Below are 57,119 nucleotides of genomic sequence, written 5' to 3' on the forward strand. Positions count from 1 at the left end.
CCCGGCCGATGCCCCCACCCAGGGCGCGCCCACCTGCGGCTTCTTCTAAACACGAGCCGTAGCAGCACCTCAAGGTGCGACCGGGGACCGGGCCCCAGGCGGGCCCGCGTCCCCGGTCGCGGCGGAACGAAAGGAACTGCCGTGGCAACCGGCTACCACCCCGGCGAACTCCTGGTGCAAGACCGCGCGGACCTCACCGGTGAGGCGACCTTCTCACTGGGCGCCATCGGCGAGACCGTTCCCGCCGTGGCGGCGGACTTCCTCGCCGAACAGCCGATGATCATCATCGGCGCGACGGACCGCGCAGGCCGCGTCTGGGCCACCCAGCTGACCGGCGACCCCGGCTTCCTGAGGTCCCCCGACCCCCGCACCCTCGTCATCGACGCGCTCCCCCTCCCCGGGGATCCCCTCGCGGACCTGCTCGGTGCGGCCGACGCACCCGCGGGGACCCCGCACGCGGAGCGGCCCGTCCGGCTGGGCATGATCGCCATCGAGCCCGCCACCCGGCGTCGCATGCGGCTCAACGGCAGAGCGCTCCCGCGCGGCGGCGGGTTGCACGTCGCGCTCGACCAGGTCATCGCCAACTGCCCCAAATACCTGCAGAAGCGGGAGTTCCGCATCCTGCAGGCCGACGAGGTCACGGCGGCGGCCCGCACGGTCACCTCCGGCACCGCGCTCAGCGCGGCCCAGCAGCGGACGGTGCGCGAAGCCGACACCTTCTTCGTCGCCACCGCCTCTGACAGGGGCGACGCCGACGCCAGCCACCGCGGCGGAAACCCCGGCTTCGTCCAGGTGCTGTCCCCGACCCGGCTGCGCTGGCCCGACTACGTCGGCAACGCCATGTTCCTGACGCTCGGCAACCTGACCCTCAATCCGGCCGCCGGCATCCTCATCCCCGACTGGAGCACGGGCTCGGTCCTCCACCTCTCCGGCACCGCGCACATCGTGTGGGACGCGGACGAACGGTTCCGCGTTCCCGGAGCGCAGCGCCTCGTGGACTTCTCCGTCACAGACGTACGGGAGATCTCCGCGGCCTCGCCCCTCCGGTGGAGCGACCCCGGATACTCGCGCTTCAACCCCCCGGTCAGCTGAGACCACCTTCTCCACCGGCCCGGTACCAGGGTCGGTCCTCGTCCCCAACGGAGCCACTCATGCAGATCACCGTGGACATGAACCTCTGCGAGAGCCACGGACAGTGCGTCTTCGCGGCGCCCGAGGTCTTCTCCTTCGACGACGAGGACTACCTCGTCTACGACGCCACCCCGGGAGACGCCCTGCTGGGCAAGGCCGAGAAGGCCGCAGCGGTCTGCCCCGCCCGCGCCATCACGGTCACGGCGGCTCCCGCGGCCACCGCCGACGCTCCGGCCGCACCGTGAGCACACCCCTCACGCCCCCGCGCAACATCGTCATCGTCGGAGCGTCGCTCGCCGGTGTGCGGACGGCCGAAGCGCTGCGCGCCCAAGGCTTCGCGGGCACGCTGACCATCGTCGGTGACGAACCGTACCTGCCGTACGACCGGCCTCCGCTGTCCAAGGACGTCCTGACGGCGCAGGACCCCTTGCCGCTCACCGCACTGCCGTTGCCCGACGCACTCGACGCCCGCTGGCAGCTGGGCCGGCCCGCCGTCCGGCTCGACCCGCACGCCCGTACGGTCACCCTCGCCGACGGCACCCGGCTCCCGTACGACGCAGTGGTCATCGCCACCGGCTCCACCGCCCGCACCTGGCCCGCCCGCCGACCCCCGCTGCCCCGCGGGGTCTTCACCCTGCGGGGATGGCAGGACGCGGTCGCGCTGCGGGCCGAACTCGCACCCGGACGAAGGCTCGCCGTGATCGGCGCCGGCTTCCTCGGTGGCGAGGTCGCCGCCGCCGCCCGCGCCCGCGGCCTGAAGGTCACTCTGATCGAGTCGGCCGCCCAGCCCCTCGAACGCGCCATCGGAACGGTCGCCGGCGGATTCGTGGCCACGATGCACCGAGAAGCCGGCATCGATCTGCGGACCCACACCACGGTCAGCGGTTTCCTCGCCACCGACGACGGCCGGATCACTGGAGTGCGGCTCTCCGATCACGGCGAACTGTCCGTGGACGCGGCCGTCCTGGCCCTCGGCGCGGTGCCCGCCACCGAGTGGCTCGCGGATTCCGGCCTCGCCCTCGAAGGCGGCGTGCGCTGCGACGCGTACCTGCGAGCCCTGCTCCCCGACGGAACACCCGTCCCCGGTGTTGTCGCGGCCGGCGACGTCGCGCGCGTGCCCCACCCGCTGGCCGGCGGTGCCCGGCTCGCCCTGGGCCACTGGACCAACGCCGTGGAACAGGCCCCCGCGGCGGCCCGCACCCTGCTGCGTCCGGACGCGCCCGAGCCGTTCAGCGGAATCCCGTCCTTCTGGTCGGATCTGCACGGCGCCCGGATCCGCTCGGTCGGCCTGCCGGGACTCGCCGACGAGGCGAGGATCGCCGACCACGACCTCGTCGGAGAGCGCCGCCTCGAGGTCAGCTACCACAAGGACGGGCACCTGATCGGCGCCCTGACCATCGGCAGGACTCGCAGGCTGGCCGCCTACCAGCGCGAACTCCAAGCGCTCCGTGGCGCGGCGTCCCCGATACCTTCCTAGTGCGGGCAGTGCGGGCAGTGCGGGCAGTGCGGCCGCGGTGGCATCTGACCGGCCCCGAGGGTGGGGTCTGCGCGGCTGACCGGCCGGGTGGACGCCCGCCCCGCTCCGGGCCCGCCGCGCTCGCGGGTCCGGAGCGTCGCCGGGGTCTCGCGTGCCGGGCACCGGTCCGCCGGACCGATGCGCCAGGATGGGGCACCCCCCCGGGCCGCCGGAGCCCGTGGGCGGCGGGAGGAGACCCCCTTTTGATCACCATGAACATCCAGACCTGCGGCAGCTCGGTACTGCTGAGCGCCGACGGGCACCTCGACGAGGACGCGGACACCGTCCTCCAGCGGGCTCTCGACGGCGTCACCGCCGACGACCGGTCCCTCATGATCGACATTCACGGCGTGGCCTCCATGGACCCCGCGGGGCTCCTCCACCTCCTGGACCTGCACCGACGGGCGCAGTGCCTGGGGCTGCGGGTCGTGGTCGTGGGCTGGCAGCCCCAGCCCCAGCAGCTGATGGCCGACGTCGCCGGCATCCGCGGCCCCGGTTCCGCCACCGGAGAGCGGTACGCCCTGGACGGCTTCCGCCGCCTGATCACCCGACGCGCCCAGCAGGCCCAGGACGCCACCACCACGGCTCAGGGCGCCGAAGGCCACAGGTAGCGGCGCGCCCCACCCCGCGCGCAGCCCCCCGCCACGCTGCGAACGAAAACGCCGGCCGGCCGTCGGGCGCGGTACGGCTTCGCAGGGGAGCGGCCGGACGGCGCATACCGCTCGGCTTGCCGGGCGAAGTGGCTGATCTTCGGGCAAGTGGGAGGATTGGTTCATCCAGGTCGGGCGTGCTCGTGCGCGTCCACTCCAACGGAAGACAGCAGGTCAGGCCATGGCCAAGCATCCGAAGCCGTCCGAGCCCCCGCAGGGGGGCGAGGGGCCGAGCCGGTTCAAGGGAACCCACCAACACGGCTGGTCACCGGACGTGGACGAGACCAAGCAGCAGGACAATCCCAGCGCCCACCGTTCCTTCCACCCCGAGAGCTACGCCCCGGCCAGGGGGCCCGGCCGGACCGTGGCCGAGGAAGAAGCGGGCAACCCCCACGGCAGGCCCTCCAAGAGCACGGGCAAGCGCGGCGAGCAGCAAGAGGGCTCCGGCGAGCAGGGGATGCACGACCTCGGCCCGAAGGGCCGCTCCCGCCGCCCCAGCGGAACCAAGGACGCCTCCGCGACCACCGGTGTCGATCCCCAGGACCCTCCCCGCACCCGTGGCGCCGGCTAGCCCGTCGGGCTCCGCTGCCGCGACGGGGTCCGCGCCCGTTCCCCCGGGCGTAGCCTCCGGGCGATGGTCTGGGGTGATCATGGGCTGTCGGGGTACGCGCACGACGTGATCACTGTGGGAGTGGAAGAAGAATATCTGCTCGTGGACCCCTCCACGGCCGTGCCTTCACCAGCGGTGGAGGAAGTCCGTCGCACGGCGGGCCTGGGGCCCTTCGCGGAGCGCGACGAGGTGCAGGACGAGCTGTTGCAGGCGCAGATCGAAGTGGCCACCCCCGTGTGCTGGGGACTCGACGAGGTGGGGGGTCACCTGCTGCGCCTGCGTCATGCGGTCGCCGCGGCGGCCGAGGCGAACGGCTGCCGCATCGCCGCCACAGGCGCGGCGCCGCAGCGCGGTGGACTGCCCGTCCCGGTGACTCCCACGCCGCGCTACCTGAAGATGGAGGGGGAGGCCCGGCAGCTCGTCGACGAGCAGTTGATCTGCGGCATGCACGTCCACGTCGAGGTCCCCGATCCGCAGACGGGCGTCGCGGTGCTGAACCGGATCCGCTGCTGGTTGCCGACGCTGCTGGCCATGTCCGCCAACTCGCCCTTGTGGGACGGACGGGACACCGGGTTCGCCAGTTGGCGCACCATCGTCTTCGGCCGCTGGCCCGTCAGCGGCCCGCCGCCGTACTTCCACGGCCTCGCCGACTACGAACGGCGGCTGGACGCCCTGGTGGCCTCGGGGGTCATCGCGGACCGCGGGCAGGTGTACTGGCAGGCGCGGCTGTCCGACCGCTACCCGACCGTCGAAGTACGCTGTCTGGACGTTCAGTTGCGGGCCGACGACGCCGTCATGTTCGCCGGTATCGTCCGCGGGCTCGTCACCACCGCGATCGCCGAGGAGAAGTCGGGGGCGCCCCTGGCGGTGGTCTCCCCGGAGCTGGTGCAGGCCGGTACGTGGCACGCGGCCCGGTACGGCTTGAACGGGACACTGGTGGACGCCCTCGGCGTCCCGCGCAGCAGCGGGGACGCGGTGGCCTCCCTGCTGCGCCACATCACCCCGGCCCTGGAGGAGGCAGGCGACCTGCGGGAAGTGAGCGCACTGGTCCACCGGCTGCTGCAGGGGGGCACTCCCGCCGATCGACAGCGCCGTGCGCTGGCCGGGGGCGGGTTGCCGGAGCTGATCGGCCTGGTGACCGGCGCCGCCACGACCGAATGACGGCAGGGCGTGGACGAGCGCGCTCGTCCACGCCGAGACCGTCAGCCCCCGAGCCCGTGGCGGCAGGAACGTCCGGTGACCCCGGCGCGCCCACGGCCCGGGTCCGACCGCGGAACGGATTCCGATTCCTCCGTTGACGAATGCCCGGTTTGAACCCGTATTCCTTGGTCAAAAAAGCCACGTCCCCAACGAAACGGCTGCCGGCCCCTGTCCCCGTTCGGTGGCCGAGCCCAGATGACAGAACGGACGAGGCCCATGCGTTCCCACCCCGTAGCCGCGGGCCCCCGCGCGGACCAGCCCCTGCGCAAGGTCCTCACCACGCGCCTGCTGTACTTCTTCATCCTCGGAGACGTCCTCGGTGCCGGTGTGTACGTCCTGATCGGCGAGGTGGCCGCCACGTCGGGCGGCGCCGTCTGGGTCCCCCTCACGGTGGCCCTGCTCCTGGCACTCCTGACCGCGGCTTCCTACGCGGAGCTCGCCACGAAGTACCCGCGGGCCGGTGGCGCCTCGTACTACGCCGGACGCGCCTACGGGCCCGCGGTCGGGTTCTTCACGGGCTTCTGCATGCTCGCGGCGGGCCTCGTGTCGGTCGCGGCTCTCGCCCGCGGCTTCGCCGGCGACTACCTCAACGCTTTCGTCTCGCTGCCAGTGGTACTCGTCGCCGTCGTCTTCCTCGTCCTCCTGGGGCTGCTGAACGCGCGCGGCATCCGCGAGTCCACGCGGGTGAACACCCTCGCCACGCTGGTCGAGACGGGTGGCCTGCTGCTCGTGGTGGGGCTCGGAGTGTGGATCGTCGTACGCGGGGACGGAGACGTGGGCAGGCTCACCCGTCTCGGTACGGACTCCGCCTCACCCGCGGCCGCGGTGCTGGGGGGAGCGGTGCTCGCCTACTACTCGTTCGTCGGGTTCGAGACCTCCGTCAACGTGGCCGAGGAGACGCTCGATCCGAGGCGGTCCTATCCGCGCGCCTTGTTCGGAGCGCTGGCCACCGCGGGGATCGTGTACGCGGCCGTGGGCGCGGCGGCCTCCGCGGCCGTGCCCACGGCCACCCTGGCCTCCTCCGACGGCCCCTTGCTGGAGGTCGTTCGCGCCGCCGGCGCCGTACCGCCCCGGCTGTTCGCGTTCATCGCCCTGGTGGCGGTGGCCAACGGCGCCCTGCTCACGGGGATCATGAGCTCGCGCCTGGCGTACGGGATGGCCAGGGAGGGGCTCCTGCCCGGGTTCCTCGCACGCGTCCTTCCCGCGCGCCGCACACCGTGGGCTGCGATCGCCGCGACCACCGCCGTATCCGCGCTCCTCGCCGCGACCGGAGAGATCGACGTCCTCGCCGGTACGCTCGTCCTCCTCCTGCTGGTCGTCTTCCTGACCGTGAACACGGCCGTGCTCGTCCTGCGCCGCGACCGGGAGGCCCCCGGCACCGCCCACTTCCGCGCCCCCACGGCCGTACCCGTGCTAGGTGCCGTCTCGTGCCTCGTCCTCGCGACGCAGGTCGAGGAGGAGGTGTGGATCCGGGGTGCGGTCCTGATGGCCGTGGGGGCGGCTCTCGGCGTCCTCGTGCTGTGGCAGCGCCGCCGCCGGGAGGCCGCTGTGGACGGAGCGCCCCTGCCGGACAGAGACGACAACCGCTGAGCCGATGCGCGTGACGGCCCCGCGCACGTGACGGCCCGCGCGCGGGACGCGCTTACGGGCGGCCGCGCCGGGCAGGCGCCTTGATATGTCGACCGCCCGTTCGGGCCCGCCGGACCGGCGCCGGGCCCAGCCGGCACAGGAGCGCAGTGATGGAGTACGCAACCGTGAGCCCGTGCTCTACGGAGAGTGAGGTTCGGAGCGGCAGGTCCCCGTTCGGTGCCGTGCTGACGGCAGGTGCACCGTGTGCGGTCTGAGCGGTGAGGTGCGCTTCGACGGCGGGCGGCCCGATGTCGCGGCCGTCGAGAAGATGACCGATGTGCTGGAGCCGAGGGGTCCGGACGGCAGAGGTGTGTGGTCACAGGGTTCGGTGGCCCTGGGGCACCGCCGCCTGAAGATCATCGACTTGTCCGAGCGCGGCGCGCAGCCTATGACCGACGCACAGCTGGGCCTCACCGCGGCCTTCAACGGCTGCATCTACAACTACCGGGAGCTGCGGGGCCGCCTCGAAGGGCTGGGGCACCGCTTCTTCTCCGACTCCGACACCGAGGTCGTCGTCAAGGCCTACGCCCAGTGGGGCCGGGAGTGCGTGGACCTCCTCGCCGGGATGTTCGCCTTCGCCGTCGTCGAGCACCACACGGGCCGCACGGCCCTCGTCCGGGACCGGCTGGGCATCAAACCCCTCTACGTCTCCCAGGACGGCGACCGCCTGCGCTTCGCCTCGACCCTGCCCGCCCTGCTGGCGGGCGGGGGAGTGGACACCTCCCTCGACCCGGTGGCTCTCCATCAGTACCTGAGCTGGCACGGCACGGTCCCGGCGCCCCGCACCGTCCTGTCCGGCGTCCGGAAGATCCCGCCGGCCACCGTCCGGGTCGTCGAGCCGGACGGCACCCACCGTGACCACTGCTACTGGCAGCCGTCGTACACCCGGAGCTCCGAGTTCGGCGAGGACCCCGCGCTCTGGCGGGAGGCGGTGCACGACGCCCTGCGCACGGCGGTGCGGCGGCGCACGGTCGCCGACGTCCCCGTGGGCGTGCTCCTCTCCGGCGGCCTCGACTCCAGCCTGATCGTGGCGCTTCTCGCCGAGGAGGGGCAGGAGGACCTCTCGACGTTCGCGATGGGTTTCGAATCGGAGAACGGCGAGGAGGGCGACGAGTTCAGCTACTCGGACCTGGTCTCCCGCCGGTTCTCCACCGACCACCACCAGTTCCTGATCACCTCCGACCGGCTTCCCGCCGCTCTGGAATCCGCGATCGGCGCCATGAGCGAACCGATGGTCAGCCACGACGCCGTGGCGTTCCACATGCTGTCGGAACAGGTCTCGAAGGAGGTCAAGGTCGTGCTGTGCGGCCAGGGCGCGGACGAGGTCTTCGCGGGCTACCACTGGTATCCGCAGATCGCCGCGGCTACCCGGGCCGGCGCGGACGGGGCGTACGAGGCCGCGTACTTCGACCGCACCCATGCCGAGCTCACGGCCATGCTGCATCCGGCATTCGCCCCCCGCCACGATGCCTCGACGGACTTCGTCCGCGCCCACATGGCCGCCCCGGGCGCCGACAGCGCCCTCGACGCGGCCCTCCGGATGGACGTCCACGCCCTGATGCCGGACGACCCGGTCAAGCGGGTCGACAACATGACGATGGCCTGGGGCCTGGAGGCGAGGGTGCCGTTCCTGGACCACGAGCTCGTCGAGCTGGCCGCCGCCTGCCCGCCCCGGCTGAAGCTCGCCCAGGGCGGCAAGGGCGTGCTCAAGGACGTCGGACGCACGGTCCTGCCGCGGGAGGTCGTCGACCGGCCGAAGGGCTACTTCCCCGTGCCGGCGGTCCGGAACATGGCCCGGCCCGTCCTGGACCGCGTACGCGAGGCCCTCGGGGCTCCGGAGGCCCGCCGCCGCGGGATCTTCGACCGGCGCTTCGTGGACCGGCTGCTGGCCGAGCCCAACGACCATCGGACCAGACGCGGGGCCAACACCCTGTGGCAGGTGGCGTCCCTGGAGATCTGGCTCCAGGCGCACGGCATCCATTGAGCGCCCGCTTCCGGAAGTGGGCGACCGGGAGAGGAGGCCCATGCCCCCGGAACACGTGAAATCCCCGAAGCACCGGTCCGGGCCGTACCGCGGAGCCACCGCATCCGCCGCTGCGGCCCCATCGGCTCCCGTGCCCGTCCGGATGCCGGGCCACCGCGGCGCCGATCCGCCGACCCTCCTCGCCGCCCACGGGTGCTGGTACCCGGCGGTCGACCCGACCGGCGAACACGTCGCGTTCATCTGCGACCGGGCCGGGGTGCCCCAGTTGTGGAGCGGACCCGCACGCGGGACCGAAGCCCACGTACTGGACGGTGAACCCGACCCGGTGTCAGAGGTGTCCTGGTCACCGGACGGCCGCTGGATCGCCTACACCTCGGCGCCCGGCGGCGGCGAGCACACCCGGGTCCTGGTGGTGCGCCCGGACGGGACCGGACGGCAGGTCCTCGCGGGCGCCGAGCCCGGCGGCTCGGCCCACCTCGGGTGCTGGACGCGGGACGGCACCGCGCTCGCCGTCACGGTCGCCCGGTACCCGGCGCCGTCCCCGAGCGGCGGCGCACCGGCCGCCGGCCCCGCCGGGGCCGCGGGCGGGGGGCTCGCCGCCTACCTGCTCGACCCCGACGGAGCCGCCGCCCCCGTGCTGTTGTTCGCCGAGGAGGGCGCAGCCTCCCTACGCGTGTGCGACACCACCGCGGACGGCCGTTTCGCGCTCGTCCGCCGCGGCCCGCGCGGCCGGAGGGAAGCCCTCGTCCTCGACCTCGCGTCGGGACGCACCACCTTCTCCCTGCACGTCGCCGACGGGGACCCGTGGATCGGCCGGTTCTCCCCCGACGCGCGGACGCTGTGGCTGCGGAGCGACGCGGAAGGGGAGTTCGCGGCCCTGCTGCGCGTGCGGCTCGACGAGGGCGGCGCGGTGCGGGACCGGTCCGTCGCCGCCGAGCGGGACGGATGCGGCCTGGACCTGCTGAGCGTGCCCGGCCACGGCCGGTGGGCCGTCCTCGCCTGGAACGTGCACGGCGCGACCCGGTTGGAAACCGCCGGGCTTCCCCCCGCCTCCGCGGACGAGGGCATCGGGCCGGCCCACCGTCTGGTCATGCCCCACGAGGTGGTGACCCGCATCGCGCCCGTCGAGCGAGGCGGGCTGTTCGCGGCCCTGTCGGGATCCCGGCGCAGGCCCGGTGTCTGGGAAGTGGACGAAGGCCCCGTGCCCCTGCGCACAGGGTGGTCGGCCCGCGACGCGGATGCGGTCCCGCCAGGAAGGCCTCCCGTACGACCGGTGCCCCTGCGCTGTCAGGCCCGCGACGGGCTGACGCTGGGAGGCTGGTACTACCGGGCGTCCGGCCGGGAGACGGGCCGGCCGGCGCCGTGCGTGATCCACCTCCACGGCGGCCCCGAGGAACAGGAACGCCCGGTGTTCAACCCGCTCTACCACGAACTCCTCAGCCGCGGCCTGGACGTGTTCGCCCCCGACGTCCGCGGTTCGTCCGGCTGGGGCCGGTCCTTCGTGGACGCCGACTTGGGCGCCGGCCGGTTCGCGGCGATCCACGACGTCGCCGACTGCGCCGCCCACGTGGTCGCCCTCGGGTACGCCGACCCGCTCCGGCTCGGCGTGATGGGCCGCTCGTACGGCGGCTACCTGACCATGGCCGCCCTGGTGTGGCACCCGGAGCTCTTCCGCACCGGGGTCGCGGTCTGCGGGATGTCGGACCTCGCCACGTTCTTCGCCGGCACGGAGCCGTGGATCGCCCAGTCGGCCGCCGCCAAGTACGGCCATCCGGAGCACGACCGTGACCTGCTGCGTGCCCTGTCCCCGATGAGCCGCGTCGAGCAGCTGCGCGTTCCCGTGCTGGCCGTGCACGGAGAACACGACACCAACGTGCCGCCGTCGGAATCGGCGCAGTTCGTTCGAGCGGCACATGAACGAGGGGTGCATGCGCGGCAGTTGACCTTGCGCAACGAGGGGCACGAGTTCCTGCGGGCGGACAACCGGCGGCTGTACCGGCGGGCGACCGCGGACTGGCTGGAGCGGCATCTCGGCGCGGACCGGGGCCGGTGACCGTCGCGGAGGAGGCGGGCCGCGCTGTGACCGGGGTGCCTCGGCCGCCCCGATGTCCGTTTTGTTCGTCCCTCGCGGGGCACGCGCGCGGCATGGACCCATCGAAGGCGCCCGTACGCGACGGCCGGGCCGCCCACCGGGAAAGCGGTCGGATCCCGTTCACGTCGCCGGGGCGCGAGCAGGGGCGGGGAGGAGACCCGCGCGTGCGGGCCGTGCCCGGGGACGCGGTGTTCCGGTCCGACGTCCTTGCCGTGTCGGCCGGTGGCTCACCGACGACGTCCTGCGCCACCCGCGGACCGGGGTGCGAACCGGGGTGGACGCGGGCACGGTCGTGCCCCGTGCGGTGGACACGGAGGTGGGAAGCGTCCGCGCACAGCGCGGGGAGTGCGGGCCGTGGCGTACGGCCGGGCACACGGTCCAGGGCTCACCGGCCTGTCGACGGCGGCATCCGGGAGGCGACACGGATCATGAAACGCATGTCCCTCATCGAGCTGCCGGACGCGGAGGCGGTCGACGACTTCCTTTCCCGGGACGCAGTCGTCCTGTTGTTCGTGGGCTCCGGCCTGGATCAGCCGGCGGACGCCGTGCTGGCCTCGTTGTGCGCGCTGGGGCCCCTCGGCAGGGTGGCCCGAACCCCGCAGGACGCAGGCGCGGCCGAGGGGCGCGTACGACGGCTGCTGACGCACTACCCCCAGACGGACCGGGCGTGCCTGGCCCTCGTCCACGGCCTGGCGGTCGTCGACGTGCTGCGCAGCAGCGACGTCGAGGCCCACGGCGCACGGTGGGCGCAGGCCCACTTCGCCGAGCGGTTCCTCACCCGCCTGGCGGACACCTGATCCCTCCGCCGACCGCCCCGCCGCCGCAGGGCGCGCCGCACGCCCCCAGCCCCGGATGCGTGCCCGCCCGGCGCCCAACACACTGGAACCGGTCCACGCACCGTGCTGCGGTCCGTCGCCGCCCCTGACCGAAGGAACCCACCGTGACCGAACGGCAGCCCCCGAACGCAGGCCCCTCCCAGGACATCCGGGTCGCCTCCGTCCCCGCCGGCCACGTGTACGTCCGGCACTGCTCCGCCCCGGAGCCCGACGGCGTGCGGCGCCTGCGTGACCCCCGGCCCAACGGAGCCCCCAGCGCGTCACAGCGCTGGTGGCCACCCGTCATGCTCGACCCCGACTGGGTGAACGGCCACCACGAGGACTTCGACGTCTTCCACCTGCACTTCGGCTTCGACGCCCAGAGCCCGGCCCAGCTCACCGCGCTCGTCGACACCCTCCGCCACCACGGGAAGCCCCTGGTGTACACGGTGCACGACCTCCGCAACCCCCACCAGCCCGACCCCGCCACCCATGATGCCGCCCTGGACGTCGTCATCCCCGCGGCCGACCACCTGGTCACCCTCACCCCCGGCGCAGCCCAGGCCATTCGCAGCCGCTGGAACCGGACGGCGACCGTGCTGCCCCACCCGCACGTGGTGGAACTGTCCCGCCTCACCCGCCCCCGGCCGCCCCGCGACCGGTTCCGCGTCGGGGTGCACGCCAAGAGCCTGCGTCCCAACATGGCCGTGCTCCCGGTCGTGCGGGTCCTCGCGGACGCGGTGGCCGAGCTCGACGACGCCGAGCTCCAGGTGAACATCCACCGCGAAGTGGCCGATCCCGCGTCGGCGGCCCACGCTCCCCAGCTCCTGTCGGTCCTGGAAGAACTCGCGGACCGGGGCCGCCTCGCCCTCACCGTGCACGACTACTACGACGACGAACAGCTCTGGGACTACCTCGCGTCCCTGGACCTGTCGGTGCTGCCCTACCGCTTCGGCACCCACTCCGGATGGCTGGAGGCGTGCCACGATCTGGGCACCGCCGTCGCGGCGCCGGACTGCGGCTTCTACGCCCAGCAGCGCCCCTGCCTGACCTACGGGCACACCCAGCGCGGGGGGCTCGACGAGGAATCGCTGCGCGAGGCGGTGCGCACGGCGTACGAGGAGCGACCCGCACCCCGGGCCACGGTGCAGCAGCGCACGCTGGAGCGCGACGAACTCGCCGCCGCCCACCGTGCTCTGTACGCCACCACCCTGCGATGAGCCGCCTGAGGGTGGCCCTCATCGCATCGGCCCGCTTCCCGATCAGCGAGCCCTTCGCGGGAGGCCTGGAAGCCCATACGTGGTGGCTGGCGCGCGCCCTGCACCGGCGCGGCCACCACGTGGAGCTCTTCGCCGCGCCGGGCTCCGACCCGGAGCTGGGCGCGCGGGAACTGCCCGTGCGCCGGACCGTGTTGAGCGATGCGGCCCGCTCCGATGCCAGCATGCCGAACGTGACGTGGATGGAGGAGCACCACGCCTACCTGGGCCTGATGCTGGACCTGGCGCGAGACGGCGAACGCCGGTTCGACGTCGTCCACAACAACAGCCTGCACTACTTGCCCGTCGCGATGGCCGCAGCCCTGAGGATCCCGGTGGTGACCACGCTCCACACGCCGCCCACCCCGTGGCTGGAGTCCGCGATCACGGCCCAGGACAGCTGCCCGGTGACGTTCACGGCCGTCAGCCGTTTCACCGCCGGCGCCTGGAAGCCCGCGGTGCCCGCCGCCCGCGTCGTGCGCAACGGCATCGACATGGACTTCTGGAAGCCCGGCCCGGGCGGCGGTGACCTCGTATGGTCCGGCCGCCTCGTCCCCGAGAAGGGACCCCATCTGGCGATCGAGGCGGCCCGTGCGGCCGGGATGCCGCTGCGGATCGCGGGACCGGTCTCGGACCGGGCGTACTTCGAGGACCGGGTCGCCCCCCTGCTCGGCGACGACGTGCGCTACGTCGGACACCTGGACCGACGGGAGCTCGCCGACCTCCTGGGGAGCGCGAGCGCCGCCCTGGTCACGCCCGGCTGGGACGAACCGTACGGGCTGGTGGTGGCCGAGGCCCTGGCCTGCGGCACGCCGGTGTGCGGATTCGACCGCGGCGCGCTGTCGGAGATCCTCACGCCCCGCTGCGGCCTCCTGGCCCCACCGGGAGACGTACAGGCGTTGGCGAAGCTCATCCCGCGGGTCATGGAGCTCGACCGCCGCGACGCCCGCAGGCGGGCGGAGGACTTCTGCTGCCTCGACCGCGCCGCCGACGCCTACACCAGTCTGTACGAGGAGGTGGCGCGGTGATCGGCTACTACGTCCACCACCAGGGCCGCGGACACCTGCACCGCGCCGAGTGCATCGCCGCACACGTGCAGGATCCGGTGACCATCCTGTCCTCCCTGCCCAAGCCGGCGTCGTGGAGCGGGGGTTGGGTATCCCTCCCGCCGGACGCCGCCGCCGACCCCGTCGACCCCACGGCCCGGGGGCGCCTGCACTGGGTCCCCGCCCACCACCCGGAACACCGCGAACGCATGGGCGCCGTCGCCGAGTGGATCCGCTGTGAGGGCCCCGCCCTGTTCGTCAGCGACGTATCGGTGGAGGCCGCCACCCTGGCCCGTCTCATGGGGACGCCCGTCGTGGTCGCGGCCATGCGCGGTGACCGCGGGGACGAAGCCCACCGCCTCGCCTACGACCTCGCGGACGCCCTCATCGCTCCCTGGCCACAGTCCCTCCCCGAACCGGACTGGCCGGCGCACTGGCACGCGAAGACCCTCCACACGGGCAGCATCTCCCGATACGACGGCCGGGACGTCCGAGTGCGCGGCGTCGCCGACCGCCTCCAGGAGAAGGAGGTGGTGGTGATGCTGGGAGCCGGCGGAGCGGATCTCGCCACCGGCCAGATCCAGGCAGCCGCCCGGGCCACCCCCGACTGGTCGTGGACCGTGCTCGGCGGACCCCACAGCCCCTGGGTCGACGACCCGTGGCCCGTTCTGTGCCGCGCGAGCGTGATCGTCACCCACGCGGGACAGAACGCCGTCGCGGAGTGCGCGGCGGCCCGGGTCCCCACCATCGTCATCCCCCAGGACCGCCCCCACGGGGAACAGCACGCCACCGCGCGCGCCCTGCGCGCGGCAGGCCTGGCGACCGTACGCGCCAGCTGGCCGCCCCCGCACGCATGGACGGACCTGCTGGAGACGGCAGCCGCCTCGCAGGACCGGTGGACGTGCTGGAGCACCGGCGACGGCGCCCGGAGAGCCGGACGGCTGCTGACCGAATTGGCCCGGCGCGCCGGAAAGCGGGACGCGTGCGCACCGCGGTGATCACGCTCGCGGCCGGCCGGCACACCCACCTGCGCCTCCAGCAGGACGGCCTCCTCCGCGGCACGCGTACGCCGGACCACTACGTGGTCGTCTCCATGGCCGACCCCGGGATTCCGGATGTGGTCACCGGCAGGAACCCGGTCGCCGACGTCCTGACCGTGCCCTTGGAGGGCGGGCGGCTGCCCCTGGCGGCCGCCCGCAACGCCGGCGCCGGGCATGCGCTGGCGACCGGAGCGGACCTGCTCGTCTTCCTCGATGTGGACTGTGTCCCCGGCGCCGGCCTCCTGGACGGCTATGCCCGCGCGGCCCGGGACGGCTCGCTGCTGTGCGGCACCGTCGCCTACCTGCCGCCTCGGCCCGCCGGCGGCTACCGGCTGGACGAACTGGCCGACATGGCACCGCCGCATCCGGCCCGCCCGGCACCCGCGCAGGGGCAGGTCGTGCGCGGGGGGGACCCCCGGCTGTTCTGGTCGCTGTCGTTCTCCCTTACGGCCGCCACCTGGAAACGCGTCGGCGGGTTCTGCGAGGAGTACACGGGATACGGCGCCGAGGACACCGACTACGCCGCCACCGCGGCCCGGCGGGGAGTGGACCTGTGGTGGGTGGGGGGCGCCCCGGCCTACCACCAGTACCATCCGGCCGAAAGCCCTCCGGTCCGGCACCTCGACGACATCCTGCGCAACGGGGCTCTCTACAGGACACGCTGGGGCACCTGGCCGATGGAGGGGTGGCTGCGCGCCTTCGAAGCCCGGGGTCTGGTGCGGTACGACCCCTCCACCGACACGTGGTGCAGGCCTTAGGGGCGGGTTCCCGCGTGATTCCGGCGGCCGGACGGGGGCCGCTTCGGCTTCGGCGCCGGGTCGGCGGGTACCGTGCCGGGCCGGTCCGCCCACCGCCCGGCGGTCACGGCAAGGGTGTCCCGCCGGTGGCATTGACGATCTCCCCGGTGATGTAGCTGGCCTGAGGCGAGGCCAGGAAGACGTACGCGGGCGCCATCTCGGCCGGCTGAGCCGCCCGGCCCAGCGGCGACTGCGCACCGAACTCCTTCACGTCGGGCATCGTCGCGGGAATCAGCGGCGTCCACACCGGCCCGGGCGCGACCCCGTTCACGCGGATGCCGCGCTCGGCGAGCATCTGGGCCAGGCCGTGGGTGAAGGAGATGATCGCCGACTTCGTCATCGCGTAGTCGAGCAGGTGGGGGCTGGGCTGGTAGCCCTGCACGGAGGTGGTGTTGATGATCGAACCGCCGCGGGGCATGTGGGCCAGAGCCTTGCGGGAGAGCCAGAACATCCCGTACAGGTTCGTCTTCATCACCCGGTCGAACTGCTCCGTCGTGATGGCCTCGATGCCGTCGGGCTGCGACATCTGGTAGGCCGCGTTGTTGACGAGGACGTCGATGCGTCCCAGCTCGCTCACCGCCCGGTCTACGAGAGCCGCGCACTGGGCCTCGTCACGGATGTCGCAGAGCACGGGGAAGGCCTTGCGGCCCGCCTCGCGGACCAGCCGCGCGGTCTCGTCCGCGTCGGCCGTCTCTTCCGGCAGATGGGTGAAAACGACGTCCGCGCCCTCACGGGCGAAGGCCAGGCACACCGCCCGGCCGATGCCGGAGTCGCCGCCGGTGACGACGGCCGCGCGGTCGAGGAGGACGTCGTGGCCCCGGTAGGAGTCCTCGCCGTGGTCCGGCCGCGGGTCCATGCGCTCGGTCGAGCCGGGATGGTCCTGCTGCTGATCGGGAAACGGAGGACGGGGATGGCGGGTCACGGGGTCGGGCGGGCGGGGAGCTTCGTGGGACTGCATTCGCTTCTCCGGTCTCCGGGTTCGGGCGGTCGGCGGGGGTCGGCTCGCGGGGTGGGGGGCGGCCTTGAGCCGCCGGGCCCCAGTGGGCCGTGCCGGCCGCCCGGGTGGTCGTGGTGGCGCCGGTCTGCCCGGGCGTCTTGCCGAGGTCCTGGCAGTTCGTGCCGTTCCTGTTGACCGGCTACCCGAACATCCGGTGTCCATAGCGCAGAAGCCGCGATTCACCCCTTATTGATGTGGTCTGTGGAGGTGTGGTGCGCCAGAAGCTGATCCACGGCGCCGTTCATGTGCCCAGCTGGACGCCCTCAGGCGTCCACGGGAGCCGGCCGGCCCGATCGCAGGTCGGCCAAGAGGCGCCCGGCATCCGTCACGAGGGTGCCCTGCAGGGCATGGACGGCGGGGGAGGCCTCCGGGGCCGTCCGTTCGTGCCGCTGCACCTGGTCCAGCTCGGAGGCCACTTCGTCGAACTTCGCGTCGAGGAGGACCGGATCACTGGGGGGCTTCTGGCCGATCTCCTCCATCGCGGAGGCCGAGGCGCGCAGTACGGCGCCGAAACGGGGTCGGAACGAGCTGGGGAGGCCTTCGAGCTCCCCGCTGTCGAGGGCGTGGTCCAGGGTCCGGGTCAGGGAGCGGAGGTGGTCCATGACGCGTTCGGCCAGCGCAACGGCCTCCCGCGCGCGGGGGAGGGCCCGGTCCGGGCCGCTCACGATGTGGCGGGGGTTCATGCGGCTGTTTTCGATCTCTGCTTCGATGGCCTGCCGAATCCGCTCGCACTCGCCGGACAGCCTGCTCCAGTCGCCGCGCCACTGGCGCAGGTGCCCGCGATCCGGATCGGTGGCTTCCAGGGTGTCCGCCAGATCGCCGAGACGGTCGGCCATCGCGGTGTAGAGGTCCGCGACGGCACGTTGCCGGTGGTCGGTGTGCCGGGCGGGTGCGAGGACGAGGTGGGCGGCGAGGCCGCAGAGCGCGCCGATGGCCACGGACGCGACCAGGTGGCCGATGTAGTCGATCCGGCCCTGGCCGGAGGAGAACGCGAAGAAGCCGACGACGGCGACCTGGGAGCCCTGCTGTCCGAAGCCGCGGATCGTGCCGACACAGAGCGCCGCGAGGGTGAGGAGGCCGAACGTCCACCCGTGGATGCCGGCCACGGCTGCCAGCGTGGCGGCCAGCGCCGCCCCCGCCGCCATGGCCAGTACGTACTGGAGGCAGTCGCGGACGGAGCGGTACACGGTCGCCTGCAGTGCCACCAGGGCGGTGAACGGCGCGAAGGTCGACACGGTCGGCGGCAGCAGGTAGCGGGCCAGCAACCACGCCGCCGTGGCCGCGACCACGGTTTTCGCGCCGCGGAGCATGTCGTCCCGTTCGCTGCCCGCCTCCTTCACCGCACGCCTGAGATGGTCGGCCCGCTCAGCGACGGCCGACCGGAATTTCTGTGATGCATCCACCCGTCCGGGCAAGAAGGACCACCTCCCGCCGTCCGCCTGCCCCGACGAACCGTGCTCACGCGCGGCGCTTCCGCCGCGCACGCCCCATGTGACGAGCCTCGCCCTGTGTGCGGGCCGGCTCGTCGTACGCCCGCGCCGCCGCGCCGGCGGCCCGGTCGGAGACGTTTTTCACCGTCCACCGCGGGCAGGCGCGGCGCACGGATCAGCCGAAGGCCGCTCTGACACCTGTGACTACGGCCCGGGTGGTGACACCGAGCGCAGCGAGTGAGGAGAGAGCCGTGCAGACCTTCCTTCCGTTCGCATCGTTCCAGGCCTCCGCGGCCGTGCTGGACGCGCGCCGGCTCGGAAAGCAGCGGGTCGAAGCCGTACAGGTGCTGCGCGGGCTGATCGTCCCGGGGTACGGCTGGCGCAGGCACCCTGCGGTACGGATGTGGGCGGGCTACGAGGAGGCCCTCGTGCGCTACGGACTGGACGTGTGCGCGGTGTGGACGGCGGAAGGGCGCAGCGACACGTGCGCCACCACGCTGGTCGGAGACCTCCGAGCCTGGCAGCCGGACGCGCGGACGAGGACGCAGGAGCAGCTGGCCGCCGACGGAGACCTGCCCCCGTTGGCTCGGTGACCCCGGTTTCCACCGCGGCCACCAGTCCGCGCTGGTGCGCAAGGACCCCGACTTCTACGGCAGGCACTTCCCCGGCGTTCCGAACGACGTTCCGTACGTCTGGCCGACATCCGATCGCGACACAGGTGTCCAGGCACGCTGAGATGCAGGTGCGCCGTACTGACCGTCCTTTTCGCGGCCGCCCCCGCAACGGGCCGTGTGTTTCGAAGGCATTCTCCCGGCGTGGACCATTCTTTCCCGCGGGCGGGTTCTTCTCTCCGTAACGGGTAGGCGGCGAACGCGGTACCCGGCCCGCCCGGTACGCCGGGCAGATGCCATCCCCCGGCGAACTCCTGTGACGGGGGAGTCCGCCTGAGCCCCACGGCTCTCCGGTCGTGACCGAGACGTTCCGCAGACCTTCGAGGAGAGATCATGAGCGCAGCACACGACAACGCCACCCCGGACGCCGACGGAGATGCGGTACCGGGCAAGCCCGGGCCGGTGCCGCCGCCCGTGGCCGAGCCGATGCAGCCCGCGGAGCCCCTGCCGCCCAAAGCGGACCAGGAGGGGCCGGAGACCGTGAGCCCCACCGGCCAGGCCACCGGAGCCGAGCAGACGCGCAGGGCACAGAGCGGCGCGTACCTCACCACCGCTCAGGGCGCACGGCTCCCCGACACCGACCACTCCCTGAAGGCGGGAGCCCGTGGGCCGGTCCTGCTGCAGGACCATCACCTGCGCGAGAAGATCATGCACTTCGACCACGAGCGGATCCCGGAGCGCGTGGTCCACGCCCGCGGCGCCGCCGCCCACGGCGTCTTCCAGGGCTACGGAACGGCCGGCGAGGTGTCCAAGGCCGCGTTCCTGGCCAAGGACGTGGAAACGCCCGTGTTCGTGCGGTTCTCCACGGTCCTCGGCTCGCGGGGTTCGGCGGACACCGTGCGCGACACCCGCGGGTTCGCGACGAAGTTCTACACCGAAGAGGGCACCTTCGACCTGGTCGGCAACAACATCCCGGTCTTCTTCATCCAGGACGCGATCAAGTTCCCCGACGTCATTCACGCCGGCAAGCCGCACCCCGACCGGGAGATCCCGCAGGCGCAGAGCGCCCACGACACGTTCTGGGACTTCGTCTCCCTGCACACCGAAGCCACCCATCACACGCTGTGGAACATGTCCGACCGCGGCATCCCCCGGTCCTACCGGATGATGGAGGGTTTCGGGGTCCACACGTTCCGCCTCGTCAACGCGGCCGAGGAGAGCGTGCTGGTGAAGTTCCACTGGAAGCCGAAGCTCGGCGTGCACTCCCTGGTGTGGGAGGAGGCCCAGCTGATCAACGGCATGGACCCCGACTTCCACCGCCGGGACCTGGCCGACGCGATCGAGGCGGGCGCGTTCCCGCAGTGGGAGCTGGGCATCCAGGTCTTCCCCGACACCCCGGAGCAGACGTTCGAGGGCATCGACCTCCTCGACCCCACCAAGATCGTTCCGGAGGAGCTCGCCCCCGTGCAGCCCATCGGGCTGATGACGCTGAACGCCAACCCGAAGAACTACTTCGCGGAGACCGAGCAGGTGGCCTTCCACCCCGGCCACCTCGTCCCCGGCATCGACGTCACCGACGACCCGCTGCTCGCCGGCCGGCTCTTCTCCTACCTCGACACCCAGATCAGCCGGCTCGGCGGCCCGAACTTCGGCCAGATCCCCATCAACCGGCCGCACGCCCCCGTCAACGACATGCTCCGCGACGGCATGCACCAGACGGCCGTCCACACGGGCGTCGCGCCGTACCGGCCCAACAGCCTCGACGGCGGCTGCCCGTTCCTCGCCGGCGCCGACATGGGCGCGTTCATCGAGACGCCCGTGAAGGTTCCCGCGGCGAGCAAGGTCCGTGAGGCGCCCGCCTCGTTCTCCGACCACTTCAGCCAGCCGCGCCAGTTCTGGCTCAGCATGACCCCGCCCGAGCGCGAGCACATCATCGCCGCCTACACCTTCGAGCTGAACAAGTGCTACGAGCAGGCCGTCAAGGAACGCACCCTGAAGGTCCTGGCGAACATCGACCCGCAGCTCTGCGAAGAGGTCGCCACCGGCCTCGGACTTCCCGCCCCCGCGGCCACCGTGCCGCTCGCCAGCGCGGACCCCAGCGCCGCCCTCTCCCAGATGGGAGGCACCTGGCCCACGGACGGCCGCGTCGTCGGCATCATCGCCGACGCAGACGCCGACCTGGACGGCGTACGGACCGCGCGGCAGGCGATCCTGGACGCCGGAATGGTTCCCCTCGTCATCGCCCCGACCGGCGGGACCCTGGGCTCCGACGGCAGCCCGGTCACCGTGCAGCGGACCTTCGCCACCGCCCGATCCGTCGAATTCGACGCCCTCCTGCTCGCCGGAGCGCCCCAGGCCGGCGCAGACGCCTACGGCGCCCGGGATGCCAAGGCCGGCACGGCCCTGCCCCCCGCGGCCCCCGACCCGCGCGTCCTGCTCCTCCTCACCGAGGCGTTCCGCCACGGCAAGGCCATCGGCGGCTGGAACGGCGCGGAGCAACTGCTCGTATCCACCGGCATCACCGCCGACGAACCCGGCGTCACCCTCGGCGACAGCAGTGCGGCGACCGTGCAGGCGATCACCGCAGCCCTGGGCGAGCACCGTGCGTGGGACAGGTTCCCGCCCGCCCTCTGACAGGCCCCGAACCACCTCGACCGCGCCCCGCCCGCCGCAGCCGTCCCTCCACGGCCGCGGACGGGTGGGGCGCGGCCGTCGTTTCGGGGCCCGGACGAACGGACGCCTTCCGCACCATGGACCCGGGTGGCGGAGCCGCCGGCCGATCTCACAGCCTCGGACGAGGCCCTGCCGACAGGAGGCACAGCCCCGGCAGCCGGCCGGCCGGTCCTCTCGACACGGGCGAGCCCTCGCGACACGGGCGGGCAGATCAGCTGTACGCGCTGCGCCGGGCAGCGCGAACGACATCCGGCGAAGGCCTCGGCCCGGCCGCCGCTCGGCCCGCATCCGATGCACCCATCGGGTGGACGGGCAGCGCGAGCTGTCTGATCCCCTCCGCCCGTGGGGGACAAATGCCTCACACCGTCAGGGCCGCGGGGAGAGCGCATCCGAGCGCCGGGTGAACGCGGAACAGGTGGCAGCACCACTTCACGACACGGAGGACTTTATGCACGCGAAGTCGGTCGCCCGCCACCTCATCACCACCCCCCAACGGCAGACCGCACACGCCTCCCGGCCCACCGCCGCGGCAACCGTCGACGCCGACGTCGCCCACGCCGTCACGGGCGAACTGGCACGCCTGTGCGCCGAATCCGTCGCGTACAGCCGGACGCTCGACCCGGTCTTCGCCACCGACGTCGCGGAACGCCTGGCCGACTTCACCCTCGGCGGCGGCTCACGGATCCGCCCCCGCTTCCTGTGGTGGGCCATGCGCGCCTGTGGCGGCACCGACGCCCACGTCCCCGGCGCGCTGCGCCTGGCTGCCGCCCTCGAACTCATCCAGAGCTGCGCCCTGGTTCACGACGACGTCATGGACCAGTCGGCGGTACGCCGCGGCAGGCCCTCCTTCCACGCGCAGATCGGTCTCCAGTTCCCGGCGGGCACCTTCCCGGAGGAATCCGGCCCGGCGCCGTTCGCCCAGTCCGTCGCCGTTCTCGCCGGAGACCTCGCGCTGTGCTGGGCCGACGACCTCGTCGCCGGAGCCGACCTCGACCCGGTCGTACGCACCGACGTCCTGCAGGTCTGGCGGGCCATGCGGACGGAGATGGTCGCCGGGCAGTACCTCGATCTCCACGGCCAGGCGACGTCCTCCCGCTCGGCCGTCCAGGCCATCCGCACCGTCTGCCTCAAGACGGCCCGCTACACCGTCGAACAGCCCCTGGCCCTGGGCGCCGCGCTGACGGGAACCGACGACGCCACCCGCCGCTCCCTGGCCTCCGCCGGCCGGTGCGCTGGAATCGCCTTCCAACTCCGCGACGACCTGCTGGGCGTGTTCGGCGACCCGGCGGTCACCGGCAAGCCCTCGGGCGACGACATCCGCTCCGGCAAGGCGACGTACCTCCTCGCCCTCGCCCACGCGCGCGCCCGCGCCACCGGCAACACCGAGGTCGTCGACCTCCTCCAGGCCCACCGGGGGAGCGCCCCCCTCTCCGGCCCGGCCCTCGCCTCGGTCCGTGCCGCCCTTCACTCCACCGGAGCGCCCGCGCACGTCGAACGGCGCATCGACCGTCTGGTGCGCGCCTCCGAACGCCACCTCGCCGCAGCGCGCCTGCACGGCCCCGCCGCCCGGCACCTGACCGACATGCTCAGACAGGTCGCCTCGCCCCCGCCGCCGGACGCCGCCGGCACCGAACCCGCCGCCCACCGCGGGGGCACCCGATGAGGACGATCACCGGCCGCACCGACCACGTGGTCGTCGTCGGCGCGGGCCTCGCCGGTCTCTCCGCCGCCCTCCACCTCCTGGGCGCAGGCCGTCAGGTCACGCTCGTCGAACGCGACCGCCTCCCCGGAGGCAGGGCCGGCCTCATCGAACACGACGGCTACCGCTTCGACGCCGGCCCCACCGTCCTGACCATGCCGCACCTGCTGGAGGAGGCCTTCGCCGCAGTCGGCCAGACCATGTCCGACCGGCTGACCCTGCACCCCCTCCACCCCGCCTACCGCGCCCGGTTCGCGGACGGCAGCAGCCTCGACGTCCACACCGACGGGCACGCCATGGAAGCGGAGATCGAACGCTTCGCCGGCGGACGCGAAGCCGCCGGCTACCGCCGCCTGCGCCTCTGGCTGCACGACCTGTACCAGGCGCAGATGGGCCGTTTCATCGACACCAACTTCGACTCGCCGCTCTCGCTCCTGCACCCGGACCTGGCCCGCCTCGCCGCCCTGGGCGGATTCGGCCGCCTCCAGCCCGCCATCGGCCGGTTCATCACGGACGAGCGACTGCAGCGCGTCTTCTCCTTCCAGGCCCTGTACGCGGGCGTCCCGCCGGCCCGCGCGCTCGCCGCCTACGCCGTCATCGCCTACATGGACACCATCGCCGGCGTGTACTTCCCCGAAGGCGGCATGCACGCCGTGCCCGCCGCCCTGTCCGCGGCCGCCGCCGACGCGGGCGCAACCCTGCACTACGGGCAGAGCGTCACCCGCCTGGACCGCATCGGCGACCGGATCACCGCCGTCGTCACCGACCGGCAGCGCATCCCCTGCGACGCGGTCGTCCTGACCCCGGACCTGCCCGTCTCCTACCGCCTGCTCGGCGCCCGCCCCCGCCGCCCGCTCGCCCTGCGCCACTCCCCGTCGGCCGTCGTCCTGCACGCGGGAACAGACCGGACCTGGCCCGAGCTGGCCCACCACACGATCTCCTTCGGCGCCGCGTGGAAGCAGACCTTCCACGAACTCACCCGCAGCGGCCGCCTGATGAGCGACCCCTCCCTCCTCATCACCCGGCCCACCGCCACCGATCCCGGCCTCGCCCCGCCCGGCAAGCACGCCCACTACGTCCTCGCGCCCTGCCCCAACACCGCCGTCGGCCCCCCGGCCGCCTCCTGGGATGACCTCGGACCCCGCTACCGGGACAGCCTGCTGCGCGAGCTGGAGCGCCGGGGCCTGACCGGTTTCGCCGACGCCATCGACACCGAGGTCCTCGTCACCCCGGCCGACTGGACCACCCAGGGGCACGCCGCCGGCACCCCCTTCTCCGTCGCCCACACCTTCCCCCAGACCGGCCCCTTCCGCCCCCGCAACCTCGTACGCGGCACCGCCAACGCCGTACTCGCCGGCTGCGGTACCACCCCGGGCGTCGGCGTCCCCACCGTCCTGATCTCCGGCCGCCTCGCCGCCGCCCGCATCATCGGCCTGCCCGCCGGCCCCCGCACCACGCCGCCCCTGCCCGCAGCGAAGGAAGGCCGCCCCGCATGACGCGACGCGAACTCGACGCCGCCGCCATCACCGACCCCGCCCTGCGCGCGGCCTACGACGGCTGCCGCCGCCTCAACGCCCGCCACGGCAAGACGTACTTCCTCGCCACCCGGCTGCTGCCCGCCTCCCGCCGCCCCGCCGTGCACGCCCTCTACGCCTTCGCCCGGCTGGCCGACGACATCGTCGACGACCTGGCCGCCCCCACCGGGCCCGGCGACCGGGCCGGGCGGCTCCGCACCCTCTCGCGGGACCTGCACACGGCCATCACCGGCGGCACCGGCCACCATCCCGTCGTCACCGCCGTCGCCCACACCGCCCACCGCTACCGCATCCCCCACAGCCACTTCGACGACTTCCTCGCCTCCATGCGCAGCGATCTCACCGTCACCGACTACGACACGCTGGACGCGCTGCGCGGCTACATGCACGGCTCCGCCGCCGTCATCGGCCTCCAGATGCTCCCCGTGCTGGGCCACACCGCCCCCCGGGACGAAGCCGCCCCGCACGCCGCCGCCCTCGGCGAGGCGTTCCAGCTCACCAACTTCATCCGCGACGTCGGCGAAGACCTCGACCGCGACCGTGTCTACCTGCCCGCCGACCTCCTCGCCGCCGAAGGCGTCGACCGCGACCTGCTGTTCTGGAGCAGACGCACCGGCCGCCGGGACCCCCGCATCACCCACGCCCTGCGCTCCGCCACCGCCCTGGCCCGGCGCTTCTACGCAAGGGCGGAACCCGGCCTGAACATGCTCGAACCCCGCTCCCGGCCCTGCGTCCGCACCGCCTACATCCTCTACGGCGAGATCCTCGACGCCGTCGAACGCGACGGGTACGCCAGCGTGCAGCGCCGCTCCGTGGTCCCCCTGACCCGCAGGGCGGCCGTCGCCGCCGCCGGACTGGCCCGGATCGCGGCCGGCCGCCTGACAGCCCCCACCGCCCCCGCCAAGGAGCCGGCCCGATGAACTCCCGTGCCCCCCGCCGCCGCATCCCGGTCAGTCTGCGCCGCGAGCGGGTGGCCTGGCACCGGCAGGAACCGACCTGGCGCAGTGCCTCGCCCCGGCTCATCGACGCCGCCCTCAAACGGGCCCGGGCCCGGCCCACCGGCAACTGGTACGTCCTGGGCCCCAGCAGCTCCGTCCGTACGGACACCGGGTACGGCGTCACGGTCGACGGCACCGAGATCGTGGCCTGGCGGGACGCCGAAGGGGCGCTCGTCGCAGGACCGGGCGCCTGCCCGCACCTGGGCGCCGCGCTGGCCCAGGCCCCGGTCCGCTGCGGCACCCTGGTCTGCCCCTGGCACGGACTCGCCCTCACCGGCGCCCCCTTCGCCGGATGGAACCCCTACCCCGCCCACGACGACGGCGTCCTCGCCTGGGTACGCCTCGACGACCACGGCCGCGAAGAACCCCTCCCGGCCCCCGCCGTGCCGGTCCGCCCGCCCGCCGCTGCCGCCCTCGCCGCCGTCTACACCGGGACCGGCGCCTGTGAGCCCGAGGACATCGTCGCCAACCGCCTCGACCCCTGGCACGGGGCGTGGTTCCACCCCTACTCCTTCGTCGACCTCACCGTCCTCGACGACGGCGCCGACACCGACGTCCTGACCGTGCGCGTCTCCTTCAAGGTGGCCCACCGCATCGTCGTGCCCGTGACGGCCGAGTTCACCGCGCCCGGCCCCCGCACCGTCGTCATGCACATCACCGAGGGCGAAGGCCGGGGCTCCGTCGTGGAAACCCACGCCACCCCGCTCGGGACCGGCCGCGACGGCCGCCCCCGCACCCGGGTCACGGAAGCCGTCATCGCCACCTCCCACCGCCCCGGTTTCGCCCTCGCCCGCGCCGCCGCCCCCCTCCTGCGCCCCCTCATGCGGCGCACCGCCGGCCGTCTGTGGCGCGACGACCTCGCCTACGCGGAGCGCCGCTGGGACCTGCGCAGCACGGGCCGCTTCCCCGGCTGAATCCCGCCGCCGTCGAGGGGACCGGCCCCGAGCCGTACCGGCACTACGGCATGCCGGGCGTCCGCCGGCCGAGCCCCGCCAACAGCCGGCCCGCCGCGGACCGGCCCCGGTCCGGCACCGTCCACAGCGTCTCGCCCCGCACCCCCCACCGCTCCAGCAGCGCGTTGGCCGCCAGGAACCCGCTCGTCGCCGCCCGTTCCATCAGCGCCACCGGCAGACCCGTACGCACCAGGTCCCCGGCCACCACCACCCGCGCATCGCCCGTCCGCACACCCGGCCGGTCCCGGTAACCGCCCACCGTGAACAGCGGGCAGTCCTCCCGCCACTCGTGCCGGACATCCACGACCGCGGCGTGCACCGTCTCCGGATACACCTCACGCAGCCGGCCCACCAGCCGCTCCTCCACGTCCCCGCGCCGTTCCGCCGGATCGACCGCGTACGCGTGCAGCTCCACCACCGAACCGCCGCTCCGCAACGCCCACCGGTGCGCCTCGCCCTCCCACCGGTCCAGGACGCTCACGTTGTCGAGGTCGCCGAAGCCGCTCGTGCCGAGGAACCCGTGCCGGCCGCCCGCCACCGGCCGCGACAGCCACAGCCGCGACACCAGGAACGGGGGCGCCGTACGCAGCCGTGCGACCGATGCCCGCCACGCGGGACCCACGAGCCGCGGCGACGCGCCCGCCACCGCCCGCAGCCCCGCGGTGTCCAGGGCCAGGACCACCCCGTCGAACTGCTCGACCGCCGCTCCCGCGACGACCTCCACGCGGTCCTCGCCGACGGGGCGCACCTCGCGGACCGGCGTGCCCGTACGCACATCCACGCCGAGCCCGCCCAGGTAGCGGGCCAGCGGATCCCACAGGGCCTGCGGGAACGGCTCGCGCGGCACGTCGAACAGCAACCCCTCGCTGGAGCCGAGGAAGTAGATGTGGAACATCAGCACCAGCTCGGCCGCCGACAGCGTCGCCGGATCGGCGAAGAAGCTCCGCGAGAACACCTCGAACGCCAAATGGTGCGCCGCCTCCGGGAACCGGATCGAGGCCAGGAACTCACTGGCGCTCACACCGTCCAGCGCCTCGTACACCCCCGGGACACCGACATCGAGGAGGGGCAGAGCCGCACGCGGATTCATCCGCCCCAGATCACGCCAGCCGAACGACGGGCTCTGCGCGACGAAACCGAGCGCGCTCAGCGGCGGCGTCCGCGGCACCCGTGCGAAGCTGTCCTGCCCGCCGTCGCGGTGACGCAGCGGATAGTCCGCCAGACCCGTCAGCCCGTGAAGCCCCGGATCGGTCCGCCGCAGCAGCGCCCGCAGGTTGTAGTACTGGCGGAAGAACGCGTGGAACCCACGGCTCATCGTCGCCTCCGAGCCGTCCGCCAGCCGCGTCCCCCACCCCGCCAGCCGGCCGCCGAGCTGCGCGTCCCGCTCGAAGACGACGACGCGCACACCGCGCTCGGCCAGCACCGTGGCCGCCGACAGGCCCGCGATGCCCCCGCCGACCACGGCGACCCGCGGCCCGTCCCGTTCGACCCGCGGCCGACCGCCGCGAGCCTCGACGCGCCGGGCCCGCCGGTCCCGGCCCGGGACGGCCCCGCTCACGCGGCGACCCGGCCGACGAAGGTGTGGGTGATCCCCGTCTGCCATCCCGGCAGCGGCAGCACCCGCACGTCCGTGAACCCGGCCGCCCGCATCCGTGCGGCGAACTCCGGCGCGGTGTCGAAGCCCAGCACGCTGTGCCACAGGTGCCGGTACAGCCCCGCGTCGCCGCCCGCCCGGCCCAGCGGCATGATCACCGTCCGGCACACGGCCGTCCACAGTGCCCGGTGCGCCGGCTTCCCGCTGAGTGCGTACTCGTGCACGGCGATCCGTGCGCCCGGCGCCATCACGGCCCGCACGCGGGCCAGCGTCCGGTCGGGATCGGGCACGTTGCGCATGAGGTACGCGGCGAAGACGGCGTCGAAGGGCCCGCGGGCGCCCGCTTCGCCGAGCCGGTCGGCGGACGCCCGTACGAAGTCGACGCCGGCGGGCCAGTCCTTGGCCGCGGCCCGTTCCAGCATGCCCGCGGAGGCGTCCACCGCGGTGATGCGGGCCCCGCCGGCGGCCGACAACAGCGCCGCCGTCGAGGCGCCGGTGCCGCAGCCCAGGTCCAGGACGCGGGCGCCGCGGCCCGCGTCCGGGAGCCCCAGACGGCGGGCCGAGCGGCGCAGGTGTCCGTGGTAGCCGGGGCTCGCCGCGACCAGCAGGTCGTAGCGGTCCGCGGCACGGTCGAAGGCAACCGACAGGGCGTCGTCGCGCAGTAGTGACATGACAGCCTTTCAGTACCGTCCCGGCCCCGGGGCCGGGACGGATCGGCGGAGCAGCGGCAGTTCCAGAAGCGACCGCAGCATGGGCAGGACGGGCGTGCGCAGGCCGATCCCGAAGTCCTCGGCGGGCGAGGTCGAGCCGTCCAGGAACCGCAGGACCCGCTCGGCCGGCACGGACGCGAAGAGGTGGCAGAAGAAGGCCCCGCCGTCGACCCGGCCGGTGTCCAGCGCGCGCAACAGGACCGCGTCCATCGCCCGGGCCCGGCGCCCGTGCACGGCGGGGGACCGGGCGGGGGAGCGGCCCGCCCGCACCGCCTCGGCGAGGTGACGGCTCTGACGCTGGATCGCGGCGAACGTGTAGCCGGTGGACGGCCGGGTCGCCCCGCCGGCCGCTCCGATGAAGTGGATCCGGCGCCCGCCCCGGCGGGGGTAGACGCCGTCGCTCATCGGGATCACCCCCTGCTCCCGCTCACCCACCGTGTAGTCGCCCAGGCCCAGGACCGACGTGCAGTAGTGGTGCAGGGCACGGTCGTACTCCGCCCCGTCCAGCACCGAACGGGAGAACTCCGTGTACTCGACCAGTGCTTCGTACCGGCTCAGCGGCAGGACGTACCCGAAGGCGAGTCCCCGGGGCGGCTGGGGGAGGCGGAAGTCCATCAGGGTCGCCGCGTCGGGGTCGAAGGCCGGCTCGGCGGTCCGCACGAACCATCCCCGGAAGTGCTGGAGGAGCGTGGTCCGGGCGGCGGGCAGCCGCCGCGGCGGCCGCGAGTCGAAGACGAGCCCCGACCGGACCTCCGAAGGCGCCCCCGACGCGTCGCTGCCGCGGACCACCGCACCACCGACGGCGTCCCGCGCCGACTCCACCGTCATCAGCCGCACGTCGACCCCGTACACGCCGAGCCGCTCCGTCATCGCCGCGCCGAACCGATCCGACCTCAGCATCTTGTACCGCACCGGCCCCAGCGGACGGTCGATCACCGCGCCGTCCGGCGCGTACAGTCGCAGCCGGTTCCAGCTCGCGGCCAGCATCCCGTCGTACGGGCCGGCGCCCGACTCCCAGAAGCACCAGGTCCGGGCGGGCGGGCGCAACGGACCCGGCGGCGCCTCGACCACCACCACCCGCGGCGCCGGGCCCGCCCCGGGCAGGGGCTGCGCGAGACCGACCGCGAGGGACAGCCCCGCTGCTCCGCCCCCGATCACGGTCACATCGGCATCCCAGCTCACCCCGGCCTCCCGTCCACCACGCCAACCGTCCCTCTTCCGCACCGACTACCCCAGCGGATGCAGTCAACCCCGCCTGCGGGAGCGTGGTACCACGAGCCACGGCAGACGGCCGGAGGACCATCCCCATGGCCCTCCCGCACCCCGCCTGCGGGAGACGGCGTACGCGCGTCGCTCGTGCGGACCAACCCCGCCGCATCCACGGGCTGTACCGCGCTCCACGGGGTAGACGGCGTCGGGGTGGACACCAGCTCACCCACACACGGAGCCGAAGGAGAACCGATGGACGGGATCGTGCTGCTCAAGGAAGACCACAAGACGGTCGAAAAGCTGTTCAAGCAGTTCGAGAAGGCCGGAGAGAACGAGCACGCCACGAAGCGGAAGATCGCGGACCAGGTGATCGAGGAACTCACCACCCACACCTGGATCGAAGAGAAGATCTTCTACCCGGCCGCCCGCGAGGCTGCTCCCGACACCAAGGACCACGTCCTGGAGAGCGTCGAGGAACACCACGTCGTGCTCTGGATGCTCTCGGAACTCAAGGACCTCGACGCGAGCGACGAACGCTTCGACGCCAAGATGAGCGTCCTGATGGAGAACGTGCGCCATCACGTCGAGGAGGAGGAGAAGGAGTGGTTCCCCGACGTCCGCAAGGCCATGGGCCGCAACCGGCTCACCGAACTCGGCGAGCAGATGGAAGCCGCGAAGAAGAACGCCCCCGGTAGCCCCCTCGCCGTTCCCAGCGCAGGCAAGTAGTCCAACGCGTCGGACTCCCGTACGAAGGCCGGCCGGGAACGGGGTGCCGACACGGCACAGGGCCTGGGTCCGTGCTCGGTCCGACCGGACCGGTGCACGCCAGGCCGGTGCCGCCCTGCCCCCTTAAGACCATGCCGTCGCCGTGGGCGACCGGGGCCGCGCATCGAGGTCCAGCCGATGCGTCCCATGCAACCTATGGGCATATGCGTCATGGTTTTCAGGTAATTCTTGACGTATGACGGTGTCGAGCCGACCATACTGAGGGAACCAGAAGCAGCCCCGGCCGAGGGGAGGCAGTCGATGACCGCGCTCGTCCACGACGACCGCCCGGGCACACCGGCCGGCAGCGCACTCGACATCGGTGTCACTCCCGGCCCGCAGCCGGGCACGGTCCACTTGTGCGTGAGCGGCGAGATCGATTTCGACAACGCCGCGTTGCTCCGGGAGACCCTCCTGATCGCCCTCAAGTCCTACCGCGGCACCCTCTGCCTCGACCTCAGCCAGGTCACCTTCTGCGACTGCGCCGGCCTCAACGCCCTCCTGACCGCCCAGCTCGCCACCCTGCGCGCGGGTCGCCGCCTCAGGATCGCCACCGCGAGCCGCAGCGTCGAACGGCTCCTGCGCCTCACCGGCACCCGCACCCTCCTCACCTGAACACGCTCGCGGGGATGCAAGTGATCTCGATGACCCGCGTCCATCGCCCTCGCTCACGCCTTCGCAGCCGGTCTCCGCCCCACGCTCGAACGTCCCGGCACCCCGACACGGACACCGTCGGCGCGGGCGGTCGAGCGCCGGCCCCCGCCCGCTGAGGGAAAATTCCGGGCCTTCGCGTGCCTCGGCTGACATGAGTGGCGTCGCGATGGAAAGCCGCCAGTTATGACACGCACACCGAAGCCAGGCGCAGGCGGGAACGACATGCACGGAGAGACCGGCCGACAGAGCACTCCTGGCCCCGATCCACAGGTCGAGGAGCAGGCACCGGATCAGCTCACCGAGCTGCCGAAGCGGTCCTGGAAGGCGGTGCTGCGCGGCACCGTGAAGGAGTTCAAGGACGACGAGCTCGCCGACCGGGCCGCGGCGCTGACCTACTACGGGGTCCTGGCGCTCTTCCCCGCACTGCTGGTGCTGGTATCCCTGCTGGGCATCGCGGGGGAGTCCGCGACGAAGCAGGTCCTGGACAACCTCCAGAAGCTGGCCCCCGGGTCGGCGCGGGACGTGATCAGCAACGCGGTGCAGCAGCTCCAGGGCAACGCAGGCGTCGGATCGCTCCTGGCGATCGTCGGTCTGGCCGTCGCGATCTGGTCGGCTTCCGGCTACATCGCCGCGTTCATCCGCACGGCGAACGCCGTCTACGACATGCCTGAGGGCCGCCCCGTGTGGAAGGTCCTCCCTCTGCGCCTGGCCCTCACGGTCACGCTGATGGTCCTGGCCTGCGCCAGCGCGCTCATCGTCGTCTTCTCCGGCTCCCTGGCGCGGCAGGCGGGTACCGCTCTGGGCATCGGGGACACCGCCCTGACCGTGTGGTCCATCGCGAAGTGGCCGGTCCTGGTCCTCCTGGTCACGATCATGATCGCGATCCTGTACTGGGCCGCCCCGAACGCGAAGGGCCGCGGCTTCAAGTGGGTGACCCCGGGCAGTTTCCTGGCGCTGGTGATCTGGATGGCCGCCTCGGCCGGCTTCGCGTTCTACGTTGCGAACTTCGCCTCCTACAACAAGACCTACGGCACCCTTGCCGGTGTGATCATCTTCCTCGTGTGGCTGTGGATCACCAACCTCGCAATCCTGCTCGGGCTGGAGTTCGACGCGGAGATGGTCAGGCAGCGTGCTATCGCCGGGGGGCTGCCCGAGGACGAGGAACCCTACGTCGAGCCGCGCGACACGCGTGCCTGGAGCGATGGTGACCGCCGCCGCATGGAGCACTGAACCGGCGCCCGCCGCGCACCGGCGCACCGCAGGGTGACCACGCCGTCTCCCGGGCGGCCGGCCGGCGCCGGGGTGGGCGGCGTCTTCGCTGCGATGTGTCGCCCGGTGCCCCCGCTGCGGCCGGCGGCCCACTCGCCGCCGCCGTAACGGAAGGGATCGAGCGGCGGGTCACGGTCCTCGCCGCGGCCGGTGACCATGGATCCCGGCGCGGTCCCATTCGACGCGGCCGACCGTACGGCCAGGCCACGGGCAGCCGCAGGCCGTCGGGGCCGGGCAGGATCGGCGGGCCTCAAGCCGGGGGCCACGAGTCCTCCCGGGAGGTGGCGGGCTCCAGCGGAAGTGTCACGGACACCGCGTGCCCGCCCTCCGCCCGCGGGCCCGCGACGAGGGTGCCGCCGAGGGCCGTCGCCCGTTCGCGCATACCGACCAGGCCGCTGCCGCTGCCGTCCGGGGAGCCGTCCCCCGGCCCGCCCGACGACGGGCCGTCGTCCTCCACCCGCACGGTCAGCGCACGCCCCTGCCAGGTCAGGCGGACCCGAGCGGTTCGGGCGCCGGAGTGCCGTACGACATTGGTCAGCGCCTCCTGAACGATGCGGAAGACGGCGAGATCCACACCCGGTGGCAGCGCGCGGGCCGTCCCCCCGGAGGACACCTCCACGGTGAGTCCGGCAGCGGCCGCCTGTTCGACCAGTTCGGGGAGCCGGTCGAGCCCGGGAGCGGGCGTCCGCGGAGCCTCGCCGGGGGCGCGCAGGGTGTCGAGGACCTGCCGGACTTCGCCCAGCGCCTCCCTGCTCGCCGCCGTGATGGTGGTCAGGGCCGTACGGGCCTGCTCGGGAGCCGTGTCGAGGAGTGCCAGCCCGACGCCGGCCTGCACGTTGATCACCGAGATGCTGTGGGCCAGGACGTCGTGCAGCTCCCGCGCGATGCGCAACCGCTCCTCGTCCACCTGCCGGCGTTCGGCAGCCGCCCGCTCGGCCCGCTCGCGCGACCACTGCTCCCGGCGTACGCGCACCAGCTCGAACACCGCCAGCACGGCGACGATCCACCCTGTGACGCCCACTTCCTGGGCCCAGGGCGTCGGGCCGTCCCGCGGCGGCGGAAGCCACCGGTAGAGCCAGTGCCCGATCAGCAGGTGCCCGGCCCAGGTCAGCCCGACGGCGCCCCAGGCCGCCCGCCGGTGTCCGGCGACGACCGCCGCGAAGCAGGCCACGGCGAGACTGAGGAAGGCCGGACCGTAGGGGAAACCGGCCCCGAGGTAGGCAAGGGTGACGACGGCGACGCCGTAGGCCACGGCCCCCGGGTACCGGTGGCGGACGAGCAGCAGCGCGGGCCCGAAGAGCAGCAGGAGCCGGCCGATCCAGTCCAGCGGGACCCGGTCGGGCTGTGCCTGCCCGGCCCATCCCGCCTCGAACTGTGCGAACACGGCGACGAACAGTGCGGAGCGCCAGGCCGGGCCCCGCCCGGCCCGCTCCACCCATCGCCGCCACGGGGATCCGAGACGCGCGCGCTGCTCTCCCATACCCGCCACGCTAGACCTCGTCCGCCGTCACCGGCGTCACCCCGGCGTAGCGTTTCCGGCATACGCCCCAGGTAGTACGCCGGGCGGTGCGGCTGTACGGATCCAAGGCCGTCCCGGACCCGATCGACCCCGGCCGCCGAACGGCGGGGGACCGGCGCTAGAGTCCCGTGTTTGTTCGAATCGATGTGAACCGGGGGACTGGATGAACGCGAAACTGCGGGAGACCGCAGACGAGTTGGCGGACGTGTTGTGGCGGGAGCACACCGTCTACCGCGACCGGACGGGCGGTGTGGTGATCCGGGGGGAGCACGTCGAACGGTGGATCAGCCTGTCCACCGGCGCGGGGCGCGACGAGGTGCTCCTGCGCGCCGGCCGGATACTGGACGGCGGGACCACGGCACCGGCCCGCAGTGAGGCGGTCGCCAGCCTCTCGTCCGGCACGACCGCGCTCGCGGCCGTCTGCCGCAGGCTGCTGGCCGAGACCGCGCCCGTCCCGTCCCGCCCGGCCCCGCAGAGGACCCGGCGCACCCGACGGTCCGAGAGGGGCGGGCGGGCCCGGGGCCGGCACACCGGCCTCGTCTCCTGGCTGGTCGTGGCCTGCGTCGTCGGGCTCATCGGTCTGTACCTCGCCGGCAGGACCGGCGCGCTGTAGGCCGCAGCGCCCGGCCCAACAGGAACCCGCCGGGCGGAGACGCCCGGTCGAGCCCCGGTCCCGGGGTCCGACCGGGCCGGGGCCGGTGGGAGGGGCCACGGGCCCACTCCCCATTGCCTCGGCCGGCCCCACCCGCAGCACGTCCCGGCCAAGGCCGAGTTGCCCTGAGGGTGACGCCTTCCCCTCGTCGGCCCCTCGTCGCGCTGTCACGGCACCCGCGGCGCAGCCACGAGGACGACCCGGTCGGCCTCGGCGTCGGGCGCGGGCCAGACCCGCGGGTTCGGGCACTCTGCGACCGCCGGGCGGCGCAGTACGGCCCTCTGCCCGGACGCCCCTAGATCCCCGAGTCGCGGGTCGCGGGTCCCGTACCGCTGGACGGGTGCGATCGTTTCGAGCGAATAGAACTTTATGATTGATGGATCTTGACGATCGTAACCTGGCTCCATAGAGTCGGCGCGGCCTCACCCAGCCGCAAGGAGCACCCCAGATGCCTGGTCGCCGACCGCGAGTCCTGCTTGCCATGGCCCCCGAACTCCGCCCCCGCCTGTTGGGTGACGCCGTCGCCCGACGGCTTCGCGACGTAGCCGAGTTCGACTCCGATTTCGTCGCCGACGACTACGCCAGACCGGAGGTCGCGGCCGCCCTGGCCGAGGCCGAGGTCCTGCTCACCTTCTGGGGGGCGCCCGCCGTGGATGCCCGGGCGCTCGCGCGCGCCCCTCGCCTCAAGGCCGTCGTGCACGCCGCCGGCTCCGTCAAGCAGCTCGTCACCGGCGCCTGCTGGGACCGCGGCATCGCGGTCTCCTCCGCGGCCCAGGCGAACTCCCTGCCCGTCGCGGAATACACCGTCGCGATGGTGCTGCTCTCCAACAAGCGGGTGATGCAGCTCCGTGAGGAGTACCGCAGCGTCCGCGGGACCAGGCACGACTGGCACCTGAGGTACCCCCACGCGGGTAACTACCGCCGGACGGTCGGCATCGTCGGAGCATCCCGGATCGGTCGCCGCGTCATCGAGCTCCTGCGCCCGTACGACCTCGAACTCGTCCTGTACGACCCGTACGTGTCGGCCGGCGCGGCCGCGGCGCTCGGCGTCCGCGGGGTCGGGCTCGACGAGCTGTGCCGGATCTCGGACGTGGTCAGCCTGCACGCACCCGAACTGCCCGAGACCCGGGGGATGATCGACGACAGGCGGCTGGCACTGATGCGCGACGGTGCCACGCTCATCAACACGGCGCGCGGCTCGCTGGTCGACGGGGCCGCGTGCACGGCGGAGCTCGCCTCCGGCCGGCTGCACGCGGTCATCGACGTGACCGAACCGGAGGTCCTGCCGGGGGACTCCCCGCTCTACGACCTGCCCAACGTACTGCTCACCCCGCACATCGCGGGCTCGCTCGGCAACGAACTGCACCGGATGGCGGACTCCGCCGTCGAGGAGATCGCCCGCTACGCCGCGGGCGAGCCGTTCGCCCACCCCGTGCGCCGCGAAGACCTCGACCGGACGGCCTGAACTCCCGCCGTCCGGTGCGTTCCCCGCTCTTCTCCGCCCGGCCCCGCCCCGCACGCGACGTACGGGGCGGGGTCAGACGTGCCGTCGTGCCGTCCGCCGGAAACCGACCGGACGTGCCGAACTGATCGTATTGATCAATGGTTCACCTGCTCTTGACGTTCAAGAAGCGGGCGCGAATGATTCAACCCGTTCAGCCCACTCGCCAAGGAGCACTCCACATGAAGTCTCAGTCCTTGCGTGTCTACGGAGCGGTGGCCGCAGCGGTTTCCCTCGCCCTGCTGACCTCCGCCTGCGCCGGCTCCGATTCCACCGCGTCGCCCACCGCCGGGGACGACGGCAAGCCGGTGACCATCACGTACTGGACCTGGACGAGCGGAGCGGAGGCCGCGGCCGCGGAGTTCAACAGGACGCACACCGACATACAGGTGCGCTTCTCCCAGATCCCGGGCGGCGCCGACGGCTACAGCAAGATCAGCAACGCCATCAAGGCGGGGGACGCTCCGGACGTCGCGACGATCGAGTACAACATGGTCCCGGAGTTCGCGAGCCAGGGATACCTGGAGGACCTCACCGCCTCCTCCGGCGCCCTGGTGAAGAAGAGCTTCCCGGCCGGTGTCCGGGACCTGGTGACCTTCGGCGGCAAGACCTGGTCGGTCCCCTTCGACGCGACCCCGCAGGTGTACTTCTACCGCAAGGACCTCTTCGAGAAGTACGGCGTCAGCGTCCCCGTGACGTGGGACGAGTACCGGGCGGCCGCGGAGAAGATCAAGGCCGCCGACCCCGCGGCACGCATCGGCTCCTTCCCGACGGACGCCCCACTGCAGGCGACCCTGTCCTGGCAGGCGGGCGCCAAGTGGTTCGAGGTCAAGGGCGACGCCTGGAAGCCCGCGATCGACGACGCGCCCTCGCAGAAGGTCGCCGCCTTCTGGCAGGGGATGCTCAAGGACGACCTGGTCTTCAACTTCGGTGCCGGCACCCCGGAGGAGAACAAGTCCAAGGCCGACGGGACGACGGTCAGCGTCGTGGGCGCCTCATGGAGCGCGGGCGGCATGGTCTCCAGCATGCCGGACCTCAAGGGCAAGTGGGGCGTCGCCCCCGTTCCCCACTGGGGTGCTCCCGCCAGCGGGATGTACGGCGGCACCAGCTTCGCCGTCACCAAGGGCAGCAAGCACGCGGCGGCCGCCGCCGAGTTCATCAAGTGGGTGACGACCGACCCGGCGTCGATGAAGGCCCGGATCGGCGCCCTGAAGAACCCGAGCAGCGCCCTTCCCGCGAACCCGGCCATGGCCGAGGTGGCGGCGCAGGCCTTCGACACCTCGTACTTCGGCGGCCAGGACCTCTACAAGCTGACCGGCGATCAGGTCGCCACGATCGTTCCCGGCTGGACGTGGGGGCCGGTCTGGGGGAAGGTCGGCGCCGACTTCAAGGACGAGGCCGCCAAGAACGGCCTGCCGAGCGGCCTGACGAAGGCGCAGGAATCGGCCCGGACCGCGATCGGGAGCCGCGGCCTCAAGCTCGCCCAGTGAAGCCGGGCCCCCGGGCCCGGGGGAGGGCGTAGGCCCGGCCCTGATCCCGGCCCGGCCGGCTCCGGCCCTGATCCCGGCCCCGGCCCGCCCGGGGGCGGCCGCGGCACCCCCGCGCCGCCCCGCTGGCGGCCCGCGGCGACGCGACCGCCCCTCGTCCCGCACCACCCGTACGCCAAGGAGCCCTCCCGTGGCAGCAATCACCACCCCGGCAACCGCCGGAAGCGCGCTGCGCCGCAGACAACGCGGCGCGGTGGTCCTCTTCCTCTCCCCGTTCTTCGTGCTCTTCGCCGCCGTGACGGTCGCGCCCGTGCTGTACGCGGGCTGGATGAGCCTCTACCGGGAGCGGTCCTCGGGACTCGGGTTCGGCGGCGTCGAGCGCACCTTCGCCGGGATGGCCAACTACACGACGGTCCTGTCCGATCCGGCGTTCCGGGACTCCTTCCTGCACGTCGCCGCGTACTGCCTCGTCTACATCCCGGTGATGATCGGCGTCGCGCTCGGTCTGGCGCTCCTGGTCGACTCGGCCCACGCCCGCGCCAGGCGCTTCTTCCAGCTCGCCTTCTTCCTGCCGCACGCCGTACCGGGACTGATCGCCTCGATCGTCTGGATCTACCTCTACACCCCGGGTCTCAGCCCGGTCATCGAGTGGATCGACGGCGCCGGCGGCAGCTGGAACTTCTTCTCGCCCGACCACGCCCTGTCGTCGATGGTCAACATCGCCGTGTGGCAGTGGATCGGTTACAACATGGTGATCTTCTTCGCCGCCCTCCAGGCCGTGCCCCGCGAGGTCGTCGAGGCCGCGACGGTGGACGGCGCCGGGGCCTGGCGCATCGCCCTGGGCATCAAGGTGCCGATCATCCGCTCCTCGGTGGTCATGACCGTGCTGTTCACCTGTGTCGGGGCCATCCAGCTCTTCACCGAGCCCAAACTCCTCTCCGACAAGGCACAGGCCCTCGGCAACGACTGGTCTCCCACGATGTACATCGTCAGCAAGGCGTTCGTCGACCACGACTACGCGGCCGCCGCCGCGGCCTCCCTGCTGCTGGCCGTCGTGGCCGGAGCACTGTCGTTCGTGGTCACCCGGATGGGGAAGCGGTGGCAGGAATCATGAGCACGGACACCGCATCCCCCCGCACCCCCGAGCGGACCGCCCCGCCCCGGCCCGGATCCCCCGCGGCGCCGGCCCGGGCCGGCGCCCCGCGCGCCGCGTGGGCCTCCAAAGCCGCCGTCAACGGCGTGCTGATCATGCTGGCGCTGTACACGCTGATGCCGATCAGCTGGCTGCTGGTCGCCGCCACCAAGAACCGCCGCGACCTCTTCGGCACCGGCGGTTTCAGCTTCGGCGAGTTCAACCTCTTCTCCAACGTCCACGAGGTGTTCACCCACAACGACGGCATCTACGGACGGTGGCTGCTCAACACCCTCCTCTACGCGGTGGTGGGCTCGGCGCTCTCCTCCCTGATCTCGGTCGCGGCCGGGTACGCCTTCGACAAGTACGCCTTCGCGGGCAAGGAGAAGCTCTTCGGCGTGGTCCTGGCGGGCGTCCTGGTACCGGGGGCCGTCCTCACCCTGCCGATGTACCTGCTGGCCTCCAAGGCGGGTCTCACCAACACCTACTGGGCGCTGCTGATCCCCTCCCTGGTCAACCCGTTCGGCGTCTACCTCGCCCGGGTCTTCTCCGAGGGCTACGTCCCGTACGAGGTGATCGAGGCGGCGCGGGTCGACGGCGCAGGCGAGGTGCGGACCTTCCGCGCCATCGCCCTGCCGATGCTGGCACCGGGGTTCGTGACGCTGTTCCTGTTCTCGTTCACCGCGAGCTGGAACAACTTCTACGGCGCGCTGGTCATGCTGAACGACAAGGACCTGTACCCCGTCAGCCTCGGCCTCCACATGTGGAACGTCTCCATCACGGAGAGCCCAGAGATGTACTCGCTCGCCATCACCGGTTCGCTCATCGCGGTGATCCCCCTGGTGGCCGCCTTCCTCCTCCTCCAGCGATTCTGGCGCTCGGGCCTGACGGCCGGCGCGGTGAAGTAGCCGTGACGGTCCGGCAGACCCCCGCGCAACGCGCGTGTCGGGAAGCGGGGTTCGGGCTCTTCCTGCACTTCGGCGTCAACACCTTCAGCGGCCGTCCCCGAACTCGCCGAGGACCCGCCCGGTCCCGACGCCCCCTGACCCCCGCACGGAAGCACCCCCACCCCCCAGATAAGACGGGACCACGACCGTTGTCCACCTCCCCCCGCGGCCACCGCCGCGTCCTGGTCGTCGGCATCGACGGCGTACGCCTCGACGTCCTCGAAGCCGTACCCACCCCCCATCTGGACGGGGTCGCGGCGGCCGGATTCATCGGCCGGATCGACATCGACGAGACCACGCCCACCATGTCGGGACCCTGCTGGGCCACCATCGCCACCGGCGTGGGAGTCGCCAAGCACGGGGTGTACGGAAACCATTTCGGCGGCCACCGCCTCGACGTCTTCCCGGACTTCGCCACCCGCCTCGCCCGGCAGGACGGCCGCAGGACCTTCACCGCCGGCGGCTGGGAGCCGCTGTTCCTCGCGCGCGACGGCGGACCCCTCTTCGCCGGCCCGGCCCGCCTCTCGTACATCGCGCCCCGCGCCGACACCTGCGAGGCCTGGGAAGCCTGCGACGACGAGGTCACCGCCGAGGCGGTGCACGTGCTGGGCACCGACGACCCCGAAGCCTCGTTCGTCTACCTCGGCGCGGTCGACGAGACCGGCCACCTGCGCGGCTGCGGCGACGCCTACCGACGCGCCGTCGCACGCGCCGACGCACGCCTGGGGCGGCTGCTCGCCGCCGTCCGGGCGCGCCCCGCGTACGCGGAGGAGTCCTGGACGCTGATCGTGGTCACCGACCACGGGCACCGGGACGACGGCGGCCACGGCGGGCGCACCGAACCAGAGCGGACGGCCTGGGTCGCCTGCTGCGGACCGGACGTCGCGGCCGGGCCGCCGCCTTCCCGGCCGCTGCGCTTCGAGGACGTCGCCGCCCACGTGTACGCCTCCCTCGGGCGCGCCGCCGACTCGCACTGGACCCTCGACGGCCTCCCCTTCACCCCTGCCGAACGCTCCGCGGACGCCCCCGCCGCTGCCGCGGCCGGCCGCCGATGACGTCTTCCCCCGGGCTCCCGGGAGCACGAACAGCGCCGTCGGCCCGGCGAACCGGACCCGGTGGGGGACCGGCCGCCGTGTTCTTCGACATGGATGGCACCCTCGTCGACACCGAGCCCCTGTGGTGGCGCACGGCGCAAGCCGTCGCCCGGTCCGCGGGACACGTCCTCACCGACGCCGACGTGCCCGCCGTGGTGGGGCGTTCCGTCGCCGACACGGCCGCCCACCTGCACCGCGTCACGGGCGGCGCGGCCCCGGTCGGTGCGATCGGCCGGGACCTGCTCGCAGGGTTCCGCACCCGGATCTCCCGCGGCCCCCGCCCCCTGCCGGGGGCGCTGGAACTCCTCGCCGCCCTGGCCGGGGCCGGGATCCCGCTCGGCCTGGTCTCCGCCTCACCGCGGTCGGTCGTCGACCTGGTCCTGCCGGGACTCGGCGCGCACCGCTTCGCCGTCACCGTGGCGGAGGGGGAGACGCCGCGGACCAAGCCCCACCCCGACCCCTACCTGGCCGCGGCCGCCGCCCTCGGCGTCGAGCCCCGCTCCTGCGTGGCCGTGGAGGACAGCCCTTCGGGCCTGGCCGCAGCCGAGGCGGCGGGCTGCGCCGTCCTGGCCGTCCCCTCCACCGTGCCGATCGGCGCGGCGCCCGGCCGGCTGGTCCTGCCCGCGCTGACCGGCATCGACGTCCCGCTGCTGCGCTCCCACGTACGCCACTGACCCGCGCGTACCCCCCGGCCGACGTGCCGGGAGGGGTACGCGCCTTCAGGCGAGCGCGACCCCGATCCGCTGGGTGGCTCCGGCCTGGCCCGTGAGATCACCGAAGGTGAGGGTGAGGGCGGAGCCGGTCACCGCGGAGGTGACGGTGGGCGGCGCGGAGAGGACGGCTGCCACGGGACGGTCCCACCTGACCGTGAGGCCGGTCCGCATCCGCATCGGGTCCGATACGCAGACGGTCGCGGTGCCGTCCCCGTGCTCCCGGACCAGCACGCAGGCCGGGTTGTCGGCGGTGAGGGCGCCGGCCGAACCGGCGAACCAGAAGTTCACGGCGGTGACGCCGAGCGAGGGCACCGCCACGCCCTGCCGGGTGTTGTCGTTGGCGAGGACCACGAGCCAGCCGGGGGCCGCGGCCCGGGCGGCGGTCGCGGCCGCGGTGGCGCCGGGCATCAGGACGGACGCGCAGGACGCGTCGACGGGGTCCACGCCGTGGTCGAACCACAGGGTCAGGTAGCGGCGGGTGACCGGGTCGGCCGTCCCCGTGGTGTTGACGTCCCGCCAGGAACCGGTGCGGGCCTCGCGCCGCGCCCTGAGCGTGGCCCCGCCCGGGAACACGTACCCGCCGTGGCCCGCGATGTGCGCCCAGCGGCTGCCGGCGAAGGCGGCCGACCAGCCGAGGGCGGCGGGCTGGACGGCGCCGTTCACCGTCAGGGCGTGGGAGCCGGTCGCGCCGAGGTTGCGGTTCTCCACCACCGTCTCCGCCGAGACGCCGTCGGTGCTCCTGACCGCGCCCGTCAGGCAGACGACGGAGTCGTCCAGGCAGAACCAGGACTTCTTGGCGTACAGGGTGCTGGCGAGCCCGCGGACGAACTGCCCCACGGCCGCGTACTCCCCGTCCGTGGCGCCGCCGACCCAGCTCACGTCCGGCCGCGGCAGGGCCCACGCACCACCCTCGGCGTCGGCGAGCGTCTTCGTGGAGACGGTGGTGCCCGGCAGCCGGTACGGGTCGACGGTCGGCCAGAACGCGTCCGTGTACTGGCCGTTGGCGTACGTGTCGCCCCACCACTGAAGCATGCCCGCACCGGTGTGCCAGCCGCGGAGGTTCTCCCCGTTGCCCGTTTCGTAGGAGCCGATCCGCCGGGAGGCCATGCTGATCGACGCCGCCCAGCGGGGCCGCCGGTGGACGGCCCGGTCCATGCCCGGGAAGAGCCGGTGCCCGGTCGGCTCGGCGATCGGCGTGACGGCGGCGTCGTCCCGTACGGCCTTCAGGCGGGCCAGCGCGGCCACGCCCAGGTCGGTGTCGGCGAGCACCGGGCTGTAGTAGTCCCGCTGGATCCAGCCCTTCACGAGCCCGCGCCAGCGCCGGTTCTCCGCGCCGCTCGCGGCGGTGCCCAGCAGTGCGATGGCGGCCAGGACGCCGTGGCCGCGGCCGTGGTCACCGCCCTGGAAGCCGTGCGACGTGGTCCGCGGGTTGCCGCGACTGATGGAGCGGCCCGACACCGCGTCCATCATCAGACCGTTGTAGAGGAACGGCGCGAAGGACTTCTCCACCGAGTCGAGGACGATCTGCCGCCGGGGGTCGGACACCGCCCAGGCCGATCCGTTCAGCAGCGAGAACAGCCCGGCCAGCCCGCTCAGCAGCACGGCGCCGTACGAGCCCGTGTAGGCGAGGTAGGTGTGCTGGACGAAGGACCCGTCGGCGTAGAACCCGTCCCCCGTGGTGACGAAGGGGAAGACGGGGGAGAGGGCGTCGCGGGCGAGCGCGATCTTGGCCGCGTCCTTGCCCAGGATGCCGCGCAGCGCCAGCGAACGGCACAGGTCCACCCGGTTGGCGCCGGTGCTGGTGCCGGTGTAGCTCCCCACCGAGGAGTCGGGGACGAAGCGGTCGACGGCTGCCAGGTACCGGGTCAGCCGGGTGCCGGAGAGCTGGTCGTAGAGGATCGTGCTGATGTCCAGCAGCGCCTGCGGGGAACCGATCTGGAAGTCCCACCAGTTGCCGAACGGGCTCCCCGACGCGTTGTACACCCGGTCGTGGAGGTGGTCGAGACCCGTCATGATCGCGCCCAGGAGCGCGGCGCTGCCGGTCAGGCCCGTGCCCGGCTGGGCGTGGGCCTGCGCCATGGTGGCCAGCCGCGTGTAGCTGGCGGTGACCGAACTCGACAGGTTCAGGGGGAGGTCGGGCCAGAGCGACCCGCCCGCGGCGGCCATCGTGGCGCGGTGCTCGCCCGCCTGGACGCCCAGCAGGGCCAGCTTCTCCGCGAAGGGCGCGGCCGCCGGGTCGAACCCGCTGCCCAGCAGCGTCCCGCGCCAGGTGACGCGCAACGCGTCGTACGCGTCGCCCGCCGCCGATCGCGGGGGCGCGGCCCAGGCCGGGCCGGCCGAGAGGGTTCCGGTGAGGAGGGCGGCGCTGCCGGACAGCAGCAGGAAGGAACGGCGGGACCACGGGGTGGACATGGTGCCTCCAGAGCTGGGCGTGGGCCGGATCGACGTGTGGCGGGCCGCGGGCCGCGCGGGTGCGCGCGCAGCAGGAGACGACCGCTCGACGGTGGGGCGGCGACACGGCGGGGTGCGGGGCGGGAGGACGCCCCGCTGCCCGGTTTCTAGCACGTGATCGAAAGAGCGCTCAAGAGGCGCGTACGGGTCGATTCGCTCAAACGATCAGATCGGCGTCGCGGAACCGCCGCAGGAGTCGCGCACGCGCAGCTCCGGCAGCAGCTCGACGTGGCGGCGTGCCCCGCCTGTGCCGCCCGGACCGTCCGCGCCACCGCCACGGTCCTCCGGGCCGGCCGCGAGCCGGTCGAGCAGCAGCCTGGCCGCCACCGCGCCCACGGCGCGCTTGGGCGGCGCCACCGCGGTGAGCGCCAGTTCGGACAGCCCGGACACCTCGTCGTCGTAGACCACGAGCGCGAGGTCCTCGGGAACGCGGACGCCCAGCGCCTGCAGGCGCGGTACCAGGACGACGGCGTCGGCGTCGCTGTGGACGAACGCGGCCGTGACGCCGTGCTCGCGCACGCCCCGGCGCAGGAACTCCAGCGTGCGGGCGTAGCGCTCCGACTCCGAGGCGAGGGCGCCCGCGTCGAAGCCGGGCGCGTGCGCGGCGGGGAGCCCGAGCGTCGACAGCGCGGCCTCGAAACCCGCCCTCAGCTGCGCCGCGTGCGGACTGCTCTGCAAGGCCAGCGCGAACCGGCCGTGGCCCAGGGCGGCAAGGTGGCGGACGGCCGAACCGGCGCCGTGGGCCGAGTCCGAGCGCACCCGGTCGAGACCGTGGGCGGCGCTGCCCGGGCTGGTCCACCGCTCGACCAGCACGGTGGGGACGGCCGCCGCGAGGACCGCCTCAGCCTCACCTGCGCCCGGTTCGCCACGCTCCCAACTCGGAGTGACCAGCAGCCCGTTCACCCCGGAGGCGACAAGGCGTTCGATCTGCCGGCCGTCCTCCTCTGCCAGGTACCCGGTCAGACCGAGGACGAGCCGCACCCCGCGGGCCGCCAGCACCGTACGGGCGCCTTGGACGATCTCGGAGAACGAGTAGTGCATGGTCGGCACGATCATGCCGACGACGGTCCCCTCCCGCACCGGGGCGCCGACCGGGGCGAGCGCCCGGCCCGGCCGACCGGTCCCCGGCCACACCAGCGAACCGTGCACACGCCCGAGCCGCCCCTCGGAGACGAGCAGACCCGCGTCACGGCGCACGGTGACCATGGAGACGTTCAGGGTGGCCGCCACCCGGGCGATGGTCATGCTGCCGTGTTCACGGACGAGCCGGACCACGCGATCGTGCCGCTCGTGGACATGAACTCGCACGTCTCGTCCCCCTGTTACCGCCGTTGTGCGGGGTACTCTACGCGTTCCCTAGCGGGCTCGGCCGAATGTATTGAACGATCGCTCTTTTCGTTCGTTACGACCATTCCCCACGTCCCCCCCCCGCATCCGCCGACGGGAGAGGAGCATGAGGGGGCAGGCCGCCTCGCTGCTCCGGGAAGTGGGACAGATGTCGTCAGTGGTCACTCTCGCCGTCGTCGGTGCCGGAGACCGGGGAACCGGCCACGCCCGCTGGGCGCTGGCCCACCCGGACCGCGCGAAGGTGGTGGCCGTCGCCGAGCCGCGCGGACCGCGCAGGAACCGGCTGGCGGCCGCCCACGGCCTGACACCCTCGGCGGCCGTGGACGACTGGCGGACGCTGGCGGCCCGGGGCCGGATCGCGGACGCCGTCCTGATCTGCACCCTGGACCGGGACCACCTGGAACCGGTGCTCGCGTTCGCCGCCCTCGGCTACCACGTCCTGCTGGAGAAGCCGATGGCGCTGGACGAGGAGGCGTGCCGTCGGATCGTCGCCGCGGTCGAGGCCGCCGGAGTGGTCCTCGCCGTCGGCCACGTCCTGCGCTACACCCCGTACACGCAGGCGCTGAAGCGCGTCGTCGACTCCGGCCGGCTCGGTGACGTCGTCAGCGTCCAGCACCTGGAGCCGGTCGGCTTCTGGCACCAGGCGCACTCGTTCGTACGGGGCAACTGGCGGCGCGAGGACGAGGCCACGTCCATGCTCATGGCGAAGTCCTGCCACGACCTGGACTGGCTGCAGTACGTGCTCGGCGCCCCGCCGGTGCGCGTCTCCAGCTTCGGCCGCCTCTCGCACTTCCGGCCCGAAAACCGGCCGGCGGGCGCCGCGGACCGGTGCCTGGACTGCGCGGTCGAAGCCACCTGCCCCTACTCGGCACCCCGCGAGTACGGAGAACGGCTCGCGGCGGGCCGGCACGGGTGGCCCCTGAGCGCGGTGCTCGACGAGTTCACCCCCGAGGCCCTCGACGGCGCCCTGCGCGAGGGCCCGTACGGGCGGTGCGTGTACGCCTGCGACAACGACGTCGTCGACCACCAGGTGGTCGCCATGGAATTCACCTCCGGGGCCACCGCCACCTTCACGATGACGGCGTTCACCGAGCGGGCGGACCGCCAGACCCGGATCTTCGGCACCAGGGCCGAACTGCGGGGCGACGGCCGGAGCCTGCGGCTCTACGACTTCCTCACCCGCACCGAGGAACACATCGACGTCCGCGCCGAGGGGACGCCGGACGCCGGCGGCGGCCACGGAGGCGGCGACGCGGGCCTCATGGACGCGTTCGTGGCCGCAGTGGCCACGGGGAACCCCGCCCTCGTGAAGTCGGGCCCCCGGGAATCCCTCATCAGCCACCTGACCGTACTGGCCGCCGAACGCGCCCGGCTCGGCGGAACGGTCGAGACCCCGGGCCCCGGGTGAGACCGCGGCCCGACCCGCCCCGTGACAGGGCCGGAACCCCTACGGCAGCGCCAGCTCGCGCACCGTGGCCATGTCACTGAACGGCAGCAGCTCGTCGCCGACGATCTGGTGCGGCTCGCTGCCCTTCCCGGCGATCAGGACCGTGTCCTCGGGACCCGCCGCGGACAGCGCGAAGGCGATCGCCCGGCGGCGGTCGGCATGGCGGTGGAAGGGGGTGCCGGTCGCCGCGAGGCCGGGGGAGACCTGGTCCAGGATGGCCTCGGGGTCCTCATGGCGGGGGTTGTCCGAGGTCAGGACGCACAGGTCGGAGTGGGCCCCGGCGATCTGCCCCATCTCGGCCCGTTTGGTGGTGTCGCGGTCCCCGCCGCATCCGAAGACCGTGATCACCTGTCCGCGGGCGAAACCCCGGATGGTCGTCAGGACCTTGTCGAGGGAGTCCGGCGAGTGGGCGTAGTCCACGATCACCGACGTGCCCGACGGGGTCCGGAAGCGCTCCATGCGGCCCGGCACCGGCGGCATCCGGTCGAGCGCGTCGACCAAGGGGCCCAGCTCGTGCCCCAGCACGTGGCAGGCCGCCACCGTGGCCAGTGCGTTGGCCACCGAGAACCGGCCGGGAACCGGGATCGACGCCGGATAGGCGCGCCCGCCGTGGTGCAGCGTGAACCGGGTGCCCGCCGCGCTCACCTCCAGGTCGGTGGCCCGGTAGTCCGCCGGGGAGTCCAGGGCGTACGTGGTCACCGCACCCGGCATCATCGCCACGATGCCCGCGCCCACCGGGTCGTCGGCGTTGACCACCGCGCGCCGGCAGAGCCCCTGGAACAGCCGCAGCTTGGCGTCCCGGTAGTCCGCCATCGTTCCGTGGTCGTCGAGATGGTCCTGCGTCAGGTTGGTGAAGACGCCGACGTCGATGAACGTACGGTCCACCCGGTGCGTCAGCAGCGCCATGGAGGTGGCCTCCAGCACCACGCTGGCGGCGCCGCGGTCGCGCATGTAGCCCAGCAGGTACTGCAGGTCGGGTGATTCCGGAGTGGTCAGCACCGAGCGGGGCATCGGGATCGGCTCGTCGCCGATCCGGCTCCCCGCGGTGCCGATGACCCCCACCTTCGACCCTTCGGCGAGCCGCAGGACGGATTCGACCATGTACGACACGGACGTCTTCCCGTTCGTGCCGGTGATCGCCACCATGTCCATGTGCCGGCCGGGCTCGTCGAAGTAGCGGGAGGTCACCACCGCGGCAGCCGTCCGGGCGTCCGGAACGCGTACGGCGCAGGCGCCCGGCGGCCAGACCGCGGCGGGCAGGGAGGGTTCACCGCCCTCGACGATCACGGCGGCGGCCCCCCGGGCCAGCGCCGGCGAGACGGAGCCGGGGCCGCCCTCCCGGTGTCCGGGTACGGCGATGAACAGGGAGCCCGGGGTCACCCGGTCGGCGTCGAAGGTGGTTCCCGCGGTGATCAGCGTCGTGGCGGGATCACCCTGCAGGACGTGGTACTCCTGCCCGGCCAGCAAATCGCTCAGCTTCACAATGATCCCTTCGAGGGGGCTCGGCCCGGGGCGTGCGGCCGTAGCCAGGCGGCAGCGCCGGCGGCATGCCGGAGGGCTGCTGTGGTGATGTGGAGCGGAGGGGCCTGGGGCGCGGAGCGCTAGCCGTGGCCGTGCAGGGCGACACGGCGGGTCTCGGGCACCACGGCGAAGGCCGCGCGGGCCGGGTCGACGACGGTCGTGACCCCGGCTGACGGACACGTTCCGAAGGCGGCCTGCTGCAGGCCCTGCCTCGAAGAACGTGTGTCACCCATGGGCCGAGTGTACGGCCCACCCAGCTACCCCGGCCCCACACCGGACACCGGCCCCCGTCCGCGGCGGGACAGCCCCTAGGGTGGACGCGTGGCGGCGAACCTGAACACAGATGACAACGCACGCGCGGACGTCGGGGCGAGCACCGACGCGCACGGGGCACGGGACACCACGGGCGACCGGGTGCTGTACGGCTGCATGGGCCTGGGCGGGAGCTGGGAACCGGGTCCGTACGGTCCGCAGGACATCGACGCGGCCGAGGCCGCCGTCGAGGCGGCCCTCGACAGCGGCATCACCACCTTCGACCACGCCGACATCTACCGGCACGGCAAGGCCGAGGCCGTGTTCGGCGAAGTGCTCGCGCGCACGCCCGGCCTGCGCGAGCGGATCACCCTGCAGACCAAGTGCGGAATCCGCCTGGGCGGCGAGGACGGTCCCGGCCGGTACGACCTGCGCGGCCCGAGCATCGTCCGGCGCGTGGAGGAGAGCCTGACGCGGCTGCGCACCGAGGTGATCGACGTTCTGCTGCTGCACCGCCCCGACCCGCTGGCGGACCCGGACGAGACCGCGGCGGCGCTGATGTCCCTGCACCGACAGGGGCTCGTCCGCGCCTTCGGCGTGTCCAACATGGGCGCCCCGCAGATCACGGCCCTCCAGGCCCGGCTCGACGTACCCCTCGTCGCCAACCAGCTGGAGATGAGCCTGCACAGCCGCGACTGGGTCGAGGCCGGGGTCCTGCTCAACACCCCCGCGTACGCGTCCAACGGCTTCCCCTTCGGCACGCTGGAACACTGCCGCGACCACGCCATCCGCCTGCAGGCCTGGGGTGCGCTGGCCCAGGGGCGCTTCACCGGCCGCCAGAGCACGGCCGCCGAGCACGCCACCGCGGAGCTCCTGGCCGACCTCGCCCGCACGAAGGACACGACCCCCGAAACGGTCCTGCTGTGGTGGCTGGCCCGTCATCCCGCGGGCATCGCCCCGGTCATCGGCAGCGCCCGCCCGGACCGCATCCGCGCCTGCCGCGACGCGGCCGTGCGCGAACCCGACCTCACGCACGAGGAGTGGTACGAACTTTGGATCACCGCCAGGGCCGCCCCGCTGCCCTGACCGGTCGCGCCGGGCTGAGCGCCGAGCAGTTGCGCAGGAGGGCGGTCGCGCCGGCGAGCCTGACGCCGCTCGGCCTCGCGCGGCATCTCGCGGACGCCGAGCGGGGGTGTTGCCACAACGTCGTGGCAGGTGAGGACGTACCGGCGTACTTCCCGGAGAACGAGGCGGCGCGTGGACGGAGTTCCACGTCGAGGACACCGAACCGGCCGCGTCCTTGTGGGGCACTTCGGGGGACAGAGGTACGCGCTGCACTACGTCCTGGCCCACTCGATCGAGGGCGATGGACCGGCCGGGCGTGGGGCGCGCCCGGCCCTCGCGCTCCGCGCCCCCACCGGCAACCGGCCGGCCGCCAACTCCGGCTCCGCGGCTCCCTCGCCCGGAGCCGACGGACGACCGCGACCGCCTAGGCCGCCTCGTCGAAGCGGCCGCAGAGCCAGTTGCCCGGTTCCGCGGGGTCGTCGCTGATCCAGAACTGGCGCCACAGGATCGCGAACTCCTCGCGGCTGAGGTGTCCGTCGCCGTTCAGGTCGAGCAGCTCGAAGACGCCGGTCATGTCGACGGGCTGCCCGTTCCACGTCTCCACGAGCCGCAGGTGCTCCTCCGGGGAGATGACGCCGTCGCCGTTGGAATCCACGGCGTCGAAGACGGTGTCGGCGGTCGCGGTGACGTCGGCGACCATCGCGGGAAGCCTGTCGACGAGGGACAGCAGCTCACCCAGGTCGACGGCGCCGTCCCCGTTGGCGTCGCCCGCCTCCAGCAGGGCTGCCCACCAGCCCATCAGCAGCGCCTCCAGCCGCGCCCGCAGCTCCGTGCCGGGCCCCACTCCCGGCAGCCGACTCCAACGGGCGACGAGCGCCGCGAAGTCCTCCTCGCGCAGATAACCGTCGCCGTCCGCGTCGAACGCGGCGAACATCCCCCTGAGCTTGCGCTCCTGAAACGCACTGGCCATGAGCGGCCTCCCTCGACGCCGAACCGAACCGAGAACCACCGCCCAGCGCTGCTCACCGGGTGGCGGCCGGCGCGTAACTATAGGTCGGGACGCGCCGCCGACCCCACGGGCACATGTGCCCGAACGGTCACCCGCGGTGGCGCCGGTCCCGCCTCAGAGCGTGTCGTCGAGGTCCTGGGCGTAGTGTTCGACGGCTCGCCGGTACCGCTGGACGCCGGGGTCGCCGCTGGTGGTGGCGAGCAGCCGCAGCAAGAGCTGCACGGCCTCGTGGTGGTGCCCGGTGTTGTACAGCGCCATGGCGAGGAACGTCTCGAGCGCCCCGTCTCCCGGAAACTCCGTCAAGCCCGTACGGAGCGTGTCGACGGCCCTCTCGTGTGCGCCGAGCACCCGGAGGGTGCTGCCGAGCCCGAGGTACGCGCCCCGACGGTCGTGCGCCGGCAACGCGCCGCCGGCGAGACTGCGTTCGTAGAAGGGGACGGCTTCGGCCTCGAGCCCCAGCGCGTCATGGATCCAGGCGGTCTGGTACGCCACCTGTGCGTCCTCGGGATGTTCCGCGGCAAGATCCAGCAATGCGGCACGGGCTTCCCGTAGTTGCCCTCCTTCACGCAGGCTGACAGCTTCCGCCAGGAGATCGTCTTTCCGATGTCCGCTCATCCGGCCATCGTCGCACCAGGAGCGGTACGAGCAGCGCGAGGAGCACGAGCAGCCGCCCGGTTCAGCCGGCCCTGCCTTCGAGGTACGACGCCAGATTGGCCAACGAGGAGGCGATCCCGGCCTCGTGGTCCGTCCGGTCGATGCCTGGCGGCACCTCCGTGGCGGTGACGGTCACCTCGGTCCCGCCGCCGGCGGCCGTGAGGCTCCAGGTCATCGTCATGGTGCCCGCGAACGAGGGGTCGTCGGCCTCGAACACCGCCCGCTGCACCACGCGCTCCGCCGGCACGAGTTCCGCGAACCCCACGTCGACGACGTCCGTCGCGTCCGAGGACTTGCCGGGACCGCCGGCGGGATCGAGGTAGGTGAGCACCATCCGGAACCCGCCGCCGGGGCGGGGATCCCACCGCTCGACACGCCCGCGCATGCCGTCCGGTGGCAGCCAGGCCTCCAGCGACTCCCGGTCGAGCAGGGCCCGGTAGACGGTCGCCGGCGGTGCCGCGATGACCCGGCTGGCGCGGTCGGTCCTGTTCACGCACCGATCCTAGGCGGTCTCCGGGGGTCGTACCCGGCCGACGACCCTCCGGCGGGCATGTCCCGAAGCCGCCCGCACGGTCTCCCGTCCGCGACGGAAATCGACGTGCGCGCCCCCTCCGGGCCCTGGCAGGCTGAGCCGGTGAACCGTGAACAGATCTCCGCACTCGCCCACACCGGCCACCCGATCAAGGCCCCGCTCGACGACGACGCGGTACGGAGTCTGCTGGAGCACGGCGTCCCCCACGGCGACGCACGGGTGCTCGACCTGGGATGCGGCACCGCGGAATGGCTCCTGCGCGCCTTGAGGGCGTACCCGAGCCTGCGGGCCGAGGGCGTGGACATCTCCGAGGACTCCCTCGGGCAGGCCCGTGAGGCCGCGACCCGGGCGGACGTCGGAGGGCGCCTCGCCCTGCACCAACGCCGGGCCGCGGACTTCCGCTCCCCGCACCCGTTCGACCTCGTCCTCAGCGTCGGGGCGGCGCACGCCTTCGGCGGGCTTCTGCCCACCCTCGCGGCAGCGCGCGAACACCTGGCCCCCGGCGGACGCGTCCTGATCGGCGAGGGCTTCTGGGAACACGAGCCGTCACCGGAAGCCGTGGAGATGCTCGGCGACTTCACCGACCTCGCGGACACCGTGGACCGCGTCGTCGCCGACGGGTGGACCCCCGTGCACGGACACGTCAGCACCCGCCGCGAACGGGACGACTACGAGTGGGCCTGCTGGGGATCGCTGGCCGCGTGGGCGCTGGACCACCCGGCCGACCCGGACAGCGCGCAGGTCCTCCGGACGGCGAACGACCGCCGTTCCGAATGGCTGCGCACCTACCGCGACACGTGGGGCTTCGTCACCCTGATCCTGCGCCCGACCTCCGGCTGACGCCGGTGCGGCAGGGGCCGAGGCATCGCCCCGTGCCCCCACCGAGGGGCTCACGCCCTGGTTGCCGGACTCCGCCTGCTTCGCCGACACGGTGACGCCCTCGACCTTGCACCCGAAACGCTGATGGGCCATGACCATCGAAGCAGTAGCGGTCGTCGACGGCGTTCTCGGCGACCATCAGCCGGGTGGCGAGCATCAGGTGCTCAACGGTGGGGGCGTCCGGGTGGCAGGCGACCATGTGGCTGCCGACCTGGAAGCGTTGAACTTCCCTTCCCGGTCCTCGGGGTAGCGCTGGACCTCGTCCATCGCCCAGGCCTCGATCCTGAGACTGACCTCCTCCACCCGTGCCGGTTCGGGCTCCGGCACCGGGTGATGGTGGAGGCCGGGGATCGGCGTGCCGCTCGCGGGCGCGGGCGCGGCCGGCGGCTCCGGCGCAGGTCCTGGGCGACGCACCGCATCTGACGCCGCGCGCTGATCCACCAGGGATGACGGGACAGCCCTCAGCCGGTCGCCGACTCCACTTCGCGCGTCCCGCAGCGGGGGCAGCGTTCGCGGCCGTCCCACGCGGACCAGCCGAAAGCGGCCGGGGTGAGGGCGTGGCCCTCCAGCTCGTCGCGGACCGCTTCCCGATAGGCCCAGACGGCGTCGAGGTAGGGATGGTAGATGTCGTGGAACTCGGGGGTCGAGATCCCGGCGCCCGTCGCGACCGCTCGTCGCAGCGCGCGGAGGCGCTCGAACATGGTCTGGCCCGTGCCCGCGATCCGGGGGCTGGCATCGAGGAACAGGCGCTCGCGCACCTCGTAGATCCGGGCGTCCGTCAGGGCCGAGCGGCTCGCCGCCTCCAAGTCGGCTGCGCCGACCGGGCCTTGCGCGAGGCGGCGCAGTTCGGTGTGGGCCGCGCCCGCCGCGGCGATGAACTCCGTGTAGACGTCCCGGCGCCGCTCCTGAAGGCCTCGTCGGTGTTCCTGGCGGGTGCGGAGACGGTCGGCCAGGACCGTTCCCGCTATCGCGATCAGACCGCCGCCCAGCGTGGCGACGAGCGTTCCCCACTCCACCCCGTGTCCCCCCGTCGTCCGTACGTCCGAAGACGCGCCCTCCGCCTTCCGTCCCGTCCTTCCCGTAGATCATGCCCGAAGGTCCGGGGGACGTCATCGAGAACGGCACCCCGTTCCCGCCGGCTCGCCGTGCGCCGAAGCCGGTTGCGACATCCCTCCTCCTTGGGGCTGTGATCGGCCGCCGAGGTGGTTGTACGGGCATGCGTCGGCGACCGACTGACGGAAGGGGGGCCCGGGCCCCTCCACGCTTTGCCCGGCGGCGAAGCCCTCGCCTGCGGCCCGAGCCGGGGAGAACTGCACAGCCCTGAAGCGGTCGGCCGGGCGGCGGACCCGCCGGGATCCGTGGTGGGAGGGTTGACGCGGGCCGATGATGGGCAGCCGCTGGCCGTGACAGCGAAACCAAGGCCGGCCACCACCCCCGACGGGCATCACGTCGTCATCGACGGCCGCCGATGGCGGGCCACGGACCCCGACATCGACGAGGACACCGCCGCTCGGCTGCGCGTGCACCTGATGGCGGCCCGCCGCGCGGTCGGCGCGGCCCGCCGTGCCGACGACCCGGAGGCCGAGCGTGCCGCCCGGGACCGGGTGCAGGTCGCGAAAGTGGCGCTCGGGGAACGCGGTGTCCCCTGGTGGGAGCAGACCGCCGAAGAACGCCGGACCCGCTGGACGGAGGGGCTGGCCGCACTCGACGTACGAGACGCCGCGACGTGAACGGGCCGGTCGCGGGGGTGGTGCGCGCGTGCGCGAGGCGGCTCAGGAGTTCCCGAGGAGCACGGTGCCCGTCTCGCGGCTGACGGTCCTGTCGCGTGTGGATCAGTGGCCGGGTGACCCCACCCGGAGGGCGATTCCTTGATCAGAATTCAATTCGAACGCGGGTGTTGAAGTGGGTGCTTCTGTTCGATACGATCGCGACCCTCGAAGGGCGTATGCCCAATCGCTGAAGGGGGCGTTGTGGATGCATTCGCGTCAGCAATCCACACCTGGCGGGATTCTTGATGGACGAGGCCGACTCCGATGTGGAATTAAGGTTCTCCGGCCCTGAATTAGCCAAAGCCCCGTCGCCCCTGTTTCGGCGAAGGGATTTCACGCTCTTCTGGGCGGCGGGCGCCATCGACGGTCTCGGCACCTGCGCTTCCTCCCTCTTCCTCCCACTGATTCTGCTCGGCGCGGGATATCCGGCCGGCCTCGCCGGCCTCGTCGCATCGGTGGCCCTGATCAGCGGTCTGGTGGTCTCGCCGGTCGCGGGCGTGTACGCGGACCGGTGGCCGCGCAAGCGCATGATGTACGTGGCGGCCTTGGTCGCGGCAGGCGCCATGGGATCGGTGTTCGTGAGCCTGGCGCTCGGACACGTCGTCCTGGTCCACGTCCTCGCCGCGGCTGTCGTCGAGCAGGCGGCCAGCGCCACCTACGGGGCAGCGGCCTCGGGGACGATCCGCCGGCTGGTGCCGCCCGAAGGGTACGCCCGGGCGATCGGGTACCTCCAGGCGCGGGACCAGGCTGTGCAGATCGTCGGGCCGACGCTGGGCGGCGTGCTGTACCAACTGGCGCGCTGGGTCCCGCTGCTGGCCGACGCGGTGTCGTTCCTGTTGGTGGCGGCGTTGAGCAAGGCGATCCGCGCGGACCTGACACCCGCAGGGGCGGACCCGCACGCGTCCTTCACGCGCGACCTCGTCGAAGGGCTCCGCTTCGTGTGGGCCGAATCCTTCCTGCGCTTCGTGGTCGTGTGGACGGCCGGGATCAACGCGCTGCTCGGCGCGCTGTACTTCCACGCGGTGTTCACCTCTCACGCGCAGGGCGCCAGCCCGTCCTCGATCGGCCTCATCCTCACCCTGGCGGGCGTCGGCGGCCTGCTGGGCGCACTCGCCGCGCCGTGGCTCGTGCGGCGGGTTCCGGCGGCGCGGATCGTGACGGGCGCGTCGTGGGCCATGGTGCCGACGGCTGCCGGGCTCGCGTTCGCGTCCCGGACCTGGGTCTACGGGCTCCTGCTGGGCGGAGTGTCGCTGATCGTGCCGTCCGTGGCGGTGGTGCTGCAGACCAGGGCGGTGCTGATCACCCCCGACCGGCTGCTGGCCCGGATGGGGACGGTGCTGGGCACCGCCGGCCAGGGCATCGCGGTGCTCGCACCCGTGACGGCCGGGGTCCTGGTGGCGGCGTACGGGGGTCGTGCGGTGGCGCTGGGATGCGCGGGCGCATTCGCCGGGCTGGCGCTGCTCGCGACCGTCAGGGCCGGAGTCGTGGCGGGGGTGACGCCGTGACACCGGCCCGGCGCACCTACGGCGTCTACCGGCCGGTGCTGCCGGTGACCAGCCCCCGGCATCCGGACCGGATGGTGTACACGGGCGACGCCGACGGCCGGTGCGAGATCTTCACGTGGGACCGCTCCACCGAATCCGGACGGCAGTTGACGGACCGCCCGCACGGCACCCTGCTGTGCGCCATCGACGAGGACGAGGCCGTCTGGTGGTTCGACGAGGACCGTGGCGGCAGCGGCGGCTGGCGCACCCAGGACTTCCACGGCGGCCCGGACCGTCCGGCGCTGGCCGGGGTGCCCTACGGGCGGCCCGCCGGACTGGCGCTGGCGGCAGGGGGTCTGGTGGCCGTCGGCATCCGGAGCCCCGAGGGACTCGGTATCCATCTGGGGCGGCGCGGAGGCACCGCCGTCCGCGTCCTGCACACCACGGAATCCGGCACCCTGTGCGACCTGGCGCCGGACGGCAGGCTCCTTGCGGTGTCCGGACCCGCCTACTCCGCCCGCGCGGTGACGCTGCTGAGCTCGGACGGGACCGTCGTCGCGGTGCTCTCCGGCACCGGAGAACGCACCTGGGCGCTCGGCTTCGCGCCCCCGCTCGCCTCGTTTTCCGGCCGGGCGCTGTCGCCCGGTTCCGCGTCGTGGTCCGACCGGGCGCCGTTACCCGTTTCCGCGTCGTGGTCCGGCCCGCCACCGTTACCCGGTTCCGCGTCGTTACCCCGCCCGGCGCCGCTGCGCGGGCCAACGTCACAGGCCGGCCCGATTCCGTTACCCGGCCCCATACCGT

General features: G+C 73.2%; 52 protein-coding genes and 1 pseudogene (2 of these 53 running past the window's edge). 39 read left to right on the forward strand and 14 right to left on the reverse strand.

Features of this window, described 5'->3' with window-relative positions; genetic code table 11:
* The 15 genes from ACFWW8_RS20035 to ACFWW8_RS20105 form a co-directional block, all read left to right on the forward strand.
* A protein-coding gene (locus tag ACFWW8_RS20035; protein WP_386530308.1) for a VOC family protein crosses the window boundary here: on the forward strand, positions 1-49 show its final stretch. Its footprint begins 407 nt before the window's first position; only the last 49 of its 456 coding nucleotides appear in the window; its start codon lies off the left edge, out of view; its stop codon occupies positions 47-49.
* Between the two features lie 92 nt (positions 50-141).
* Positions 142-1,092 (forward strand): pyridoxamine 5'-phosphate oxidase family protein, encoded by a 951-nt coding sequence (locus tag ACFWW8_RS20040; protein WP_386530309.1) that lies wholly within the window; start codon positions 142-144, stop codon positions 1,090-1,092.
* Between the two features lie 59 nt (positions 1,093-1,151).
* Positions 1,152-1,376 (forward strand): ferredoxin, encoded by a 225-nt coding sequence (locus ACFWW8_RS20045; protein ID WP_386530310.1) that lies wholly within the window; start codon positions 1,152-1,154, stop codon positions 1,374-1,376.
* The gene (locus ACFWW8_RS20050; RefSeq protein ID WP_386530311.1) at positions 1,373-2,608 is read left to right on the forward strand and encodes an NAD(P)/FAD-dependent oxidoreductase; all 1,236 of its coding nucleotides are present in this window, start codon (positions 1,373-1,375) and stop codon (positions 2,606-2,608) included. Before ACFWW8_RS20045 ends, ACFWW8_RS20050 begins: the two co-directional genes overlap by 4 nt.
* Before the next feature lie 251 nt (positions 2,609-2,859).
* Positions 2,860-3,258, forward strand: a complete 399-nt coding sequence (locus tag ACFWW8_RS20055; protein WP_386530363.1) for an STAS domain-containing protein — start codon at positions 2,860-2,862, stop codon at positions 3,256-3,258.
* A 220-nt stretch (positions 3,259-3,478) separates the two neighbouring features.
* Positions 3,479-3,868, forward strand: coding sequence for a hypothetical protein (locus tag ACFWW8_RS20060; protein ID WP_386530312.1), 390 nt, complete (start codon positions 3,479-3,481; stop codon positions 3,866-3,868).
* 105 nt (positions 3,869-3,973) lie between these two features.
* On the forward strand, positions 3,974-5,068 hold the full coding sequence (locus ACFWW8_RS20065) for a glutamate--cysteine ligase (RefSeq protein ID WP_386530313.1): 1,095 nt from the start codon (positions 3,974-3,976) through the stop codon (positions 5,066-5,068).
* A gap of 255 nt (positions 5,069-5,323) precedes the next feature.
* On the forward strand, positions 5,324-6,697 hold the full coding sequence (locus ACFWW8_RS20070) for an APC family permease (RefSeq protein WP_386530314.1): 1,374 nt from the start codon (positions 5,324-5,326) through the stop codon (positions 6,695-6,697).
* A 241-nt stretch (positions 6,698-6,938) separates the two neighbouring features.
* Positions 6,939-8,720: an N-acetylglutaminylglutamine amidotransferase gene (locus ACFWW8_RS20075; protein WP_386530315.1), complete on the forward strand. Its 1,782-nt coding sequence runs from the start codon at positions 6,939-6,941 to the stop codon at positions 8,718-8,720.
* Positions 8,721-8,760: 40 nt separating this feature from the next.
* Positions 8,761-10,773 carry a S9 family peptidase gene (locus ACFWW8_RS20080; RefSeq protein ID WP_386530316.1) on the forward strand — a complete coding sequence of 671 codons (2,013 nt, stop codon included), beginning with the start codon at positions 8,761-8,763 and terminating at the stop codon, positions 10,771-10,773.
* A gap of 476 nt (positions 10,774-11,249) precedes the next feature.
* On the forward strand, positions 11,250-11,609 hold the full coding sequence (locus tag ACFWW8_RS20085; RefSeq protein ID WP_386530317.1) for a hypothetical protein: 360 nt from the start codon (positions 11,250-11,252) through the stop codon (positions 11,607-11,609).
* A gap of 143 nt (positions 11,610-11,752) precedes the next feature.
* A complete protein-coding gene (locus tag ACFWW8_RS20090) occupies positions 11,753-12,847 on the forward strand; it encodes a glycosyltransferase family 1 protein (RefSeq protein WP_386530318.1) in 1,095 nt (364 codons plus the stop codon).
* Positions 12,844-13,911: a glycosyltransferase gene (locus ACFWW8_RS20095; RefSeq protein WP_386530319.1), complete on the forward strand. Its 1,068-nt coding sequence runs from the start codon at positions 12,844-12,846 to the stop codon at positions 13,909-13,911. The genes ACFWW8_RS20090 and ACFWW8_RS20095 overlap by 4 nt, the downstream gene beginning before the upstream one ends.
* Positions 13,908-14,927 (forward strand): glycosyltransferase, encoded by a 1,020-nt coding sequence (locus ACFWW8_RS20100; RefSeq protein ID WP_386530320.1) that lies wholly within the window; start codon positions 13,908-13,910, stop codon positions 14,925-14,927. Before ACFWW8_RS20095 ends, ACFWW8_RS20100 begins: the two co-directional genes overlap by 4 nt.
* Positions 14,912-15,727 carry a glycosyltransferase family 2 protein gene (locus ACFWW8_RS20105; RefSeq protein ID WP_386530321.1) on the forward strand — a complete coding sequence of 272 codons (816 nt, stop codon included), beginning with the start codon at positions 14,912-14,914 and terminating at the stop codon, positions 15,725-15,727. Before ACFWW8_RS20100 ends, ACFWW8_RS20105 begins: the two co-directional genes overlap by 16 nt.
* 103 nt (positions 15,728-15,830) lie before the next feature.
* Here ACFWW8_RS20105 and ACFWW8_RS20110 read toward each other — a convergent pair whose 3' ends face one another.
* Positions 15,831-16,724, reverse strand: a complete 894-nt coding sequence (locus ACFWW8_RS20110) for an SDR family oxidoreductase (protein WP_386530322.1) — start codon at positions 16,722-16,724, stop codon at positions 15,831-15,833.
* A 302-nt stretch (positions 16,725-17,026) separates the two neighbouring features.
* Entirely contained in the window at positions 17,027-18,103 is a 1,077-nt protein-coding gene (locus ACFWW8_RS20115; RefSeq protein ID WP_386530323.1) for an aromatic acid exporter family protein, read from the reverse strand.
* 341 nt (positions 18,104-18,444) lie between these two features.
* On the opposite strand from ACFWW8_RS20115, the pseudogene ACFWW8_RS20120 reads away from it, so the two are divergent.
* The 6 genes and pseudogenes from ACFWW8_RS20120 to ACFWW8_RS20145 all read left to right on the forward strand — a co-directional run bounded on the left by ACFWW8_RS20120 (position 18,445) and on the right by ACFWW8_RS20145 (position 26,623).
* A pseudogene (locus tag ACFWW8_RS20120) lies at positions 18,445-18,928 on the forward strand (MSMEG_6728 family protein).
* Positions 18,929-19,197: 269 nt separating this feature from the next.
* Positions 19,198-21,438, forward strand: coding sequence for a catalase (locus ACFWW8_RS20125; RefSeq protein WP_386530324.1), 2,241 nt, complete (start codon positions 19,198-19,200; stop codon positions 21,436-21,438).
* Between the two features lie 487 nt (positions 21,439-21,925).
* Positions 21,926-23,140, forward strand: coding sequence for a polyprenyl synthetase family protein (locus ACFWW8_RS20130; RefSeq protein ID WP_386530325.1), 1,215 nt, complete (start codon positions 21,926-21,928; stop codon positions 23,138-23,140).
* Positions 23,137-24,672: a phytoene desaturase gene (locus ACFWW8_RS20135; RefSeq protein ID WP_386530326.1), complete on the forward strand. Its 1,536-nt coding sequence runs from the start codon at positions 23,137-23,139 to the stop codon at positions 24,670-24,672. Before ACFWW8_RS20130 ends, ACFWW8_RS20135 begins: the two co-directional genes overlap by 4 nt.
* Entirely contained in the window at positions 24,669-25,631 is a 963-nt protein-coding gene (locus ACFWW8_RS20140) for a phytoene/squalene synthase family protein (protein ID WP_386530327.1), read from the forward strand. Before ACFWW8_RS20135 ends, ACFWW8_RS20140 begins: the two co-directional genes overlap by 4 nt.
* Positions 25,628-26,623, forward strand: coding sequence for a DUF5914 domain-containing protein (locus ACFWW8_RS20145; RefSeq protein WP_386530328.1), 996 nt, complete (start codon positions 25,628-25,630; stop codon positions 26,621-26,623). The genes ACFWW8_RS20140 and ACFWW8_RS20145 overlap by 4 nt, the downstream gene beginning before the upstream one ends.
* A gap of 43 nt (positions 26,624-26,666) precedes the next feature.
* Here the strand turns inward: ACFWW8_RS20145 and ACFWW8_RS20150 are convergent, their stop codons facing one another.
* From ACFWW8_RS20150 to ACFWW8_RS20160, 3 genes are read right to left on the reverse strand one after another with little or no spacing between them, the layout of a single operon-like run.
* Positions 26,667-28,265: an FAD-dependent oxidoreductase gene (locus ACFWW8_RS20150; RefSeq protein WP_386530329.1), complete on the reverse strand. Its 1,599-nt coding sequence runs from the start codon at positions 28,263-28,265 to the stop codon at positions 26,667-26,669.
* Positions 28,217-28,927 (reverse strand): class I SAM-dependent methyltransferase, encoded by a 711-nt coding sequence (locus ACFWW8_RS20155; protein WP_386530330.1) that lies wholly within the window; start codon positions 28,925-28,927, stop codon positions 28,217-28,219. Before ACFWW8_RS20155 ends, ACFWW8_RS20150 begins: the two co-directional genes overlap by 49 nt.
* A gap of 9 nt (positions 28,928-28,936) precedes the next feature.
* Entirely contained in the window at positions 28,937-30,148 is a 1,212-nt protein-coding gene (locus ACFWW8_RS20160) for a lycopene cyclase family protein (protein ID WP_386530331.1), read from the reverse strand.
* A gap of 279 nt (positions 30,149-30,427) precedes the next feature.
* On the opposite strand from ACFWW8_RS20160, the gene ACFWW8_RS20165 reads away from it, so the two are divergent.
* The 3 genes from ACFWW8_RS20165 (at position 30,428) to ACFWW8_RS20175 (ending at position 32,824) form a co-directional block, all read left to right on the forward strand.
* Entirely contained in the window at positions 30,428-30,901 is a 474-nt protein-coding gene (locus ACFWW8_RS20165; protein ID WP_386530332.1) for a hemerythrin domain-containing protein, read from the forward strand.
* A 300-nt stretch (positions 30,902-31,201) separates the two neighbouring features.
* Positions 31,202-31,555, forward strand: coding sequence for an STAS domain-containing protein (locus ACFWW8_RS20170; RefSeq protein ID WP_386530333.1), 354 nt, complete (start codon positions 31,202-31,204; stop codon positions 31,553-31,555).
* 222 nt (positions 31,556-31,777) lie between these two features.
* Positions 31,778-32,824 carry a YihY/virulence factor BrkB family protein gene (locus ACFWW8_RS20175; protein WP_386530334.1) on the forward strand — a complete coding sequence of 349 codons (1,047 nt, stop codon included), beginning with the start codon at positions 31,778-31,780 and terminating at the stop codon, positions 32,822-32,824.
* 289 nt (positions 32,825-33,113) lie between these two features.
* Here the strand turns inward: ACFWW8_RS20175 and ACFWW8_RS20180 are convergent, their stop codons facing one another.
* Entirely contained in the window at positions 33,114-34,343 is a 1,230-nt protein-coding gene (locus ACFWW8_RS20180) for a sensor histidine kinase (RefSeq protein WP_386530335.1), read from the reverse strand.
* Positions 34,344-34,545: 202 nt separating this feature from the next.
* On the opposite strand from ACFWW8_RS20180, the gene ACFWW8_RS20185 reads away from it, so the two are divergent.
* The 7 genes from ACFWW8_RS20185 (at position 34,546) to ACFWW8_RS20215 (ending at position 41,869) form a co-directional block, all read left to right on the forward strand.
* Positions 34,546-34,995 carry a hypothetical protein gene (locus ACFWW8_RS20185; protein ID WP_386530336.1) on the forward strand — a complete coding sequence of 150 codons (450 nt, stop codon included), beginning with the start codon at positions 34,546-34,548 and terminating at the stop codon, positions 34,993-34,995.
* 487 nt (positions 34,996-35,482) lie between these two features.
* Positions 35,483-36,499, forward strand: coding sequence for a hydroxyacid dehydrogenase (locus ACFWW8_RS20190; RefSeq protein WP_386530337.1), 1,017 nt, complete (start codon positions 35,483-35,485; stop codon positions 36,497-36,499).
* Between the two features lie 218 nt (positions 36,500-36,717).
* The gene (locus ACFWW8_RS20195) at positions 36,718-38,025 is read left to right on the forward strand and encodes an ABC transporter substrate-binding protein (RefSeq protein ID WP_386530338.1); all 1,308 of its coding nucleotides are present in this window, start codon (positions 36,718-36,720) and stop codon (positions 38,023-38,025) included.
* A 250-nt stretch (positions 38,026-38,275) separates the two neighbouring features.
* Positions 38,276-39,136: a carbohydrate ABC transporter permease gene (locus tag ACFWW8_RS20200; RefSeq protein ID WP_386530364.1), complete on the forward strand. Its 861-nt coding sequence runs from the start codon at positions 38,276-38,278 to the stop codon at positions 39,134-39,136.
* On the forward strand, positions 39,133-40,062 hold the full coding sequence (locus tag ACFWW8_RS20205; RefSeq protein WP_386530339.1) for a carbohydrate ABC transporter permease: 930 nt from the start codon (positions 39,133-39,135) through the stop codon (positions 40,060-40,062). Before ACFWW8_RS20200 ends, ACFWW8_RS20205 begins: the two co-directional genes overlap by 4 nt.
* Before the next feature lie 188 nt (positions 40,063-40,250).
* On the forward strand, positions 40,251-41,156 hold the full coding sequence (locus tag ACFWW8_RS20210) for an alkaline phosphatase family protein (RefSeq protein ID WP_386530340.1): 906 nt from the start codon (positions 40,251-40,253) through the stop codon (positions 41,154-41,156).
* Positions 41,153-41,869 (forward strand): HAD family hydrolase, encoded by a 717-nt coding sequence (locus ACFWW8_RS20215; RefSeq protein WP_386530341.1) that lies wholly within the window; start codon positions 41,153-41,155, stop codon positions 41,867-41,869. The genes ACFWW8_RS20210 and ACFWW8_RS20215 overlap by 4 nt, the downstream gene beginning before the upstream one ends.
* Before the next feature lie 45 nt (positions 41,870-41,914).
* Here the strand turns inward: ACFWW8_RS20215 and ACFWW8_RS20220 are convergent, their stop codons facing one another.
* Positions 41,915-44,320 carry a polysaccharide lyase 8 family protein gene (locus tag ACFWW8_RS20220; protein WP_386530342.1) on the reverse strand — a complete coding sequence of 802 codons (2,406 nt, stop codon included), beginning with the start codon at positions 44,318-44,320 and terminating at the stop codon, positions 41,915-41,917.
* 204 nt (positions 44,321-44,524) lie between these two features.
* Complete coding sequence (locus ACFWW8_RS20225) at positions 44,525-45,667, reverse strand: substrate-binding domain-containing protein (RefSeq protein WP_386530343.1); 1,143 nt, start codon at positions 45,665-45,667, stop codon at positions 44,525-44,527.
* 145 nt (positions 45,668-45,812) lie between these two features.
* Between ACFWW8_RS20225 and ACFWW8_RS20230 the strand changes: the two genes are divergently transcribed.
* Positions 45,813-47,114, forward strand: a complete 1,302-nt coding sequence (locus ACFWW8_RS20230; RefSeq protein ID WP_386530344.1) for a Gfo/Idh/MocA family protein — start codon at positions 45,813-45,815, stop codon at positions 47,112-47,114.
* Between the two features lie 39 nt (positions 47,115-47,153).
* On the opposite strand, the gene ACFWW8_RS20235 is transcribed toward ACFWW8_RS20230, so the two are convergent.
* Together ACFWW8_RS20235 and ACFWW8_RS20240 are read right to left on the reverse strand one after the other, a co-directional pair.
* A complete protein-coding gene (locus ACFWW8_RS20235; RefSeq protein ID WP_386530345.1) occupies positions 47,154-48,635 on the reverse strand; it encodes a UDP-N-acetylmuramoyl-L-alanyl-D-glutamate--2,6-diaminopimelate ligase in 1,482 nt (493 codons plus the stop codon).
* 119 nt (positions 48,636-48,754) lie between these two features.
* Complete coding sequence (locus ACFWW8_RS20240; RefSeq protein WP_386530346.1) at positions 48,755-48,907, reverse strand: hypothetical protein; 153 nt, start codon at positions 48,905-48,907, stop codon at positions 48,755-48,757.
* 88 nt (positions 48,908-48,995) lie between these two features.
* Here ACFWW8_RS20240 and ACFWW8_RS20245 point away from each other — a divergent pair, with 88 nt between their 5' ends.
* Together ACFWW8_RS20245 and ACFWW8_RS20250 are read left to right on the forward strand one after the other, a co-directional pair.
* On the forward strand, positions 48,996-50,012 hold the full coding sequence (locus ACFWW8_RS20245) for an aldo/keto reductase family oxidoreductase (protein WP_386530347.1): 1,017 nt from the start codon (positions 48,996-48,998) through the stop codon (positions 50,010-50,012).
* Complete coding sequence (locus tag ACFWW8_RS20250) at positions 49,967-50,419, forward strand: DUF664 domain-containing protein (protein ID WP_386530348.1); 453 nt, start codon at positions 49,967-49,969, stop codon at positions 50,417-50,419. Before ACFWW8_RS20245 ends, ACFWW8_RS20250 begins: the two co-directional genes overlap by 46 nt.
* On the opposite strand, the gene ACFWW8_RS20255 is transcribed toward ACFWW8_RS20250, so the two are convergent.
* The 3 genes from ACFWW8_RS20255 to ACFWW8_RS20265 all read right to left on the reverse strand — a co-directional run bounded on the left by ACFWW8_RS20255 (position 50,416) and on the right by ACFWW8_RS20265 (position 52,147).
* Complete coding sequence (locus tag ACFWW8_RS20255) at positions 50,416-50,961, reverse strand: EF-hand domain-containing protein (RefSeq protein WP_386530349.1); 546 nt, start codon at positions 50,959-50,961, stop codon at positions 50,416-50,418. The two genes, ACFWW8_RS20250 and ACFWW8_RS20255, sit on opposite strands and share 4 nt — an antisense overlap.
* Before the next feature lie 153 nt (positions 50,962-51,114).
* Positions 51,115-51,615, reverse strand: a complete 501-nt coding sequence (locus ACFWW8_RS20260; RefSeq protein ID WP_386530350.1) for a tetratricopeptide repeat protein — start codon at positions 51,613-51,615, stop codon at positions 51,115-51,117.
* 61 nt (positions 51,616-51,676) lie between these two features.
* Positions 51,677-52,147, reverse strand: coding sequence for an SRPBCC family protein (locus ACFWW8_RS20265; RefSeq protein ID WP_386530351.1), 471 nt, complete (start codon positions 52,145-52,147; stop codon positions 51,677-51,679).
* A gap of 141 nt (positions 52,148-52,288) precedes the next feature.
* On the opposite strand from ACFWW8_RS20265, the gene ACFWW8_RS20270 reads away from it, so the two are divergent.
* On the forward strand, positions 52,289-53,026 hold the full coding sequence (locus ACFWW8_RS20270) for an SAM-dependent methyltransferase (protein ID WP_386530352.1): 738 nt from the start codon (positions 52,289-52,291) through the stop codon (positions 53,024-53,026).
* Between the two features lie 130 nt (positions 53,027-53,156).
* Positions 53,157-53,315 (forward strand): hypothetical protein, encoded by a 159-nt coding sequence (locus tag ACFWW8_RS20275; protein ID WP_386530353.1) that lies wholly within the window; start codon positions 53,157-53,159, stop codon positions 53,313-53,315.
* Between the two features lie 211 nt (positions 53,316-53,526).
* Here ACFWW8_RS20275 and ACFWW8_RS20280 read toward each other — a convergent pair whose 3' ends face one another.
* Positions 53,527-54,081, reverse strand: a complete 555-nt coding sequence (locus ACFWW8_RS20280; protein WP_386530354.1) for a CchlQ — start codon at positions 54,079-54,081, stop codon at positions 53,527-53,529.
* A 387-nt stretch (positions 54,082-54,468) separates the two neighbouring features.
* Here ACFWW8_RS20280 and ACFWW8_RS20285 point away from each other — a divergent pair, with 387 nt between their 5' ends.
* The 3 genes from ACFWW8_RS20285 to ACFWW8_RS20295 all read left to right on the forward strand — a co-directional run.
* A complete protein-coding gene (locus ACFWW8_RS20285) occupies positions 54,469-54,795 on the forward strand; it encodes a hypothetical protein (protein ID WP_386530355.1) in 327 nt (108 codons plus the stop codon).
* A 284-nt stretch (positions 54,796-55,079) separates the two neighbouring features.
* Positions 55,080-56,339 carry an MFS transporter gene (locus tag ACFWW8_RS20290; RefSeq protein WP_386530356.1) on the forward strand — a complete coding sequence of 420 codons (1,260 nt, stop codon included), beginning with the start codon at positions 55,080-55,082 and terminating at the stop codon, positions 56,337-56,339.
* 71 nt (positions 56,340-56,410) lie between these two features.
* Positions 56,411-57,119, forward strand: the 5' portion of a protein-coding gene (locus ACFWW8_RS20295) for an alpha/beta hydrolase family protein (RefSeq protein ID WP_386530365.1). 1,211 nt of this gene lie beyond the right edge of the window; the window shows 709 of its 1,920 coding nt (coding positions 1-709); it begins with the start codon at positions 56,411-56,413; its stop codon lies off the right edge, out of view.

It is taken from the genome of Streptomyces sp. NPDC058701 (assembly GCF_042715295.1).
In the GTDB taxonomy this organism is placed as follows: Bacteria; Actinomycetota; Actinomycetes; order Streptomycetales; family Streptomycetaceae; genus Streptomyces.

Excerpts from the sequence above, each read along its gene's own strand:
- ACFWW8_RS20045 (WP_386530310.1), top strand. The coding sequence starts at position 1,152 with ATGCAGATCACCGTGGACATGAACCTCTGCGAGAGCCACGGACAGTGC.
- ACFWW8_RS20055 (WP_386530363.1), top strand. The coding sequence starts at position 2,860 with ATGAACATCCAGACCTGCGGCAGCTCGGTACTGCTGAGCGCCGACGGG.
- ACFWW8_RS20060 (WP_386530312.1), top strand. The coding sequence starts at position 3,479 with ATGGCCAAGCATCCGAAGCCGTCCGAGCCCCCGCAGGGGGGCGAGGGG.
- ACFWW8_RS20070 (WP_386530314.1), top strand. The coding sequence starts at position 5,324 with ATGCGTTCCCACCCCGTAGCCGCGGGCCCCCGCGCGGACCAGCCCCTG.
- ACFWW8_RS20080 (WP_386530316.1), top strand. The coding sequence starts at position 8,761 with ATGCCCCCGGAACACGTGAAATCCCCGAAGCACCGGTCCGGGCCGTAC.
- ACFWW8_RS20085 (WP_386530317.1), top strand. The coding sequence starts at position 11,250 with ATGTCCCTCATCGAGCTGCCGGACGCGGAGGCGGTCGACGACTTCCTT.
- ACFWW8_RS20095 (WP_386530319.1), top strand. The coding sequence starts at position 12,844 with ATGAGCCGCCTGAGGGTGGCCCTCATCGCATCGGCCCGCTTCCCGATC.
- ACFWW8_RS20110 (WP_386530322.1), bottom strand. The coding sequence starts at position 16,724 with ATGCAGTCCCACGAAGCTCCCCGCCCGCCCGACCCCGTGACCCGCCAT.
- ACFWW8_RS20125 (WP_386530324.1), top strand. The coding sequence starts at position 19,198 with ATGAGCGCAGCACACGACAACGCCACCCCGGACGCCGACGGAGATGCG.
- ACFWW8_RS20130 (WP_386530325.1), top strand. The coding sequence starts at position 21,926 with ATGCACGCGAAGTCGGTCGCCCGCCACCTCATCACCACCCCCCAACGG.
- ACFWW8_RS20135 (WP_386530326.1), top strand. The coding sequence starts at position 23,137 with ATGAGGACGATCACCGGCCGCACCGACCACGTGGTCGTCGTCGGCGCG.
- ACFWW8_RS20140 (WP_386530327.1), top strand. The coding sequence starts at position 24,669 with ATGACGCGACGCGAACTCGACGCCGCCGCCATCACCGACCCCGCCCTG.
- ACFWW8_RS20145 (WP_386530328.1), top strand. The coding sequence starts at position 25,628 with ATGAACTCCCGTGCCCCCCGCCGCCGCATCCCGGTCAGTCTGCGCCGC.
- ACFWW8_RS20150 (WP_386530329.1), bottom strand. The coding sequence starts at position 28,265 with ATGGCAGACGGGGATCACCCACACCTTCGTCGGCCGGGTCGCCGCGTG.
- ACFWW8_RS20155 (WP_386530330.1), bottom strand. The coding sequence starts at position 28,927 with ATGTCACTACTGCGCGACGACGCCCTGTCGGTTGCCTTCGACCGTGCC.
- ACFWW8_RS20165 (WP_386530332.1), top strand. The coding sequence starts at position 30,428 with ATGGACGGGATCGTGCTGCTCAAGGAAGACCACAAGACGGTCGAAAAG.
- ACFWW8_RS20170 (WP_386530333.1), top strand. The coding sequence starts at position 31,202 with ATGACCGCGCTCGTCCACGACGACCGCCCGGGCACACCGGCCGGCAGC.
- ACFWW8_RS20175 (WP_386530334.1), top strand. The coding sequence starts at position 31,778 with ATGACACGCACACCGAAGCCAGGCGCAGGCGGGAACGACATGCACGGA.
- ACFWW8_RS20180 (WP_386530335.1), bottom strand. The coding sequence starts at position 34,343 with ATGGGAGAGCAGCGCGCGCGTCTCGGATCCCCGTGGCGGCGATGGGTG.
- ACFWW8_RS20185 (WP_386530336.1), top strand. The coding sequence starts at position 34,546 with ATGAACGCGAAACTGCGGGAGACCGCAGACGAGTTGGCGGACGTGTTG.
- ACFWW8_RS20190 (WP_386530337.1), top strand. The coding sequence starts at position 35,483 with ATGCCTGGTCGCCGACCGCGAGTCCTGCTTGCCATGGCCCCCGAACTC.
- ACFWW8_RS20195 (WP_386530338.1), top strand. The coding sequence starts at position 36,718 with ATGAAGTCTCAGTCCTTGCGTGTCTACGGAGCGGTGGCCGCAGCGGTT.
- ACFWW8_RS20205 (WP_386530339.1), top strand. The coding sequence starts at position 39,133 with ATGAGCACGGACACCGCATCCCCCCGCACCCCCGAGCGGACCGCCCCG.
- ACFWW8_RS20215 (WP_386530341.1), top strand. The coding sequence starts at position 41,153 with ATGACGTCTTCCCCCGGGCTCCCGGGAGCACGAACAGCGCCGTCGGCC.
- ACFWW8_RS20220 (WP_386530342.1), bottom strand. The coding sequence starts at position 44,320 with ATGTCCACCCCGTGGTCCCGCCGTTCCTTCCTGCTGCTGTCCGGCAGC.
- ACFWW8_RS20230 (WP_386530344.1), top strand. The coding sequence starts at position 45,813 with ATGAGGGGGCAGGCCGCCTCGCTGCTCCGGGAAGTGGGACAGATGTCG.
- ACFWW8_RS20240 (WP_386530346.1), bottom strand. The coding sequence starts at position 48,907 with ATGGGTGACACACGTTCTTCGAGGCAGGGCCTGCAGCAGGCCGCCTTC.
- ACFWW8_RS20255 (WP_386530349.1), bottom strand. The coding sequence starts at position 50,961 with ATGGCCAGTGCGTTTCAGGAGCGCAAGCTCAGGGGGATGTTCGCCGCG.
- ACFWW8_RS20260 (WP_386530350.1), bottom strand. The coding sequence starts at position 51,615 with ATGAGCGGACATCGGAAAGACGATCTCCTGGCGGAAGCTGTCAGCCTG.
- ACFWW8_RS20275 (WP_386530353.1), top strand. The coding sequence starts at position 53,157 with ATGACCATCGAAGCAGTAGCGGTCGTCGACGGCGTTCTCGGCGACCAT.
- ACFWW8_RS20290 (WP_386530356.1), top strand. The coding sequence starts at position 55,080 with ATGGACGAGGCCGACTCCGATGTGGAATTAAGGTTCTCCGGCCCTGAA.